Consider the following 57,671-nt stretch of genomic DNA (forward strand, 5'->3'; position numbering starts at 1 on the left):
CGGCGTGGTATCCGCCTGAGGCATATATTCTGACGGCACCGGTGAAGCTTCTGCCGGTGTGGCGTTCGCAGGTGCAGTGTCTTCCGGCATTATCGGCGTTGTGGGTAGCCACGACGGTGTCGCAGGCAAACGGGTGGCCGGATCGACGGCCGGAGCAGGGGCGTCTTCCGCATGCGTAAACGGCAGGCTGCCGAAGGTGAGCAGTAAGCCGGTGGCGATTTTTCTGAGCAGGGATGCGCCCGACACAGCAGATAAACGGCGCTTGATCATCAGTTTACGTGGTCGGTTCATGCTGCTTCGCTCTTGCTGGTGGTCTCTGCGGGGGTATTTTTGCCGCGGCGTTCTTTCCATGTGTTGTAGAACAACTCAAATACGCAGCGGATGATGCTGAGCAGCGAGCGGAACGGGTTGTCCGGCGGGTATTCTTCACCGATCCAGGCATCCGCGCGGCACAGAACCACGCGCACCAGTTCACGACGTTTCGACAACGGCAGGTTTTCAAATTGCAGACGAATGCGCTCTTTGTTGCCGCTGATCTGCGTCACCGGGAAACTCTCCGCGCCCGAGGAGAGCTGAATTTCCACCTCTTCGATTTCTTCTTCCAGATAGCGCACGTCCGGCGTTACCATCTGCACGCCGCCCATCGACATATCGATGGTGGTGGTGCGCAGGGAAATGCCGTTGGCGTAATGAATGATGGCCGGGATCGCCACATCAATACGGATGGTTTTACGCACCTGACGGGTTTCTTTCGCCACGGCAATCGCCGCCAGCAGGATCAGCACACTGAAGCTGCCCCACGCCACGTTCAGCGCGATCACGTTCGGGTCGATGGCAAAGTAGTTGTGGAATACCGCGCGCACTAAGCCGTAGCCGATACCGATAATCATCAGAATGGCGACGATCAGATGCGGTTTGACGATGTTGAAGTCAAAGAAACCCACGTCCAGCAGGCCGCCTTTATCGGTCACGTTAAACTTGCCGCGTTTTGGCGCGAGCAGGGTGACAAGCGTCGGTAGGATCAGGTGGAACGCCATCACGGTTTCGTAAATCTCACCCCAGAACGTATAGCGGAAGCGGCCATTCATGCGGGAGTTGATGTACAGCGACATCACCAGATGCGGCAGCGCATAAGCAAAAATCAGGCTGGCGGACGAGGAGATGATGTTCAGGTTGAACAGCAGGAAGGCCAGCGGTGCGGTCAGAAACACCACGCGTGGCAGGCCAAACTGGAAGTGCAGCATGGCGTTGAGATAGCACAGACGCTGCTGCCATTTTAGCCCACGGCCAAATAGCGGGTTATCAACGCGGAAAATCTGCGTCATGCCACGCGCCCAGCGAGTACGCTGGATGACGTGCAGACCGAGACGTTCCGTTGCCAGACCGGCGGCCAGCGGGATATCCAGAAACGCGGTGTTCCAGCCACGGCGCTGCATTTTCAGTGCGGAGTGGGCGTCTTCGGTCACGGTTTCCACCGCAAAGCCGCCGACTTCTTCCAGCGCCACGCGGCGGATCACCGCGCAGGAACCACAGAAGAATGTCGCGTTCCAGTTGTCATTACCTTGCTGAACCGGGCCGTAAAACAACGCACCTTCGTTCGGCATGGTACGGCCAGCAGACAGGTTGCGTTCGAACGGATCGGGTGAATAGAAGTAGTGCGGCGTCTGGATCAGCGCCAGACGCGGGTCTTTCAGGAAACTGCCAACGGTCGCCTGCAGGAATGCACGAGTGGCGACGTGATCGCAGTCGAAGACGCAAATCAACTCGCCTTTGGTGAGTTTCATCGCGTGGTTCAGGTTACCGGCTTTGGCGTGAGCATTATTATCTCGGGTGATATAACCTACGCCTGCGTCGGCGGAGAACACCGCAAATTCGTCGCGCTTGCCGTCATCCAGCACGTATATTTTGATTTTATCTTTAGGATAATCGATACACTGCGCCGCCAGAACGGTATCACGCACCACATCCAGACTTTCGTTATACGACGGAATATATACATCGACGGTCGGCCACAGCGTGGTGTCATCCGGTAACGGTTCGATGGTGCGTTTCAGTGGCCAGGTAGTTTGCAGATAACCGAGTAACAGAATAACCCAGACATACAGTTCGGCGAGAAATAATCCGATCCCTAAGATAGCTTCGATGGTGGAATTAAAATGCAGGGTTTCAGTTGCGCGCCAGTAAATATATCGGGTCGACATCATCACGGACATAATGACCATGACCACGCTGATGCGCCGGCTTTTGCTGATACCGAGTAAAAATAATAACCCGAGACTTATCAGACCAAAAATATACTGCTTCTGGCTGTCCATCGGTGTGATGATAATAACCGCCGCAACCGGCAGTAAAAGAAGGACGAGCAGGGAGAATATAAATTTATTCATCGCATTTAGGATCGCTGTCTGCTGGAGCTATTAATAATTATTTGGTTTTGGAGAAGTGTGTAATTCTCCATCACCGACTTTTATATCTAAAATGGCCGCGACCTTTTTGCTGATCAGTTCGATATCAAAAGCAGAAGCGGATACCGGACTAAAATCAATAATAGAGCGCTGTGAGGCGTTTGCCTCAGGTACACATTCATCTCTGTGAATGGTGCCCAGTAATCGTTCGTTCAGGCGCTGCTCAAAGAACTGCGCGACATCACGACTGAGTGTGCGGCGGTTATCACTTTGGTTTACAACGTAATACTCCCCTTTTTTATTATTAAGCGGGGAACCGATAAGCTTATTTTTTTCCATCAGTGGTAGCAGTGATAACGACGCAGTATCAGCCAGCATTACGACTATGTGTAAATCAGCCAAGGGTTGTATGGCTTTAAGCGCCGGGCCGGGGCCGGGAGGGAAATCGGCAATCACGACCAGACCAGGGTAATTCAGGACGGTATTTAATCCGCGCTGTAAAAAATGCGGATCGCTGGCTAACTGATGCTCAAACTCCAGCCGTTGTTCTTCACTCACTTCGCCATACGGTAGAACAAAGGTGTTGGAGCCGGCTTTGAGAATGAACTGGCTCCAGTCTGATTCGTTGCCCGAACCCGCGACAAAGCCACGAGTATCGGAAATCGGTACACCGAAATGAAGACGCAGGGCGTTTTGCACGTCAAAATCGATGACCAGAACTTTGCTGCCACTACGGGCAAGCGAGTAGGCCAGGTTGGAAGCAACAGTGGTTTTTCCTACTCCACCTTTCGGTGAACAAATGCAAACTAACGGCATGAGGCAATCATCTCTAACAAAGGTTGAAGCGGTGTGTCGCGATGTAAATAAGCGCCGGCAGGCTGCGGAGCCCGCTGTTTAAACATCTGTTTGAAGTTAAAACGCTGATCGGTATCGGCGGACGCCACAGCCACGGGCTCGAGGCGTGCAGGTGCCGGAGCTGAACGGGGCGCCTGCGCAGGCTGACTAACCGGTGCGGTATATACGGGTGCGGCTGGAGGCGCAAGTGGCTGACGCGGTGTCTCGGGCATGACTTTTCTCAGCGAATCGAGCAAGCCTGAACCGCTGTCTGGCACAACGGACTGGGCGTGCAATGACGGCGTTGAATGAACCGGTTGAGAATGTGGCGCTTGAACGGGCACCTGTGCCGGATGAGCAGACGCGGGCGGCAGTGTCTCACGCAGCGCATCAAGCAAACCAAAGCCCGCTGCCGGAGGAGAAACTTCCGAAGAAAGCGGCGCTGCGTGCTCATGCAGGGTAGACTTGTTGAGTGGCTGTGATTGCTGTGCGTGCAGCGCTTCCTGCGCCGAAGACGGCGAGAACTCATCAGGAGAAATGGACTGCGGCGTGGGCTGCGTGGAGCGCCCGTTGTCTAAAGGACCGCCGGGGGTCTGACTGGCAGAGACCTGTTGTATTAACGTCCATTGATTCATCGAGCCAGTAATAGATTCACCGGTCGATTTATCATTTAACTCTTTATAATCAAGCTCTTTAAGATTGGTCTTATCCATGAAACGCTTAATGTCGTCATATTTATTCATATATCCCGCCCGGTAAGATTATCTTTGCATGGGAAATATCTGGACGTCAAAACGGTCAAACGAAAACCGTTAACAAAGAATGTAAAGTGTTTGATTTACTACAAATTTTTTTCGGGATGAGATTAGTCTTAATATATCAGTTCTTTTACAGCATAGAGCACTTTTTACAAAAAATAGGAATAACCCCATAAAAATAAACCCCCTATAACTTGCTGTCGTAAAAGGATTTTTATTTTGTTTTGTCTAACTTTTTATATTATGACAGATGAAGACGTTGTTTTCGATGTGATGTACAGCATATTTCAGGCATAAGCGGCGCTGAGCCCAGAGGTTTCCTATTACTAGGAATAGTCTGGTACGGTCATCTGTCTGTTTTTTTGTCAGTGAAATGACCGAAATACTTTTGGTCATTTCACTGACAGGCAAAGGTGTTGTTTTTTATAGCCAAACGGTCTGGTTTCGCCTCGAAATAACGCGATATCAGGTATACTGCACACATACACTGTTCCTGTTGGGTTTAGCGGAGCAAAGCAGTTCGGCGGTTGTTGGAGAACTATATTGCGGGTCAGGCGTTCATTAACGATTAAGCAGATGGCAGCAGTGTCCAGCGTTGCGGTGATCACCATCTGTATTTTCATTGTCATCCAACTGTTTCACTTTGTGCAGCAGCGGAGGGATGATTATGCCCAGCAGCTTGAAAACATCGCTCATTCAGTCAGGCTGCCACTGTCACAGGCTGTTCTGGACGTCGATCTCAACGAAACACAAAACATTCTTAACACACTGCGTCCGGTCGGCATTCTTAGCCGCGCAGAGGTCGTATTACCCAGTCAAATTACCGCGTTGAGTACTCATTTTCCTGCCGGGCGACCGGTTCCCGAATGGGTCACTCGCGGATTTAATCTGCCGGTGACTATTTCGGTCCCACTCTATTCTGCCGCTGCCAGCCCGACGGCCCCCAAGCCGCTGGCCTACCTTAAGCTGCAGGCTGATTCTTACCGTATGTATCAATTTATCGTCAGTGCGCTCTCCACTATGCTCACCACCTATTTACTCCTGGCATTGATCTTGTCGATTTCCATTAGTTGGTGCATTAATCGCCTGGTGATAAAACCGCTGCGGGCCATTGCCTGCGAACTGGAAGCGCTGCCTGAAAATGAAATTTCCCATCATCAATTGAGCTTGCTTGCCCATCATGACGATGATGAATTAGGCATGCTGATCCGTAGCTATAACCGCAACCAGATGCACTGGCTCAAGGTAGCGAGCATTCAGGAAGAGAATCCTTCAGCCAACGCAATGAGTAGCGAAGCGCAGTTTATGGCGCACTTACAGTTGCGGATTAATGCTACCCCGGCAGAGAAAGGTTTCCATCTGTTGTTGATCGGTATCGAAAGCCTGCGTGATGGCGGCGGCATTGGCTGCCCGCTGGTCAGGTCGATAAAGGACGTTTTATCGCCAGATTGTCTGCTGGTGCGTCTGAGCCATAACGAATTCGCCTTGCTGGCCAGCGATATTGTGCGTTCGTTTATGGCCATGCGTCTGGCACGGCAAATCATGGCGCGCATCAATGCGCCGCAAGAGAGCGAAATCGTCCCGCTATCACTGCACTCGACCGGTAGCATAGGGATTGTGCATTATGATGGAGAAGTGGTGATGAGTGCCGAACAGTTGATGGCAAGTGCTCGTACTGCACGTATCTCAGCTTATCGGCAGGGTAAAAACCAAATTCTGTTCTTCGAGCCGGCGTTGACTGAAAAAATTCAGGAGCGGCTGTTGCAGGAGAATGAAATTCTGCACGCCATCGAGCAGAACGATTTTACGCTGTTTATTCAGCCGCAGGTCAATATGGCAACGGGAGCTGTGGTGGGCGCGGAGGCATTGCTGCGTCGTAAAATGGCCGACGGTAGCTACGGGTTGGAAAGTGATTTTATCGTACTTGCCGAAGAGATCGGCGTGATGGGGATGCTCGGCTATAAAGTGTTGGAATTAGGTTGTGGCATTCTGGCACGCTGGCAGCAGTACGGTATTACACTGCCCCTGTCGGTTAATCTTTCCGGCATTCAGATTCAGCAGCACAATTTTCTGCCAGAATTACGCAGCCTTCTGAGTCGCTACAAAATCAGCCCCGGCCAACTGGTCCTGGAGATCACCGAAACTTCCCGTATAGAAAATCTGGATCGCGCACTGTTATTGCTGCGTGAATTGCGTGCGGTTGGCGTTTCCATTGAGCTTGATGACTTTGGTTTGGGTTATTCCGGGCTGGATTATCTCAACCGCCTGCGCAGCCTCCCGATTGATGTGATTAAAATTGACCGCAGTTTTGTCAGCGTTCTGCCGGCCGATGACATCATGGTTAACATCGTTACCTCTATCGGCAAAGCGATGAATATTCGACTGATTGCCGAAGGGGTGGAGACGGATGAGCAGCGTCGCTGGTTGCTGGACAATGACATTCTATTCGGACAGGGCTATTTCTTCTCAGTCCCCTTGTCACAGGCTGAGTTCGAGCGCCAATTTCATGACCAAATAATCACGGGCTCTTGATGCTGTAGCCTTCAGCACCTGTTCGCCGACGTTCATTCCCCTATTCCACGCTTAGAACTAGCCAATGGGCCATATTTCGCCTTCTCACTTGCTATTTTATGTATCCGTTGCCGTATTACTTTTCAACTGAATCGTTTCAGTTCTAGTTTTAAAACAACGAAGATTGCAAAACGAAACAAGTTATTTCCATCTTGTTATGTCGGTGTTATTTTTCCGCCTATCGTTTTTGAGTATTACCCATTATAAAAACAGGGTTTTGTATCACTACAGGATGGCAATACATGAAAATAAGTATCTTTAAAAGCCTTTATTTCCAGGTGCTGACGGCGATCACCTTAGGCGTTTTGTTAGGACACTTCTACCCTGAGTTGGGTGCACAAATGAAGCCTTTTGGTGATGGCTTTGTGAAATTAATCAAGATGATCATCGCTCCGGTGATCTTCTGTACTGTGGTTACTGGCATCGCCGGTATGGAAAGCATGAAGGCCGTGGGTCGCACCGGCGCGATTGCTCTGCTTTATTTCGAGGTTGTCAGTACCATTGCGTTGATCATCGGTCTGGTTATCGTCAACGTAGTACAACCTGGGGTTGGGATGAATGTCGATCCCGCCGCATTGGATGCGAAGGCTGTGGCGATGTATGCCGAACAGGCCCAAAGCCAGGGCCTTATTCCTTTCCTGCTTGATATTATCCCGAGCAGCGTCATTGGCGCCTTTGCCAGCGGTAACATCTTGCAAGTATTGATGTTTGCGGTGCTGTTTGGTTTTGCACTGCATCGTATGGGTAATAGAGGCCAACTGGTCTTTAACTTCATCGAAAGCTTCTCCAGTGTCATTTTTGGCATCATCAATATGATCATGCGGTTGGCTCCGCTGGGTGCCTTCGGTGCTATGGCCTTTACCATCGGTAAATATGGCGTGGGGTCTCTGGTGCAGCTCGGTCAGCTGATTCTGTGTTTCTATCTGACTTGCGTGCTGTTTGTGGTGGTAGTCCTCGGGCTCATTGCGCGTTTCACGGGTTTTAGTATCTTCAAATTTATTGCTTATATTAAAGAAGAGCTATTGATCGTGCTGGGGACCTCCTCCTCTGAATCCGTACTGCCGCGTATGCTCGATAAAATGGAGCGTCTGGGCTGTAAGAAGTCAGTGGTTGGGCTGGTGATCCCTACCGGTTACTCGTTTAACCTCGACGGCACATCGATTTACCTGACCATGGCGGCGGTGTTTATTGCACAGGCGACCAACACCCATATGGATATCTGGCATCAGATAACCTTGTTGGTGGTACTGTTGCTATCATCGAAAGGTGCGGCTGGCGTGACCGGCAGCGGTTTCATTGTCCTGGCTGCGACACTGTCAGCTGTCGGTCACTTGCCTGTAGCCGGTCTGGCGCTGATTTTGGGTATCGACCGCTTTATGTCTGAAGCACGTGCACTGACTAATCTGGTCGGTAACGGTGTGGCAACGGTGGTGGTGGCAAAATGGTGTAATCAGTTGGATGAAGGCCAACTGAAAGCCACCTTGGCTGGTCAGAAGGGACTGACAGCAGCTGAGAAATCAGTCTGACGGATTGTCTCTTCCTGAAAAATGCTGCAAAACGAGTTAAAAGGCAGGTCGGAATTCCCGAATCCTGCCTTTTTCACGCCTAATTCCCCCTTAAATCTACCGATTACTTGATGTAACCATCAGATTATCTTCATAATGTGCTTCCCGGTGCACCGTCAGTCGTGATTCCCAACAAAATTTTCATGAGAACGGTGACATCGGTAAAAACGTGCGGTCTAACAGAGTGCTAAACTTTGCGTCTTCGTTTTTACACATTGATATTCTGTGGGTTAGTCGCAAGACGCCGGCAGGACAAGCAGATTGAAAATTGGATTGTCATTACGTAGGGGTTCACATGCAGGGCACCAAAATTCGGTTACTCGTGGGTGGATTGCTGCTGGCAACCGCCGCAGGCAATGCGCAGGCTGAAGCTTTACAACCTGATCCTGCCTGGCAACAGGGTAAATTAGACAATGGCTTTACTTGGCAAATGCTGGCTACGCCGCAACGTCCAAGTGATCGCATCGAATTACGTTTCATCGTACGCACCGGTTCTCTGGCAGAATCCATCCAGCAAACTGGCTTCGCGCACTTTCTTCCCCGTCTTGCCCTGACTCGTGCAGAAGGCTTCAACAGTTCTCAGTTGCAGTCCTTCTGGCAGCAAACTATTAACAGTGACCAACCATTACCTCCTGCCGTCACCTCGTATGATTTCACGATGTACAATATCAGTCTGCCTAACGGCCGTTCTGATTTGCTGAAACAAGCGCTGGCCTGGCTTGCCGCCACCAGTGGAAAAATGGCGATCAACCAGGATACGGTGGTCGATGCTGCGCGGATGCCGCAGGATCCAGTGGGTGCATTGCCAATGGATACCAAAGGCGCCTGGTGGCGTTATCGCCTGACCGGCTCAACATTGCTGGGTCATGATCCAAGTCAGCCGCCAGTACATCCGGTGGATGCTAAGGCGCTGAGCCAGTTTTATCATAAGTGGTATACGCCTGACGCCATGACATTGTACGTGGTGGGTAACGTCGACAGCCGCAGCATGGTGGAGCAGATCAACAAAACGTTCTCGACACTGAAAGGCAGACGGCAGACGCCGCAAACCCTGCCAGTTTTGCCGGGTTTACCGCCGACAGCCATGACGCTGATGGAGAGTTCGCTGAATCAGGACAAACTCTCGCTGTTGTGGGATATGCCCTGGCAGCCGATTCAGGATTCACAGGCGTTGAGCGCTTACTGGCGGAGCGATCTGGCACGTGAAGCGCTATTTGTACATTTACAGGAGGCGTTGAAAATCTCTCCTGAGGGCAAGGCACGGTCCGCAGAAGCACCGATGTTAAATCTGAGTTTTGACTGCCGCGTACAGTATCAACGTGCACAGTGCGCAATTCGTATGGACGCGCCGCAGGAGAAAATGCTCGATTCACTGAAAAATCTGTCACAGGAATTAGTCAAAGTGCGCGATAGCGGCCTGTCGCAGGCTCAGTTTGATACATTGATCGCCCAGAAGAAGGACCAGCTTGGCAAATTGTTCGCGACCTACGCACATACCGATACCGATGTGCTGATGAGCCAGCGACTGCGTTCACAGCACAATGGCGTAGTGGATATCGCCCCAGAGCAATACCAGAAGCTGCGTCAGGAGTTTCTTTCTACACTGACTTTACCGGCGTTGAATCAGGAATTGAAACAGCAGCTTTCGCGCGAGCCAGCGCTGTTATTATTTCAGCCGAAAGGTGAACCAGAAATGAATGTTAAAGCTCTGCAGGAAACCTATGACCATATCATGATGAAGGATGTGGCTGCAGCTAAAGTGGTCGCACCGGGTGCGGTGCCAGCACAATAAGGGGTTGAGGTGAAGGGGCGATGCCCCTTTTACCGCTTCAACTCTTTCAACTCTTTAAAATTCAAGGTCGTGGGCATCGGCCCACACCGACCAGGGGAGGCGTAAACGAACCTCCTTTGGGCAGTGTGGGCGGCGAGCCCACGGTCTTGACGTTGAATTTAAAAGCAGGCATGGGCGGCAGCCCAAGGTCTTGACGTTATTTACTAAGCTTTTTAAAAGCGAACATCAGCCGGAATGATGGCACCCCGATATTGAATCACCGTGCTGGCAGTGACATGCCCACGTTTGGCGGCCTCTTCTGCGCTGCCACCCATCAGACGGACCGCGAGATAACCGGCGCTGAAGGAGTCGCCCGCTGCGGTGGTATCAATGACTTTTTCTTTCGGCAGTTTCACCGCCGGAATATCATACTGTTTACCGTCAGAGGCGGACACAATACAGCTTGCGGCACCGCGCTTGATCACCACTTCGCTGACACCCAACGCATGCGTTCGCGCAATCACGTCTTCATAAGGCTCTTCGCCCCACAACATATCTTCGTCATCCAGCGTCAGGAAGGCGATGTCAGTACAAGACAGCATAGCGCTATACGCAGCCTGGGTTTTCTCTTTGCTGGTCCACAGGCGTGGGCGGTAATTGTTGTCGAAAATCACTTTGCCACCGTTTGCGCGGCAGGACTGCAACAGAACCATCAACTTTTCACGGCTTTCATCGTCGAGGATCGCAAGACTGATGCCACTGAGGTACAGATAATCAAACTCGGCCAGTTTCTTGCAGATATCTGCCGACTGTGGGCTTTCCAGCCAATAGCGCGCGGCGGCATCATTGCGCCAGTAATAGAAAGTGCGTTCGCCCGTTTCGTCCGTTTCAATCACATACAGGCCGGGAAGTTTGTCGCCGAGACGTTGAATCAGGTCTGTCTGTACCCCTTCCTGCTGCCAGGCTGTCAGCATTTCGTTGCTGAAACTGTCTGTGCCAAGGGCGGTGACATAATGCACGTTGAGCGCGTCTGATGGGGCCTGTCGAGCGATATAGACTGAGGTATTCAGGGTATCACCGCCAAATCCTCGATGCAGAGAGGAGCCATTCTGCGACAATTCAATCATGCACTCGCCGATAACGGCAATGTTTTTGCTGGTCATTGAAACGGGCCTATGTTCTTGAAAAATGAAAACGGAATAAGCGAAAGAGTGCGCTTAGTTTCTTCCCAAGCCGCAGGGCAGTCAATAGTATTAAAACGCAGTTTTATTTTTTTTCGAGATGTATCAAAAAAACGAAAAAAATCATTAAAAAAGCGAAAGCCGCTAAGCTTTCGCCATGTTTTGAGCCGGGGTACTGACTCTACTTTGCTTCATTGCGCAGGTCAGTGACGCTACGTCCACCCATACCCCAGTTATCAGTGTCCACTTCATCGATGATCACCGTGGTCGTCGCCGGGTTTTTGTTCAAAGTATCGACCAGCAACTGGGTCACCCCTTTGATCAACGCTTTTTTCTGTTCGGCAGTGGCACCGTCACGGGTAATTCTGATATTGACGAAAGGCATGGTTTTTCTCCAGATTGATCACAGTTTCAGTTCTTCACTGTAAAGCTTGACCGGCTGAACTTCCAGCACACCACCAACACATTTTGTGCCCTCTATTTTCCCTCTCTCCAGGGGTGATTAAAGTTTCTTCTCGCTTCGCCGATAGATATCACTACTAAAGAATTGCAGGGGCCGGGCTATCCGTATAGTCACGCAAACATTTGCCGCAGGTGACCCGATGACCTGACTCGGGATTAGGCGGCAGAAAGTATGACCGTAGAAAGCATGGCGACGGAAAAATATGATAAACAAGATGATGTTAGGGCTAATGATGCCTTCATTCAAAGTCATTGCACGCGTTCGGGCGCAATCCTACTGGCGGCAATGCCAGAGGGTGTACCGTTTTCAACCCATTTACCGTACCAACGGGAAATTACTGGGTATTGAGTTGCTGACCAAGGTTTTTCATCCCGCCGAGCCGCAGAAATTTGTTTGCCCTGAACATTACTTTGTCACCATTGCGATAGGCAAGCGTATACAGATTGTCCAGGAACAACTTGATCTGTTGCAGCAGTCGCAGAAGCTGTTTGTCGATCATAGCCTGCTGGCATCCATCAACGTAGATGGCCAGGTGCTGGAAGCCTTGCAGGTGGATGGCCCACTGAAGCAGCAGATCAATAACATGTCCTATGTGCGATTCGAGTTGGTCGAAAGTGCTGAACATGCTCTCAGTACTCCTCTATCGAAAATTGAACAGGCTGATCGGCTATGGCTGGACGATTTCGGTCAGGGTATCGCCAATTTCTCGTCATTCACCACCTGGCATTATGAATACATAAAAATTGCCCGCGATCTGTTTATTCTGCTGCGTCAAAGTGAGGAGGGTTGCCGACTGTTCTACACACTGGTGACTTTGATGAACCGCTACAGTAAAGGTGTGATCATCGAAGGCGTCGAAACGGAACAGGAGTGGTCGATGGTGTGCAACTCTGATGCGCTAGCGGCGCAGGGTTATTACTTATCACGCCCCCAAACCTTCGACTTACTTGACCAGATGCCGATTCATTTCAAGGGTTAAATATCCACAGTCTGCTTTTCTCTCTTTTGCTTGTTACGCAAGCTCCGGCAAACTCAACTATGGTTAGCGCTATAAATCAGTTAATTGTCTGGTAGGGATAGGCTAATGACGCGCACAGGTAAAGTGGTTAGTTGGGTGGTTGGCATCACGGTGAGTTTGCTGATTGCTGCCATTATTTTCATCGCGCTGTTCGACTGGAACCGCCTGAAACCGACTATTAATCAGAAAGTATCCACCGAATTAAACCGTCCCTTTGCCATACGTGGCAATCTGGGCGTTGATTGGTCACGCCAGAAAGATGAAGCGGGCTGGCGCGCATGGCTGCCGTGGCCGCACATTCATGCAGAAGACATCGTGTTAGGCAACCCGCAAGATGTACCGGGCGACAAAAAAGAGGCGCAGATGGTCACGTTGGCCCGCGTGGACGCAAGTATCTCGCCGCTGGCGTTATTGCATAAAGAGGTGCTGATATCGCGCATCTGGCTGAAACAACCCAATGCATCACTCATTCGTCTGGCTAATGGTAAGAACAACTGGACTTTCAATCTGGCAAACAGTGACACCAACGATCAGACGCAGTCAGCCTCGACCTGGTCATTTACCTTCGACGATATTGTGTTCGACCGTGGCCAAATTGACTATCAAGACGCGCTGCTGAAAGCTGATTTCCGCGCGGAGATTGACCCGCTGGGTAAACCTTTACCCTTTACCGAAGTGATCGGGGATAAAAGCGCTAAGCAAAGCGCGGATAAAAGTAAAACGCAGGACTACATTTTCGGTTGGAAAGTGGACGGAAAATACAACGGTGAACCGCTCTCTGGTAGCGGTAAAATAGGCGGCATGTTAGCGCTGAAAGACCCGAACTCCCCCTTCCCGTTGCAGGCTGACGTGCGTTCCGGTAAAACCCGCGTGGTGGTAGCTGGCACCTTGACCGACCCAATGCACCTCGGCGGTCTGGATTTACGCCTCAAATTCTCCGGACAGACGCTGTCTGATCTCTACGGCCTGACCGGTGTGCTGCTGCCGCAAACTCCGCCGTATTCCACCGACGGCCACTTGAGCGCTACCTTGCATGATAAAGACGGCGCAGTGTACCGCTATCAAAACTTCAACGGCCAGATTGGCGACAGCGACATTCATGGTTCATTGACCTATAGCGCCAGTAAACCACGGCCAAGCTTGGTCGGCGATATTGAGTCAAAACAGTTGCGTTTCTCCGATCTTGCGCCACTTATCGGTGCCGATTCCAACCAGGAAAAAGCCAAACGCGGCGAGAAAACACGCCAGCCATCCGATAAAATCTTGCCGGTTGAGAAATTTGACACCAAGAACTGGGGCGTGATGGATGCCGATGTGAAATTCAGTGCTAAACGGATTGAGCACGGAAAATCCCTGCCAATAAGCAATTTGAGCACCCACTTAAAACTCAATAACGGCGTGATCCTGATGGACCCGTTGCGCTTTGGCGTGGCAGGCGGCAACCTTAATTCGACCGTACGGCTTGAAGGGAATAAATCCCCAATGCAGGGCCGTGTTGATATGCACGCTCGTGGCCTGAAGCTGAAACAGTTGCTGCCAAGTGTCGAGTCGATGGAGCGCAGCCTGGGAGATTTAAACGGTGACGCCACGCTGTCTGGTACCGGTAATTCGGTTGCTGAACTGCTCGGCAGTAGCAGCGGTGACATGAAGTTGCTGATTAATGACGGCGTTATTAGCCGCGGGCTGATGGAAATTCTCGGCCTTAATGTCGGTAACTATGTGGTTGGCAAACTATTTGGCGATGACGAAGTGGCGATCAACTGTGCGGCGGCCAATGTTAATGTCAAAAACGGTTTGGTATCACCAAGACTGTTTGTGTTCGACACCGAGAACGCGGTGATCAATATCAGCGGTACGACCAATATGGCGACCGAACGGCTGGATTTAACCATTGATCCTGAGAGCAAAGGTGTGCGTATTCTGACATTGCGTTCGCCACTGTACGTGCGGGGTACTTATAAAAACCCGGACGCCGGAGTGAAGCCTGGGCCACTCATTGCCCGAGGTGCTGCCGCCATTGCGCTCGGTGCCGTTGTGGCACCCGCCGCTGCACTGTTGGCGCTGATTTCCCCCAGTGATAATGAAAAAAATCAGTGCGGCCCGATTTTGCAGAAGATGAAGCAGAAGTAGTTTCATGGCATCAGCCGTATTTTTAGCGCCTCTGCCTGAAAAGGGGAGGCGCTACTCTGAGTGTGTTACTTTGGTACCGGATCCAGTACCGCACAGTTGTGGTCCTGGATCTCTTCGGTGGAGGCGTTATTGAGCTTCAGCAGGTTGCGCTCACTGGCCAGCAGCAGGAAATGGCCTCCCGACAGGCTCACCATCGCCATACCGAAATGCCCCATTTTCTCCTGTGCCTGCGGAACACCTTCTGCCAACAGGCGGAAAGCCCCTTTCTGATTCAACTCTTCTGGGTCTACTTTTCGCGCCAGATAAGTGTGGCCTACCAGTTGATCCGGTAACGCCTGCCAGCGGTAACCCACTTGCCCTGCATCTTTCGCCAGCGTCTCTTTCACCGCCGGCAACAGGCAGGAAATGTGAATATGCAGTTGATTCTGCGAACGCCCATACTGTGAGTTAATCGCCAGCGATACGTTGCTGTCATCGATCGCTTTGCCGTATTTATCCGCCATATAGTGCCGCGCGTCCCAGGCCTGGCTAAAGTAATTGGGTGTGCTCTCTTCAAGCAACGCCGGGCTTTCCATACCGGTGATTTTCGCGGTGGGCATCAGCAAATACTGCAAAGGTCCGTTGATATCCTTGAGGACCACAAAACCTTGTTTTTCATCCACCTGAGCACAGGGCGCAGGCTGGCCGCTGGCGCGCTGATTGGGCACGCACTTCTGGCTGATAATATTCCATAAGGCATTGGGATTGGATTTATGCGGCAGTAGGAACCACAGGGCGGCGGCGATCACCCCCACCAATATGACCAGCGGTATAAGCAGTCGGCGTGAGAAGCGCATGGAATGTCCTTTGAGAAACGTGACGCAGCAGCCGCTGCGTCAGCGTGGCCAATTAAAGTGACTGATCGCGGGTCTCTTTGATTAATAGCAGTGCAATAAGCGTCAGCAATGCCATTGATGCCAGATAGACGCCGACATAAAACAGCCCGTAATGGGTTGCCAGCCAGGTAGCGATATAAGGCGCAACGGACGCACCGAGTATTGATGCCACATTATAGGAGAAAGACGCGCCGGTGTAGCGCACTTCCGTTGGGAACAGTTCCGGCAGTAGCGCGCCCATAGGACCAAAAGTCAGCCCCATCACGACAAAACCGCACAGCAGAAAGAGCATCACCAGCGCCTGAGAACCGGAACCCAGTAGGGTCGGGAACAGCAGGGCGAAGACAATCATCAACAGCGTAATGCAAATCATGGTCTTGCGACGGCCAAACGCATCCGCGAGCTGACCGGCAATCGGCACCATAACCCCAAATCCGACCACGCCAATCATCAGCATTAGCAGGAAATCATTACGAGTAATACCGAGGCCCAGCGGTTTTGGCATGGTGCCATAACCTAGCGAATAGACGGTCATGATGTAAAACAGCGTATAGGTGGCGACCATGATAAACGTGCCGAGGACGGTGGCTTTCAGATGCTTACTGAATAATGTACTGATCGGTACGCGCACCTGCTTACCCGCTTTGGCAATTTTGGCAAACACCGGTGTTTCATGCAGCGACACGCGCACATACAGGCCAACCAGTACCAGCACAGCCGAGAGGATAAAGGGTACCCGCCAGCCCCAGGCAATGAACTGTTCTTCGGTCAGTAGCCAGGACAGCAACAGGAACATACCGTTGGCGAAGAAGAAGCCGATCGGCGCACCCAACTGCGGGAAGGAACCATACAGCGCACGCTTTTTGGGTGGCGCATTCTCAGTAGCAAGCAAGGCTGCACCGCCCCATTCGCCGCCCAGACCTAAACCCTGACCAAAACGTGCCAGCGCGAGTAGCAGCGGTGCGAACACGCCAATGGTGGCGTAGGTGGGTAAGAAGCCGATCACTACGGTGGAAATCCCCATGGTCAGCAGCGAAGCCACCAGTGTCACTTTGCGGCCCACGCGGTCACCAAAGTGACCGAACAGCGCGGAGCCAATCGGACGCGCAATAAATGCGATGGCGAAGGTCGCCAGCGATTGCAGTGTGGCGGCGGCCGGATCACCTTGCGGGAAGAAAATGTGTGGGAAAACAATCACCGCAGCGGTGGCGTAAATATAAAAATCGAAGAATTCAATGGCCGTACCGATGAGCGATGCAACGATGACTTTGCCACGGGAGTTCTGACTCACCAAATTCGCGTCAGCTTCTAATTCTGGAGTGATGGTGGCTTGCATAAGTGTTTCTTATTTGTAATGGGTTAGAAGGAACTCATGTAAATAAATGTATAGCGAAAAGGCATCTTAAGCAGAGCTCGGGGGTATTACAACGCGATGAAATCGGGAAGTGAGGGCGCTTGCCGCCGGATCGGAGGATTGTTTTATCCTGGTGAGTTTTTGCCAATCATAACGTTGCCGAATAGCTTAAAAGCGGAGTAACTGACTGAGAAACCGCAAAAGAAAAGTATCGGTCTCAGTCAGTTACTCTGGTTTCCAGCACGACAGTGGTTCAGTCTTGGTGTTTATCACTATGTCATAGGGTGAATATCAGAACGAATGGCTGACATAGGGATTTCCTCTGGCGTAATAAGGATGTCCGGCCTGAATTCGCTGTCATTTTACGATGCGCTCTCTTCCTTGCCCGCCGCCTTGGGTTGATGGTCGGGCATCGGTGGATCGTCCTTGTATTGTGCTGTGGCGATCCATGCCGCCACAAACAGCGTCAGGCGGGCGAAGAAGTAGAAGAATGCCATCAGGCCGATGACCGAACCGAAGGCGGCACCGGAAGGCGAGGTAGCCAGCCGGGGCAAGGTCATGGTCATCACAAACTTAATCACCTCAAAGCCCATTGCCGCCAGCAACGTACCGCGTAGCAGCGCTTTTTTGCGTGGCTTGTGACGCGGCAGCATCCAGAAAATCCATAGAAACAATAGGTAGTTTGCGGCAATCGAGATCACCAGCGTGACTAACGTCAGCACAGGGCGCAGCCATTCAATATCGCCGAGTCCTAGCGCGTCCACGATGGTTTTTTGCGCTGAACCGGCAATCGAGGTCAGCGACAGCGTAATAATCAGTGCCAGCACCAGACCGATCAGCGAGATGAAATCACGGCCGTAGCGGCGGTAGATTTTTTCCTTGTCCTGCGGGGTTCGCTCCCATCGATCCCGAGACTGGGCGCGGATCGCTTCACGTAAATTGCCCATCCAGCTGAGACCGGAATAAAGCGCAATGAGCAAGCCGGACAAGCCCACGGTGGTTCGCTGCTGAATGGCGGTATTGACCGTACTTTTTAGCGTATTCGCCAAATTCGGATCGCTGATGCTGTTGACTATTTTGCCGACCAGTTCAGCCAGGAGATCTGGATTGGAAGCCAGCACAAAACCTGCTGCAGCAAATGAGACCATCAGTATGGGAATCAGCGATAGGAAGGAGAAGTAGGTGATGGCCGCACCGAATTGGCTACCGAGACGATCATTAAATCGTTCGGTGGTGCGTATCAGGTGTGCGACCCAGCCCCAGGCTTGTACTCGGGCCACCAGCTTTGAGGCGCGGGTGATATTTTTGTCCACTGTGGTATTTCCGGTTTTGATATTTATCAGCGATTTGGAATCTTCCTGTTGGGTCCGTTGGTTTTCTTTTGTGGTCGGCATTAATCCACTGAGTCCTTAATGAAAAATTTTCTATGCCGTCAGTATAGCGTGCCAGACACCGTGCACAGGCTCCGGGCGCGCTGATTGCTCACGCACTGTACACTGCCACTACCCGCTCAGGGTTCAGCCCGCGGTGTTCAGGCAATAAAATCATGGGCGATCTCCGTCATCCAGTCCATGAACACTTTGGCGCGGCGGGACAGATTAAGCCGGTGCGGGTAGACCAGTGATACCGGCATTGGTGGTGCGCAAAATTGCGGGAGAATCTTCACCAGCTTGCCGCACGCCAGCGCTTCGCGTACGCCGGGCAACGGCACCTGAATAATGCCCAACCCCGCCATGCAGGCTGAGGAGTAGGTTTGGGTGCTGTTGACGGTCACTGCACCACCGGTTTTCACCACTTTCAGCACACCCTCTGCCAGATATTCAAAACCTGTTGCCCGGCCCCCAAGGACTTGCTCGTAATGCACCATGGCATGTTGAGTCAGTTGGTCCGGATGATCAGGCGTGCCGTAACGTTCCAGATAACCTGGGCTGGCACAGTTAACGATGCTGAATTCTCCCAGCGGACGGGCGATAAGCCCTGAATCTTTCAGCGTGCCAACGTGTACCACGCAGTCAAAGCCTTCGCGCACCACGTCGACGGAGTGATCGGTACTGCTGAGTTCAATTTCAATCGCTGGATAACGGTTGAGAAACTCACTCAGCCGAGGCAAGACCAGATCACGAGCCATCGCAACCGACATATCTACGCGCAGACGCCCGCTCACGGTCGACGGGTGCGACTGAAACATCGATTCAAGTTCGTCCATATTCGCCAGCAGATCCTTGCAGCGCGTGTAAAACACTTGGCCATCCTGGGTCAGTTGCACGCGTCGGGTTGAACGGTGCAGCAGACGTGCCGACATCCGCGTCTCCAACTGCTGCACCAACCGCGACACGCTGCCTTTCGGCATGCCCAGGCTCTCGGCCGCACGGGTAAAATTACTCAGCTCAGCGACTCGCATGAACACCTGCATTGACTGAATTTTATCCACTTTTTACCTGATTGTTGTTTTATTTGAGACAGTGAAACTCATTATGCATGCTTTATCATTACCATGTCGTCTAATAGTCTGTATTTCGTACAGAGACAACTGACAACATTCACTGCGGAGTATGAAAATGAGCAATACAATAGCAATAGTGACCGGTGGTAGCCGTGGATTAGGCAAAAATGCGGTTGAAAAGCTTGCCGCGCGGGGTATTGACGTGATTCTGACCTACAACAGTCAGGCCGATACCGCGCAGGCGGTCGTCGAATCGATAAAAGCCAAAGGCGGCAAGGCCGTCGCGCTGCAACTCAATACGGCAGAAAGCGGCGGTTTTGATGCATTCATCAGTGAAGTGAAAAAGCAGCTGGCGCAAGTCTGGCAACGCGAGTCATTTGACTTTCTGGTCAATAATGCTGGCGTGGGCAACCATGCACTGTTTAGCGACACCACCGAAGCACAGTTTGATTTGATGATGAACATCCACCTGAAAGGCCCCTTCTTTTTGACCCAAAAACTGCTGCCATTGATCGCCGACGGCGGCCGTATTCTGAATATTTCCAGTGGGCTGACTCGCTTTGCCCTGCCGGGATCATCGGCGTACGCCATCATGAAAGGGGCGATAGAAGTACTGACCAAATATCAGGCTAGAGAGTTGGGGGCGCGGGGAATTGCCGTCAATGTGCTCGCACCGGGTGCCATTGAAACAGATTTCGGTGGCGGTATGGTGCGTGATAACGCGCAAGTGAATAAAATGGTGGCCGATAACACGGCGCTGGGGCGGGTTGGGCTGCCGGATGACATCGGCGATATGGTGGCATTAATGCTCAGTGATGAAGGGCGTTGGATGAATGCCCAGCGAGTGGAAGCGTCCGGCGGTATGTTTATCTAATGGCCCGCCTGGACTACCTGATCAGTCATCCTGAAAGCGTTTGGCTTTCTGATTCTGTTGCTTTTCCAGCTCGAAAATAGCCCGTTGCAGATCGCGTTCCTGCGCGGGCGATAAATAGGGAAACTTGAAGCTCAGCCTTTGCGAGGTGACGGTTTCACCTTTATTACTCACCGTTTTGCGATCCATGACGCTGATAAACTCCAGATCCAGCCTGAACGAGCCAAACTCCGCCAGTTCCACCACCGTATCTTTGATCACCGCGCCAGACTCAATGCAAAGTGGCATCACTTTATCCACATGCAGCCCCAGCCCGCCGAGCGAGATATCCTTCAGCTTAAACGTAAAGTCACTGGCGTCGGGGAATTTTCCGCTGCAAATATAAGTTGGCTGCAGAGGGATATTGACGCGGAAATACTCGCGGCGCTGAATAAACTTGAGCTCTGGCGGAATTTCGCAACTGAACGTTGGCAGATCTTGCCAGGTGATCTGATGAACTTGACCGGAGGTGAACTCTACTTTTGCCCCGGCAGGCTCTGCGACAAAGTTGAGCGTCTGTGCTTGTTTCGCCAACTGATTGTCGTAGTCTCCGCTGCCGAGATCAAACAGCAATTGGTTGGTATCGGGCAGGACGTCGAGGATTTTACTAATAAATTGTCCGCGCTCGTGTGCCACCATCACCAGCGTACCTTTCTTTTTCAGGTCTCGCAGAACGGCCAAGATCCCCAGCTTATTGCGTCGAATAAATTGCTCTTTAGATATTTCGCTCACCTGCCATACCTCATCAGTATTTTATTATCTTGGTTATACAGAGCTTAATTTGACTTAAAAGAAGGACATAACGGTTATCGGCAACCCGCCACGAAGCTTGATGTTTTTTTTACCAGAATGCGACTTTTCATCACAATAGCCTCCACTCAGATCACGAGAAAATTCTATTGATGAACATACTGATTTTTCGGGGGAATGATTAACGATGCCAATTCCCGCTTATATGTGGCTAAAAGATGATGGTGGTGCTGATATCAAAGGTTTTGTTGATGTAAAGGATCGGGAAGGGAGCAGGGTTTCATTGAATCATAATCTATCTTAAGGTATTCCCTTCTAAACAGCATTTTTATTGGTGAATTAACCTATGCAAAAACACTCGGCTTTACCCACGTCACCTCTTCGTCATCGCTATGACGGCCTGACGATTGCCCTGCACTGGGCAACGGCGCTGATTGTCATCTTTATGTTTGCCAGCGCGCAAATCTGGGAGCGGCTGGAACATAGCACGCCGTTGCGCGAAGGGTTGCAATCGGTGCATATCTCGCTGGGTATTTTACTGGCGGTGATAATTATCGGGCGTTTGCTGTGGCGGTTATTCACTGTCAGCACCGGTCGCAGCAAACAGCAACCTATTGCCATGCCGACGCTGCTGAAAGCCGCTTCACACCTGACGCATCTGGTGCTTTATTTACTGCTGATAGCCCAGATTGTGCTCGGCTTTTTATTCCGCTGGTCACAGGCTGAGCCTTTCTATTTCTTCGGTTTATTCCCGATCCCTGACATCTTTGATTTCGACAGCATCATGACCAGCACCTTTGGTATGTTACACAACTACGTGGCCTGGGCGCTGATCATCGTGGCAGGTGTTCATGCTCTGGCCGCGTTGTTCCATCATTACGTGTTACGCGACGGCGTTTTGCGCCGCATGTGGCCGGGTAAGCCCGGCACGCACTGAGCCGCTATCCGCTACGGTTTGAGAGTTATGTAATTATTTAAAGTAGTAAACTATATTTTAATGCACGTAACGACAATGTTAAAATATTTACGAAATCTCAGTAATATGAGTATTCGGTAACATTTTTGTGGTTGATTTGTCGTTATGTGCCGCTGTTTTCGTTACTCCGCATTATTGTCCTTTCATCTGCTGTGCAAATCATCGCTGACTTTCACAGCGCATCCTGTTGTTGATTTCGTTTGTCCGGGGAGATCTGGATAGCTTTCACCTGCAAAACTAAAACTAAACATTGAGAGAAACAGACGTCATGAGAAAAATACTCGCCATGATTCTCTGCCTTAACGTGGTTGCCTTCAGTCAGTCAGCGTTCGCAGAAGATGAAAAGCCCGTTGATGTGTTACTGATCGGCGGCGGCATTATGAGCGCGACGCTGGGGACATACCTCCAGGAATTAGAACCGGATTGGTCAATCGACATGGTTGAGCGCCTGGATGCGGTGGCACTGGAAAGCTCTAATGGCTGGAACAACGCTGGTACTGGCCACTCCGCACTGGCGGAAATGAACTACACGCCGGAAAAACCGGACGGCAGCATCGACATCTCTAAAGCGGTTGAGATCAACGAATCTTTCCAGATTTCCCGCCAGTTCTGGTCTTATCAGGTTGAAAACGGCGTGCTGCATAACCCGCACTCCTTCATCAACAGTACCCCACACATGAGTTTTGTGTGGGGCGATGACAACATCAACTTCCTGCGTAAACGCTACGCCGCACTGCAACAAAGCACGCTGTTCCGTGGCATGGAATATTCAGAAGACCCGGCGGAAATCAAACAGTGGATCCCGCTGGTAATGGAAGGCCGTGATCCGAAACAGAAAGTCGCGGCGACCCGTATTCCGATCGGCACTGACGTGAACTTCGGCGAAATCACCCGTCAGCTGGTGGCCTCTTTGCAGAAAAAACCCAACTTCTCTCTGAGCCTTGGCCATGAAGTGCGTGATCTCAAACGCAACCCAGATAACACCTGGAGTGTGACGGTTGCTGACCTGAAAAACGGCGATAAAGAAAGCGTCATCAAAGCAAAATTCGTGTTTATCGGTGCGGGTGGCGCGTCTCTCACCTTGCTGCAAAAGTCCGGTATTCCTGAAGGTGACAACTATGGCGGCTTCCCGGTGGGAGGTGAGTTCCTGGTGACTGAGAATCCAGACATCGTGAAACGTCATCTGGCGAAAGTGTACGGTAAAGCGTCCGTCGGCTCACCGCCGATGTCCGTCCCGCACCTTGATACCCGCATGCTCGATGGCAAACGTGTTCTACTGTTCGGGCCGTTTGCGACCTTCTCCAGCAAATTCCTGAAAAACGGTTCCCTGTGGGATTTGTTCGGCAGCGTTAACTTCTCCAACATTATGCCGATGACCCACGTAGGCATCGACAACTTCGATTTGGTGAAATATCTGGTCAGCCAGGTGATGCTGTCTGACGACGACCGTTTCGATGCGTTGCGTGAATACTTCCCGGATGCCAAAAAAGAAGACTGGCGTCTGTGGGAAGCGGGCCAGCGAGTACAGATCATCAAGAAAGATGAAAAAGAAGGCGGCGTTCTGCGTCTCGGTACGGAAGTGGTCAGCTCGAAAGACGGCAGCATCACCGCGCTGCTGGGTGCATCACCGGGCGCATCTACCGCTGCACCGATCATGCTGCACCTGATGGAAACCGTCTTCAAAGATAAAGTCGCCACGCCAGCATGGCAGGCCAAACTGAAGGAGATGATCCCTTCTTACGGCACCAAACTGAACGGCAATGTTGATGCCACCGAGAAAGAACTGGGCGACACCAGCCGCGTGCTGATGTTGGATAATCCAACGCCAAAACCGGCCGAACCGGCACCGGCGGCAGATAATTCTTCAGCCCCGAAACCAGGGCAGGAGCAGAAGCAGGTGGCTGACGTCGCCTTGTAAATGACCGACAACTGTCGCCCATCGCTGGGCGATGGAATGAAAGCGTCACCGACACCCTGTGAGCCACTCGCTGACAGGGTGTTTTCTTTCTGAAGGCTGCCACGACGTGTGCAGTTCATGCAAACCCAGTGAGCCGTTTTACCGGCTGATGAAGCAGGTGATACCGCACTGGGAAAAGATTAAATCTCATCTCGATGGCATGGCCAGGGTTCTGCTGAATGGCAGTCATTCTGCGAGAAGGATAAGCCCTTTTACTTCGAATGAATCACAATCACGCCCAGTTTTTCCAGCAAGTGACTCTGCTGCCAGTCGTCGATTTTCACGCCATCGAGATCCACTTTGCGCAGGTTGAGCTCGCCGAGGTCGGAATTGGTGAGGTCGCAGTGGGTGATGTTGACGTCGTTCCAGTCGAATTCGGTGAACTCGCCGCCAGAAAGGTCTGAGCCACTGAAATTGGTGCCACGCACGTTGGCGCCGGTCCAGCGGTTCTCCCACAGTTCGCACTTCTCCAGAATCACTTTGCTGAAGTTGGCGTAGCTGAAGTTGTTTTTGGTCATGAAGGCGCTGCAAAACCAGGAGCGTGTGGTGATCATATTCATAAAGTTGGCCCCGTTGAAGTCTGCGCCGGTGGCTTTGCATTCGCGGATCTCCAGACCCAGCGCCTGAATGTTCTTGAAGTCTGCCATGGTTAAATCGCAGTGTTTAAAACTGGCATCTTTGAGCTGCGCATTTTGAAACGAGCAGCCTTTTTGCATTTCGTCGTCATAGAAAATGCAGTTGACGAAGGTCGTCTCGGACAAGTCTATGCTGTCAAAACAGCAGCGCAGAAATTTACAGTCGTGGATCTCTTCGCCAGAGAACTGCTTCTGGTTAAAACGTTGCTCGCTGAACACCTGATTTTTTATCATTTCACTGCCCGTTATATCGGTTATCTGCCCACGTCAGCAGGCCAGCATAGTGGGTGATGACTTTACACATTCCGCCGCAATTTTTATGGGGAAATTTTGCCATTTCCCCCGTTGTTACTATGATCAGAGACTTAACGGTGCTCAGACACTTAACGGAATTTCTCTTTCTTTGGGCAAAGGAAACCATCAATGCGTCTTTCAAACCTCTTTCTGGCCATTTCCCTGGCATGCAGTCACTACGCCGTGGCAGCGACCACCGTTGCTGCGTCAACCTCTCCGCAGGAGCCGACCATGAACCGTCAGCAAAAAGCCGAAAATCCTTTCTTTAAGGCCAGCCCGCTGCCTTATCAGGCACCACAGTTTAATCTCTATCAGGAAAGCGACTATGCGCCGGCCATTGCTGAAGGCATTAAACAGAAACTGGCGGAAGTGAATAACATCGCCAACGATACCGCGCTGCCTACCTTTGAAAACACGTATGTGGCGTTGGAAAAATCCGGCGTTCTGCTGACCCGGGTGATGAGTGTGTTCGGCGCGATGACCGGTGCGAATACCTCCGACGGCCTGCAAAAAATTGATGAAGAGACCTCGCCGAAACTGGCGGCGATGAGTGACAGCATTTATCTGAACCGCTCGCTCTTTGCGCGACTCAAGACCGTTTATGACCAGCGGAATGCGTTGAAACTTGACCCTGAATCCCAGCGCCTGATTGAGGTGACATACAACGACTTCGAGCTGTCGGGTGCCAATCTTTCTGACGCCGACAAAGAAAAACTTAAGGCCCTTAACCAGCAGTCCGCCACTCTCAGTACCCAATTTACCAACAAACTGCTGGCGGCCACCAAAGCCGGTGGTCTGACAGTGAAAGAGCAAAAACAGCTGGCCGGACTGAGCGACTCAGAACGCGCTGCCGCGTTGCAGGCAGCCAAAGATCGCAAGCTGGATAACGCTTGGTTGCTGGTATTACAGAACACCACGCAACAGCCGTTGTTGCAGTCGCTGGAAGATCGCGACACGCGCAAAGCGCTGTATGACGCTTCGATTAACCGCGCCGAACACGGTGATGCTAACGACACCCGTCAACTGATTGCCAAGCTGGCGAAAGTGCGGGCGGAGCAAGCGAATATTCTCGGCTTCCCGTCGTATGCCGCATGGAAGATACAGGACCAGATGGCGAAAACGCCGCAGGCCGCATTGGACTTCATGCATAAAATCGTTCCGGCAGCGACGGCGCGGGCCCAGCGTGAGGCGCAAGACATTCAAGCGCTTATCAATAAACAAAACGGCGGTTTTACGCTGGCGGCGTGGGACTGGCAGCACTATGCCGAACAGGTGCGCAAAGCCAAATATGACCTCGACGACGCCCAGATCAAACCCTATTTCGAGCTGAATAATGTGCTAGAAAATGGCGTCTTCTACGCGGCTAACCTGTTGTATGGCATCACCTTCAAAGAACGCAAAGACCTGCCGGTCTATAACCCGGATGTGCGGGTATTTGAAGTGTTCGACCAAGATGGGAAATCGATGGCGCTGTTCTACGCTGACTACTTCCAGCGCGATAACAAAGGCGGCGGCGCGTGGATGAGCAACTATGTTGATCAATCCAAATTACTCGGCACCAAACCGGTGATTTACAACGTGGCCAACTTCCAGAAACCGGCGGCGGGGCAGCCAGCGCTGCTGTCGTGGGATGATGTGATCACGCTGTTCCACGAGTTTGGTCATACGTTGCACGGGTTATTTGCCGATCAGCAATATCCGAGCCTGTCCGGTACCGCGACACCGCGTGACTTTGTTGAGTTTCCGTCGCAGTTCAACGAACACTGGGCCAGCGATCCCAAAGTGTTTACCCATTTCGCCAGGCACTACCAGACCGGTGACGTGATGCCTCAGGCGTTACAGGACAAAATCGTCAAGGCCAGTAAATTTAACAAAGGCTATGATATGACCGAACTGCTGGCGGCGGCGTTGTTGGATATGCATTGGCATAGCCTGAGCGCCAGCGAACCGGAACAGGACGTAGATAAATTCGAAGCTGCGTCACTGAAGAAAGACCATATCGACCTCGCTTACGTCCCGCCGCGCTATCGTTCCAGCTACTTCCAGCATATTTGGGGTAACGGCTACGCGGCCAGTTATTACGCCTATTTGTGGACCGAAATGCTGGCTGACGATGCCTTTGCCGGTATCGAAGAGCAGGGCGGGTTAACCCGAGAAAACGGGCAAAAATTCCGCGACCAGATCCTGTCACGCGGCAATAGCGAAGATCTGGAGAAACTCTATGAAACCTGGCGCGGCAAGGCACCCTCTATTGAGCCGATGTTGAAGAACCGGGGACTCGAAGAGTAAATCCTCAACGCCCGGCATCATGCCGGGCATTTTTTTGGCCTGCGTTTTTCCTTGCGCCATCGTTAAAGAATTGACGCCCGAAAAACGGCGCTTCCACGTCTGAAAATATCCTATCCTTTTTCTCACTAACCCAGCCTGTGAGTTGAATCATGCTATTCGATTTGCCCGACGACGATGTTCTCTACGCTGCGCTGATTGCCCGCGATCCAGCCTATGACGGTTTTGCCTTTGTAGGGGTGAGAAGCACCGGCATTTTTTGCCGCCTGACCTGCCCTGCGCGTAAACCGAAACGCGAGAACGCCGTATTTTATTCATCGATGGTTAGCGCGATGGAAGCCGGTTACCGCCCTTGTAAGCGCTGTCGTCCTCTGATGCAGGGCGGCGAAAAAGACCCCTTAGTGCTCAAGTTACTGGCCGCACTGGAAGAGGACCCCAACAGAAAATGGAGCGAAGGCGATGTGCAGAAGATGCATGTTGATCCGTCTACGGTTCGCCGCGCCTTCAAGCGTCAGTTTGGGATCACGTTTCTCGACATGGCCCGATTGCGCCGAGTGGGGAAAGGCGTTGATGCATTGGCCAGCGGTGACCCGGTGATCGACGCGCAACTTGATGCCAGTTATGAATCTGGCAGTGGATTTCGGGCCGCCATCAGCCGGCAAATTGGTCTTAATCCCAGTCAGGCAAAAAAACACCAGTTTCTAAAAGCCGACTGGTTGGACACGCCGATCGGTTCGATGCTGGCGATTGCCAGCTGTGATGCTTTGTACTTACTGGAATTTGTTGACCGACCTGCATTGTCGAATGAAATCGAGCGGCTAAAACAGCAGACGTCTTCTGAGATTATTTTCGGTCGCACTGTGCCTATCGAGCAGCTTGAACGTGAACTCGCGGCGTATTTCGCCGGAACATCACGGGCTTTCAGTACGCCGCTGGCAGAATTTGGGTCCCTATTTACCCGAAAAGTCTGGGACGCATTGAGAGCCATTCCGCTGGGTGAATTGCGCAGTTACTCGGCGCTGGCAACGGATATCGGCCAGGCGTCGGCTTCCCGTGCGGTTGCCCGAGCCAACGGTGCCAACCAGATTTCTATTCTTATTCCTTGTCACCGCGTCATTGGCGCAGACGGTTCGCTCACTGGCTATGGTGGCGGATTGTGGCGTAAACGCTGGCTGATTGAACACGAAAGAAGAATGGCGCTGAGCCAGTAAAATAAGGAGCAAAGTATGAGTCAGCAAAGTAAGGCTTTGGGTTTCGCACTACAGCATCAAAAGCACAAGCCGGTAATGCTATACAACATTTGGGATGCAGGGAGTGCACAGGTCATTGAGCAGACAGGTGCAACGGCAATTGCGACCGGAAGCTGGTCTTGCGCGGCGGCGCAGGGATATCAAGACGGCGAAGAGATGCCATTTTCTGCGCTTTTGCATACAGTGCAGAGAATTGCTTCTTCAGTCAGCCTGCCGTTAACTGTGGATTTTGAAACGGGTTATGGCACGAACAAATGCGATCATCTTGCGGCATTACTACAGGCGGGTGCGGTAGGAATTAACGTCGAGGATCAGCTCATGGGGCTATCGTCGTTAAACGCCATTCCGGAACAGTGCCAGATGCTAACAATGCTACGCAAGGTGGCTGAATCTCAGGGCGTCGCCCTGTTTATCAATGCCAGAACAGACATTTTCTTGCAGGCCGCCGATACAAAAAAACATCCGGCGTTAATGGACGAAGCCAAAAAACGGTTGATGGCGTATCAGGACGCGGGAGCCAGCGGCTTTTTTGCTCCCGGTTTAAGTGACCCGCGACTTATCGCAGAACTTTGTGCGTTTTCGCCTTTGCCGGTCAATATTATGGTCAACGATGTCACGCCACCGGTCTCGCAGCTTACTGAACTGGGCGTCAGCCGCATAAGCGTCGGCCCGCGTCCTTATATTGAACTGATGGCACATCTCAAAAAACAGGCGCTCGCGGCGATTTAACGCGCGCTTTGCGCCGCCAGCCGGTGTCCCATCCAGAAGAAGAGTAGCCCGCCAATCGCGGAGGCGATCAGCGCGATAAACATCACCAGCGGGGCGGTGTAGCTGAGCAAAAAGCCGCACATCACCGGGTTGATCGCACCGCCGAGATTGCTTAGGTTTTGCATGCCGTAGTAGCTACCTTTCATGTTCTCCGGGGCGATAAAGTCGATAAACATATATTCCACTGGAATAACGATCAGCTCGCCGAAGCTGAAAATCGCCATCGCGATGACCCAGAACAGGACGGACTGTCCTGCCGTCATGAATCCGACCAGCCCGACGATGAAGAATACCGTGCCGAGAAACAGCCATTTCAACAGCGCGTCCTGTTTCATCCGGCTGCTTAAAACATACTGAAAGGCGATGACAATCATGGCGTTGGTGATCATCACTGCCCCGATGATTTTGTAAGCAAAGGCCGCGTTCGACACCAGGATCAGATATTGCGAAAGATAACCGGCGAACTGGCCGAATACAATGGATCCCAGTGTGCTACCCAGCGTGAAATAGATCAGGCGGCGGTCGTGGGACAGAATCCCCAGCGTCTGGCGCAGGTTGGGCTTTGGCAGCGGTTTCTGTTCCTGCTCGGTCTGCGGTGGCTGGTGAGGAATGTTGCGCAATCCCCAACTCAGAGAAATCACCGTGCCGAAGGCCAGTACGCCAGAAATCACAAACGGCAGCATCGGGCTGTACCCCGCCAGCCAGACGCCAAGTGACGAACCCACCGCCCAGCCGACGTTCACCAACGTGTAGTTCATCGAAAAGGCTTTCACCCGTTTCGCGACCGGCAACCAGCTCGCGATGCAGGCTTTGAGCGTAATACTCAACAGCGCATAGGACGCATTGAGCAGGGCCAGAACTAACAAAACCCCGGTGACGTTGGGGAGTATTGGCAGCAGTAAAAAACTCAGGCCAAATGAGCTGATCGATACGGTGATCAATGTACGGTGATTGAATTTATCCACCAGATAGCCGCCGTACAGGCTACTAAGAATGCCGATCGCCAGGCTCGCGCCGAGAATAATCCCGACGCTTTTTGGCAGCAGATGATAGTGCTCAGTCAGATAAATCGTGATAAACGGCAGCGTTACCCCACGGCCGATGGTGAGGACTAACGAACTGGTGAGCAACGCGAGGATCAGTGGCGGCATTCCCTTCATTCTCAAGGCTTTCCTTTAAAAATATTTCGGATAGCCACTGATAATAGTCCAGTCTGTGCAGTATTTTTCGATACAAAAAATGGGGAATAAAGTGAGTTGCGCGGCGATCCCCTCCGCCTGAAGGTGTTGAGTTATGGTTTCTGCGGTGGTGTGCTGTGGAAGCGCCATGAGCCTACTCTCGCAGGCTCACTCGTGAAGGAGAGGAATCAGACATAGCTTTGGGCGGGGCGGTTAAGGTTGCGTCCTGCTGGGGAGTGACTGATTACAATTTAACTGCTAGGATACTTATTCACTTACCTATTCATTTATCTATTCACTGAGTGATTTAACACTATGCCTATTCGTTCCGACAGGATACGCCTTTTGCTCAGTCAGGGGCCGATGTCAGCTAGTCAACTAATTGAAATTATGAGCATTAGTCAACCAACAATGTCACGTGCATTGAGAGTTCTTGGCGATGACATTGTTCGAATCGGAGCGGGTCCATCTATTCAATATGCCCTACGCGATGCCTATCGCGGATTCAGATCCGCGCCCATTTACCGCATCACCGAGGAAGGGCATGTTAAACATCTTGGCGAGCTCATTCCGGTTCGTCCGGACGGATTTGTTATGGTGCAGAGCGACAACGTGAGTCTCCATAGCGACGGGCTGCCGTGGTGGCTGTTTGATATGCGACCACAGGGGTATCTTGGGCGAGCCTACGCATCAACGTATGCCGCCGAGCTCGGCCTGGAAGCCAATCCAGAGCAATGGGCCGACGCGGATGTAGTTAGAGCCTTGCTCACACATGGCCATGATGCCATCGGCAACCTGCTGATAGGGGAGCAGGCACGGAACCATTTCTTGGCGATGCCGGTGCCCACTCCAGTTGAGCGTGCCACTGCGTACCCCACACTGGCGCTGGCGGTTGGCGCTGGCGAAGTACCAGGGTCATCTGCAGGAGGTGAGCAACCGAAGTTCTGCACCTATACAGATCGTGGCCATGTGTTAGTGAAATTCTCTGCTCCGGACGATAACCCGATCAGCGAACGCTGGCGTGACCTCCTGTTGGCCGAACACCTGGCGCTGAGGGTGCTTGGTGTGGAGACAGAGGTGTTTGATTTTGGTGGCCAGCGTTTCCTCGAGATCCCCCGATTCGACCGCGTTGGCCCACTGGGCCGTATCGGCGTCTTTTCACTGCGGGCACTTGATGCGGAGTTTGTCGGTAATGCCAGTGCCTCTTGGCCGGTTCTGGTCAATAAACTGGTTGCGGGGGGACATGTCCACCCTGAGGCCCTCATTGATACAGCTCGACTTTGGGCATTCGGAATGCTGATCGGCAATACCGACATGCACGCCGGCAACCTGTCGTTCATCAGTAACCAGGGTCGCCCCTATCACCTCGCGCCGCCCTATGACATTCTGCCTATGGGGTTCGCTCCCAGAGCGGGTGGCGCAATCTCAAACGAGCTTAGACCAGCGTCACTGCCGGAAGTGATCAACCCGGATACCTGGCGGCAAGCACTGGACTTGGCTGAGAAATTCCTTGCCATAACCAGCAGTTGCGACCGCTTCTCCGCTCATTTCACCCCATGCGTTGAGGCATTACACCGCCACCTTGATGAGGCCAGATCACGTATCGCCCGTCTGGGATAAAAAGCGGATTCAACTTTACTGACTCTCTAACTTTTCAGGCTAATATCATCCAAAGCGTGCGGGGATATAAACGTTGTCTCTTCAGGTTTTTTACCGACGATTAGACTGTCACTGCGATACCTGAAACACGGCCATCCCGATTCAGCGAAGCGCGTAGTTAAAAAAGCTCGGATTCTTAAGGCCCGAGCGACTGCGGGCCTTAAGGCGGGTTTGGGCGGAAGCCAGGAAAACGTGCTCATGAATCGCCATTCATTGATTAAACGGCTCTTCTCCCGCCAGGATGCTATCAATGACCTTCAACACCCCTTCTTCATTATTCGATACCGTCTTGTAGCGCGCGGCAGCGGTTGCAATCGGCATGGCGTTGGCCATCGAGAAACCAAAACCGGCTTGTTGCAGCATTTCGACATCATTGCCGCCATCGCCGAACGTCACCACTTCGCTGTCATCGATACCCCAGATTTCCTGCAATATACGTAAGCCATTGGCTTTATGACGGCCGGGGATGATCAGATCGGCTGAGCCATGGCCGCTGGAGACTGGCGTGATGATATGGCCGAGTGCGTTATCAAGCGCAGTCATAAAGTCGGCCAGATGTTCATCGGAAAGATTCAGGGCGAATTTGAAAATCGTGTCATTAATTTCATGATAAGTATCGATTTTCTGTAGTTTGTGGTAGAAGCGGTTCATTTTAAGATAAAAGGCTTCGGGCTGTGAAGATTGGATCCAGGCGCTATTTTTACCGCAAATCACGGTGTGTAAACCGGGTATGTTGTCGAGGAATTCGAGGATTTTCCCTACCGACTCCGGGCTGATTTCAGCAACAGAGATGTCCTGACCTTCGTTAACGATATAGGCGCCGTTTTCTGCCACAAAAGCGATTTCAGAGGCGATTTCCGGGAAGAAGGATTTTAGCTGAAAATATTGGTTACCGCTGGCGACAACGAATTTTATACCTTGTTGTTTTAATTTCTCATATTGCGCCAAGAATTTGATTTTATTGTATTTTTTATCATCATCGAGAAATGTGCCATCCATATCCACTGCGATTAATTTTACTGACATAAATTCCTCTTGTTGAGTACAGAATGTAACCCTCATCATAAAAGCTATCGCCTAAAGATCAAACTAAAAGGCCAATCCACGCGGGTGGGAATTTCAACTACGCTTATGGGTTCTTTAGTACCATCAACATGATCATCAACGCTGACAGGGCAGGACCGTCCTGACGACAAATAACTGAAGAGGTGTTCCATGCTGTTTCGCTATTTCGAGCGAATAATTGACATCTTCCGTGATGCACCAGGCACAGAGCCGCCTGATAAAGTCTTCCCTTTCTATTTCTATTACCTGCGTCAGGTTTGGCCGAGTTTTGCCGCGTTGTTGTTGGTCGGTCTGATTGCGTCGTTGATCGAAGTGTCGCTGTTCAGCTTTCTTAGCCAAATTATTGACCTGACTAAAGAGACGCCTACCGGAAGCTTTTTCTCTGCCCATGCTGGTGAACTGATCTGGATGGCCGTGGTGGCGATGGTGCTGCGGCCCGTGTTTTTCGGGCTGAATGATTTGTTGGTGCATCAGACCCTCACTCCCGGCATGACCAGTATGGTCCGCTGGCAAAACCATAAGTACGTACTGAAACAGAGCCTGAATTTTTTCCAGAGTGATTTTGCCGGGCGCATTGCCCAGCGCATCATGCAGACCGGTAGCTCGCTGCGTGATTCGGCAGTACAGACGGTGGACGCCATTTGGCATGTGGCCATTTATGCCGCCAGTGCGCTGTTCTTGTTTGCCGAAGCCGATTGGCGGCTGATGATCCCGCTGCTGATTTGGATCATTCTGTATGGTCTATGCCTGCGTTATTTCGTGCCGCGCGTAAAACAGCGGTCGGTAGAGTCTTCGGAGGCACGCTCAAAACTCATGGGTTACATTGTGGATGGCTACACCAATATTTCCACATTGAAACTGTTCGCGCACAGTGATTTGGAACAGCAGTACGCCCGGGAAGCCATCACTGAGCAAACGCATAAAACCCAGCTGGCGGGACGGCTGCTCACCGGTATGGCGTTCACCATTACGACGCTGAACGGCCTGCTGATTGTCAGCACGACCGGGCTGGCACTGTGGCTGTGGACACAATCTCTGATCACCGTTGGTGCTATCGCGCTGGCGACCGGTCTGGTGATCCGCATCGTCAACATGTCCGGCTGGATTATGTGGGTAGTGAATGGCATCTTCGAGAACATCGGCACCGTTCAGGACGGCCTGCACACTATTGCGCGGCCGCTGACTGTCACGGATAAACAGCAGGCGAAGCCGCTGAAGGTGGATCACGGGGCGATCCACTTCGATCACGTACAGTTTAATTACGGTAAAGAGCATGCCGGTAAAGGTGCGCCGGTGCTCCCCAATCTGGATCTGGCGATCCGTTCCGGCGAGAAGATCGGCCTGATCGGACCTTCCGGCGCAGGTAAATCGACGTTGGTGAATCTGCTACTGCGGCTGTACGACATCGATGGTGGACGTATTCTGATAGATGAGCAGAATATTGCTGACGTCACGCAGGAAAGTCTGCGCGCGCAAATCGGCATGATCACCCAGGACACCTCGCTGCTGCATCGTTCCATTCGCGACAATTTGTTATACGGCAGGCCGGGGGCGACGGAAGAAGAGTTGCTGCTGGCTATCCGTCAGGCGCGCGCCGATGAGTTCATTCCCCAACTGTATGATTCGCTGGGCAGAACCGGGCTGGATGCGCACGTCGGCGAGCGCGGTGTGAAGCTCTCTGGCGGCCAGCGGCAGCGCATTGCCATTGCCCGAGTGCTGCTTAAGAACGCACCGATTTTGATTCTCGACGAAGCAACGTCAGCACTGGACTCCGAAGTCGAAGCCGCGATTCAGGAGAGCTTTGAAGACCTGATGCAGGGCAAAACGGTGATTGCCATCGCCCACCGGTTGTCGACCATTGTCAAAATGGACCGGCTGATCGTGCTGGAGAAAGGCCAGATTGTGGAATCGGGGAGTCACAGCGAGTTGTTGCAACACAACGGCCTGTATGCCCGTTTATGGCAGCATCAGACCGGCGGTTTTGTGGGCGTGGACTGACACTATGGCGAATAAAACCCGTTAGGCCTGACGATAGGGCAGCGCCTGACGGGCTTCTTCTTGCCAGACCAGAACAGCGGCGCGTTCTTCTTGCAGGAAATTTTCCACCGCGGCCTGTAAACCGCTATGCCTTAGATGATGCCATGAATGGGTGATCACGGGTTCGAAGCCGCGCAGCAGCTTGTGTTCGCCCTGCGCTCCGGCGTCAAAACGTGATAGGCCGTGCTCAATGGCGTACTCCATTCCCTGATAGAAACAGGTTTCAAAGTGCAGACGGTCGAACTCGGCCAGACATCCCCAATAGCGGCCGTAAAAGGTATCTCCCTCCACCAGACTGAATGCCATGGCGACCGGCTGGGCATTCAACGTGGTCAGCACCAGCCGCAGATTTTGCGGGATACGTTCGGCCAGCAGGCTGAAAAAGTCACGCGTCAGATAAGGTGCACGCCCACGGACCAGATAGGTGTTGGCGTAACAGGTATAGACGAAATCCCACTGTGCTTCACTGACCTGTTCGCCGCTTAACCACTCAAACTCAAACCCCTGCGCGGCGACAGATCCCCGCTCTTTGCGTATCTGTTTACGTTTGCGTGATGCCAGCGTGTCGAGGAAATCCTGAAAGTCGCGATAGCCTTTATTGCGCCAGTGATACTGTAAGCCGGTGCGCTGCAGCCAGTCCGTTCTTCCCGCAAACAGCTGGCTGCTCGCGGTATCGGTAAAGTTGATATGTGCGCCGGAAAGGCGATGCTGTGCCAGATAATTGGGTAGGTGGTCCAACAGGCTGGCAGCCGCGGCGGGATCACCTAACAGGCGAGCGCCGGTCACTGGGCTGAAGGGGACGGCGCCCAGCCATTTTGGATAATAACGGATACCTGCTCGTTCGCTGGCTTCGGCCCAACCTTGGTCGAAAACATACTCGCCAGCGGAATGCATTTTGCGGTAGCCGGGGATCGCCGCCAACGTCTTGCCCTCTTCGGTCCATAACAGATGTTCAGCCTGCCAGCCTGAGTCCGGTCCCAGCGTGCCACTGTCTTCCAGTGCGCTAAGAAACGCGTGGCGCTGAAAAGGCTGTCCGGCAGGCACCATTGCGTCCCACTGTTGCGCGGAGAGATCGGCCAGACGGGTCAGGGTGATGATAGGCATGAGTTTTGGTTTCTCTGATAAAAAAGCGAAAAGGCCAGCAACGGGAGTCACTGGCCTTTTTAGTATCAGGTTTACCGGCAGTATGCACTCAAAAACCGTAACGAATCGCGTCTTTGCTCTTCTGCATTAAGCCGTCAATCTTGTCGGAATAGAGCTCCAGCCCTTGGCCGTCGCCCGCATGTGAGCATTCACGACGTTTGGCGTTATAGGCTTTCATCAACTGTGCCTGTGCGAAGCCGGGTTTGCCATAACAAGCCATGCTCTGTTCCCAGCAGGCGATAGCGGTATCCAGATCCTGCTGTTCCTGATACTGAGTGCCCAGCGCGTTGAGCTGTTTCGCGCATTCTGCGGGCGGTAGGTTTTGCGCCACAATGGCGTCGATCTCTGCATTCATATCACTCTCCGTTGAACTCAGTGGAAGAAGTTAAGGAAATGACCGAATACCAGTCCGACGCTGATGACATCGGAGTCGCTGAAGGTCACGTTGGAGAAGCCGAATTTACCCAATAGCGGCAGCAATAAGGCAGGCAGTAAGGTGATAAACAGCCCGTGGAAGATACCGCCGATGATGGCCCCACGGCGTCCGCCGACTGCGTTACCAAAGATCCCGGCGGTGCCACCCGCGAAGAAGTTGGTCAACATCCCTGGCAAAATCATCGCCAGCCCGATGGTCGGGAACAGAAACATACCGATAATCGAACCGATGGTCGTGGAGATAAAACCGATGATCACTGCGTTCGGCGCATAGGGGAACAGCACCGGGCAGTCGAGTGCTGGAATGGCGTTTGGCACAATGCGCAGGGCAATACCGCGAAACGCCGGAACGATTTCAGCCAGTAACAGGCGCACACCCGCTAACAGCACATATACCCCAACCACGAACTGAACGGATTGCAGGAACGAGTAAACCAGATAGTTAACGCTGTTGGCATAAGGCGCGACCACTTCCGGGCCTGCGGCGATGGCGGGGATCAGATAAACCGGGATCATCACCACCATCATCGACAGGTAAGTGTCTTGCAGGAAAGAGAAGGCCTGCGGCAGCTCAAAGTCTTCGGTACTTTTACTGACATCACCGGTTATTTTTGCCACACCGGCCTGCACGATATAACCGATGGTGCAGAAATGGCCAAGCGCAAAGTCATCTGAACCGGTGATTTTACGCACAATCGGCTGCGCCAGTACCGGCATGGCCACCGCCATCACCCCGGCAATAATACCGCCGGTCAGAATCAGTTCTGTACCGCGTAAACCGCCCATATAGCCGATCACCGAACAGACGGTTGCCATCCATAAAGAGGCCTGGCCGGTCAGGAAAATATATTTATAACGCGTGAAGCGGGCAATGAGAATATTAACGATAAACGCTAATACCATAATTAATGCCGTTTCTCGCCCGAGGGTTTGTTGAGCAATACCGGCAATCGACCCGACATCGGTGACGATGCCGCGCATATGGAAACCTTTCTGGAATATTTCACCCAGAAAAGTCAGCGCATTGACAATAATACTGGCGCCGGAGAGCAGGACTAAAAAGCCCAGCAGTGTTTTCATCGTGCCCGTAATAACCTGGCCCGGACTTTTTTTCAGCGCTATCAGACCAATCATAGCGATCAGTGATATTAATATTGATGCCTGGCCTAATACATCATTAACAATAAAGTGAAGGAAAGACATAAGCGTCCCCTGTAGTAGAGATGTAGAGTTGTTCTATTGGAATAGGCTATTTTTATTATTAAACCGCCAGATGACCCATTTCCTGAAGGACGGGCATAAGTTTGGTTTTTATTTCATTTTTATCGACTAACCTTTTCAGGTAAATAATGTTGGCTTTTATCGTATAATGCTGGAATTGCGATCTGAAATTTTCCCCCGTGAAGATAATATCTGCACGTGTTGAGGTGGCGCTGGATATATCACAGTGTGACAAGTCAGCTTCGATACCTAAATCTTTTAAGGCCGCTTCTATGCTCATTTCACAGGCAAAGCTGCTGCCCAGACCTGCACCGCATACTGCCAGGATAGATAACTTTTTCATGATGTTCCCTTACGCATTTTGTAGGTGATGATAAAAAGGTCATGTTCATATCTTTTCACTTCACGTCTAAAACTGTCGGATGACTTCTAGCACTTCCTGTTTGTTTTTACTCGATTTTAATTTCTTCGCGGCATCCTCATCGCAAAATAAATGAGAAAGGCTGGCGATCATTTCAATATGTGAATGGCTGTCTATGGCGGCCAGCGCGAAAATAACATACACGGGATCATTATCTTCGCTGCCGAATTCGACGCCTTCAGACACAATCACCAGAGACAGTGCTGTTTTGATCACGCCTTCTTCTGGCCGGGCGTGAGGCATCGCAATGCCTTCACCCAAAACATAATAGGGACCAATTTCCCGGTGCATATCATATATAGCTTGAAGATAGCGGCTTTCTGCTGCACCTGAATCAATTAACGGTTGCACAGCGAATGCCACAGCCTGTTGCCAATTCTCAGTATGATTAATTATGCTAATGTTACTTTCATTAATCCAGTCAGTTAACATATTACCTCTTAACAATAATTGGCGGATTTATTCAGTATCATATTTAAAAATAATAAAAACTGTGATCTATCTATTCCTATTTATCATTGGAATGAAATAATAATGAAAAATATGGCCTAAAATTAATGACATAGAAACTCTGTGGTTACTGAATTAGTGTCAGTAAACCGTTTGAACAGTAACATAATATATCCTTAATATTACGATTATGCTTATTGCTCTTTTAATATATTGTCTATCCATTGCTGGATAATATGAACCTCTACCGGTTGGTCCTGATCGGCATAATAGACAGGTCCGAATTCCATTGGCTGGGCCTTTGCTGCCAGAATTTTTAATTCGGGAATATATTCCGCGCCTAAATGTCCGGGAAGGCGTTGATCCAACCGTGCAGCGTAACGCGTTGCTGCCAGCTCTGCGGATATTTGACACCAGATTTCTACCACCTGAGTCACGCCTGCTTGGGTCAGATAATCCCTGAGAACCTCTTTCGGCTGAAAACCGAACCAGGCATCGACAATAAAGGTACTGCCTTGCGGTGCATCCGCCATGATAGACCAGATAACCTGATAGCTCGCCTGTCCCAGCACGCGGTTAAATGCGCGGTCCACGCCTTCAAGACGCTGAAGGAACGGGTTTTTTATGCCATCGAGCGACAGTTGTAACCAGCCGGTCCGAGTAGAGAGCTCAACGGCGAGGCGACTTTTACCGGAAGCGGGGATCCCGTTGACCAAAATAACCCGCTTACCCGGCTGGCCCGCAGGTTCGACGTTAAAAGCTGCTCTGTTTTCAGACATGTTCCACCTGTTCGAGGTTGTTACGTGCGGGTGCCTGGAAATACTGTTGAATCACCGCCTGAAGCTCATTCAGACGTGGAACGGCCAGCGCCTCCAGCCTGGATTTCGTCGCACTGCGGTCCAGTGAAATACAGTCTTTCCACAGTGAACGTCCGGCGATAACCCCTGATGCGCCTTCGCTCATGGCATCTGCCACTTGTTTGAGGAACGTCGCGTGATCAACACCCGCTGAAAGCACTGCCCACGGCACGTCGCCAGCCAGCGCCGTGATGTCTGCACAGGCCTGTTTTGAGCCAGGATAAGGCAGTTTTAGCACCTTCGCGCCACATTCCAGACAAATTCTCGTGCCACCATAAATCAGTGACGGAATTTTTTCTTTATATTCTTCCTCGGTTTCGTTGTCGAGTTTGTAGGTCAGGAACTCCACCACCAGCAACAGGTCCTCGCGGGCAAAATCTTCCACACATTGACGGAGGATATTTATGTTATGGCGGTTGGCTTCCGGCAGGTCAGCGCGCAGGTAGACCATGATTTTGCCGCCGGTTGCGCCCAGTTCACGCACGCGGCGTGCATCCACATTGGCGACCAGCCGCGACAGACGGTAGCCTTCTGGGGAATTGTCCCAACCCGACGCATCGAGGCCAATCAGCAGAGCGGTATCGCGGGCAATGATGCCGTCGTCCACCAACTGTGGCACGGCGCAGACCGGGTCGACCAGCACACAGGAAGCTTTGCTGGCCAGATACTGCGTGATGTCGGCTTTGATCTGACCAAGTGCGTGTTCGGAAATGGCGGCTTGCTGTTGCGGGTCATTAGATAGCAGGCTGCGCATGGCACCGCGCTGATCGCAGGCGATCACCAGCATCGCGCCGTTTTTACCACAAATCTGCTGATAACTGCGAAGCTCTGACGTTGACATTTTTGACATGGAACTCTCCTTAGCGTGAAATTTATTACAGATGAAAAAATCTCGATTACACTGGGTGTTCTGTCGTTACCCTCCTGATGAAAAGGAGGCTAAAACCGTGAAAAGCGCCGGTTTACAAGGGATTCAGCCCTGTGAGAGACATTGCGTTTGCCGAGCTGTTGCGCAATAATTCCTCAATCGACGATTTGAGTGTAATTCATTACTGAAAGGAATTTCAAGCTGAAAGAGCCAATTTTGCAAGATATTGCAGCAACCCGTGCCATGATGCACATGGTGGCCAAGCTGCATTACGAGTCTGACATGTCGCAAGTGGAGATCGCCCGCAAGCTGGATGTCTCGACGGCAACCATCTCCCGGTTGTTGAATAAAGCCCGCGCGGCGGGCATTGTGCGCATTGAAGTCATCGGTTTATCGTCACCGGAAAACATGACCGCCGACCTCATTGCGCGTCTCGGGCTGAAGACGGCCTATGTGATTGATGCGCCGCCCAACAATGTGCTGGGTTCCCTCGCCGCGCCGTTGGCATCGATACTTTCGCAGGCAGATTTAGGTGCGGGCTCAGTGCTCGGTATTGGCTGGGGCAGGGCGATTCGGGAAGTCACACTAACCGGAATGCCACGGTTGCCGGGCATTCTGACTGTGGCACTGAACGGCGGTATGCAGCAGGCAGCACCGCACTTTCAGATCACTGAATTCGTACGCCGAGCGGCTGAACAGATGGAAGGCACGCCCTATTTTCTGCATGCGCCCTATATTTCTTCGACAGAACTTCGGGATGCGTTTCTCAGCGACGCCAGCGTACAGGGAATTATTTCCCTGTGGGACAAGCTGGACGTGGCTATCGTCGGTATTGGTCTGACACATGCGCCGAAACCGAGTGAATCCAGTACCGCGACAGCCGGTGAGCAGGCGCTAAGCCACGCTGCGGGAGATGTTCTGCGCCATTACGTCACTGAGTCGGGAGAGATCCTGCATTGGGAAGGCGAAGAGCGGATGATTGCGGCCTCGGTCGATCAGCTGCGCTGCACGCCGCTGACCATTGGCGTGGCAGCGACGCCCGAAAAGGCCGCAGGGATCATTGGTGCAGTGCGATCGGGGATGATCAACGCGTTGGTGACCGACGTTAATACCGCGCAAGCCATTCTGGACCGGTTGCCGGTGAATTAAGCCGCTGCATAATCATCCCGCTGCTCACTGTTAGGGCGGGATGATCATCTGTTTTCACTCTGTTTCTCCATTGTCTTCCAGGCGGTTCGGGGGCGATGTCTCGATGAAGCGTCACATAGGCTTCATAAAAAGTTCATTCAATCTCGCTACGTTATGCGCATGAAGCATTGCAGAGATGCACTGATAGGCGCAGTGACCCTCATTACGTCACTGCCATTGCGGCTACTTTCCTGATTTTCCAGCGTCAGTTTGTTCAATCCTTCATGTGTGCTGGCATTCGCTAGCAGGAGTAACCCGATGACGTTTCTACCTGAAAATTCCGCGCTGTCACTGTCACAACAACAGGCGCTGGGTAAGGTCAGTACGCTCTATCAGCCGCCTGAAATCCGCTCACCGTCACCGGCGTGCACCACGCTGCGCTTTGGTTTGATTGCCGATCCGCAATATGCCGACGCGCCGCCAGATCTGGAAAACAACCGTTATTATCGGCACAGCCTGAGAAAGCTTTCTGCTGCCATCGCTGAGCTGAATGCGTTGCCGCTGGAATTTGTGGTCACTCTGGGGGATCTGGTTGATCGCGACTGGTCAAGTTACGAGCAGTTACTGCCGCTGTATGATGAATTGCACCATCCGCATGCTGCATTGATTGGCAATCATGATGCACAGGTGATTTCCGATCATCTCGGGTCGCAATCTCCGGCTCTCGGGTTGCCCAAAAGTTATTATCAATTCACAGTGCCGGGTTACCGCTTTATGGTTCTGGATGGCAATGATGTGAGCTTGTATTGCAACCATGCCAACGGCGACGATCGCCAGTTAGCAGAGTTCATGCTGGAAGATTTGATTGAATGCCAGCAATCGCAGGCACAGTCCTGGAACGGCGCAATCGGGGCGCAGCAGTTGGTCTGGATTGAGCAAAATTTACAACAGGCCAAACGGCTGGGCGAAACGGTGATTGTCTTCGGCCATTATCCGCTCACCCCTATCAACAGCCATAACTTGTGGAACTGTGAAACGCTTTTGGAACTGCTTTGTGAGTATCAGGTGCGGGCTTATTTTGCCGGCCATGACCACCGTGGTGGCTATGCCCGCATCGGCAGCACTGACTTTATCACGCTGAAAGGCATGCTCGATGGTGCCGACAGTCTGCCCTTTGCCACGGTTGAGTTGCAAAAGGGGGAGATAACGATTCATGGGTATGGGACTGAAATCAGCCGGGTACTGCCTGTCATTGGCACTGATTGAAAAAGAGGGGCTCACCACCGGCACTCATCGACTAGGATTAACACTGGTTAATGATCTGTTTTGAGTTCGGGAGAGAGTATGACAATCGAATATGCCATTTTTGGCGGTGGGTGCTTCTGGTGTACTGAAGCGGTGTTCAAAGATGTGATTGGCGTGGAGACAGTAGAAAGCGTCTACACCGGTGGGCGCAGGCCAAACCCAACTTACGAGCAGGTATGCGCCGGTGTGACCGGTCACGCAGAAGCGATCCGCGTCGGGTTCGACCCGGCGAAACTGAGTTACGGCGATCTGCTGGATATCCACTTTGTCACCCATGATCCGACCCAGCTTAATCGTCAGGGTAATGACGTCGGTACACAATATCGTTCGGTGATTTTCCCGGCCAACGCCGGGCAACATGCTGAAGCCGAAGCCGCTATCCTGCGTGCGCAGGCGGATCAAAACCAGCCGATAGTGACCACCATCGAGCCGCTGGGCGAGGTGTACGTGGCAGAAGATTATCACCAGAACTACTGGGACGGTGCCGGTCAGCGTAATGGTTACTGCATGGCAGTCATTCCGCCAAAGCTCCAAAAGCTGCGCAAAAGTTATGCCGATCGGATGAAGTCCCTGAGTGCTGGTGGCTAACCGCAGGCACGGATATATCTGGCGAAAGTGGGAAGGTTTATCACTCGCGGTAAATGCCCTGCTCAGCGTCAAACTCCGCATTGCATGACCTCAGTTCGGTGGCGGCGCGGTGGCCTTTCGCCTGCGTGTCGGCACCGGCAACACTCACCTTTATCATCTTCTTTTGTGAAGTCAGGTACGGCTATTATTTGTTGAAAAAAGCCACAAGGTGCCTTTGCTGATTGATGACCAAATTGACGAGGGGATTCACGACATTCGCCGTAAAAGGTATGGTCTGCGGGAGATCTGTGATGCGGTGGTAACAATATTCGTGATTAGCGACATGGCTATTTAATACTTATTTATCTAAAAATCTTTTCTGTATATAGGCAGATAAATATTTGCTTAATTTTTTAACACCGATAAAACCAATAATCCCCCCAATGCCAACTGTCGTGCTTTTGGGTACGCCGAAATAAACCATGATGGATGCGGCTGTTAATGTCAGCGCACCACAAAGTAAACTTTCAAAAATAATGTCTGCCCGCCGGTGCCCTGAATATAATGTTCTGAGAGAAGCGATTAACATGGACATTAAAACCCCACTAATCGCGGTATCGCCACGCCACAATGATTTTAATAAATCGGTAAATGATGCGTAATCAAAGTTCAAAGTATAACCTTAATAGAATAATACAAGCATGATTGAGGTAAACGTATGCCCGTCAATGAATCAGATTTCCTCCCGCAAAGAGGATATGCGGGAGGATTGGCATGAAAAATTTAATTCAGAATGATATTTTTCATCGGTGGAATATAGCCATAGTCAAAGACGCGTTGTACGTAAGAGCGATCACCCGTCAATACTATTTTCACGGTAGGCGCTTCGGTTCCACCGATTCTATAACCCCCATCGCTGGTAGGAACGTTATCAATGAATGAGGTGACCAGACCATTGGGCATGACACAGTGTGAGTAAGTCTGGAAAGGTTGTGATGGCGGATTACCCAGAACCAAGCCGGAACCGTTCATTGGTGAGTAGGGACCGGTAAGATTATCACCGAAGAAACCATACACGCCGTCAGGGCCAGTAAGTCCATCCGCATAAGTGTATTTATGGCTGATGGTGAACAGATAGTATTTCCCATCCTGGAAAACGAAGTGAGGGCGCTCAGTCTGGTCATTCACCCCGACAGCAGTCACCAGCGGCGGTAAAATATCCCATTCATCACCTGAGAGGTCTTTAGCCACGGCCATGCCAATACAGCCTATCTTGGTGTTAGCATTGCCAATGTCTTGATGGCCAGGGGGAACGACCCCCATCTCTTTCTTAGTGATAACATGGGAGCCCGCATCACCCGCGACATTGCCCTCAAATAGCATATAGAGTTTGCCATCAATCGGGTCGATGAACGGACTAGGATCTCTAAAGTTCCAGTAAGGGTTTTGACTTTCGGTTTGATAAATAACGCCATCAGCGGAAAATAGGGATTTAACTTCATTAAAATCGCTTAACGTAACACCGTCATCTGAAGTTTGAATTTTACCTTTTACTTTCGCAATGGTTGCACCTGGTGTCACACAGGTGTAATAGAGGTCAATGTCACCGTCATCGTTGAGTAAAATAGGTGTGCCTGCCCATTCACGGGTGGTCGGAGATACGCCTTCCGCCATAACGCGTCCACCAAAAATCCAATCTTTACCCGTGCGGGAGTACCAGAAACAAATTTTTGCGCGACCATGGCGATCAGTCCAGTCACTTGTAATATCATAATTACCTTCTGCATCCAGGTACTCTGAGTTATTAGTATTACGTTGAGCGGTTAATGTGAAAATAACTGACCATCCATCGACAGAGACAATTGTCCCATCGAATGTTCTTAGTGGCATGGTGTCCCAAATAAATACATCTTCGCTCATGACGGGAAAGTCAGCGCTGACAAGAGGTTGAGTGGTGGTTGGGTCATTCTCATTGACCTTTAAAGCATCAGCACGTGTCCAGATAGTTGGCGTGTAATTTAAGTTAGTCATAAGTATCCTTTGATTACGAGTTAATAGTGGGTGACTTATTAAGTCGAGTTAATACTTGCATGATTAATTTTGAAGTTCATCCGCTTATTGTTGTGTGGTGATTCTGACATTATTTTTATGCTTTTTATAAAAGCGAATCCACGCTTTATTATTTGATTTATATAAACTTAATCTCTATATTAACTTATTGTTAAGTTATATGATCAGGAAACAATTTATAATATTTTTTAAGAATCAGACTATTTAACTCTGTTATTTTTAACAAGAATGCCTGGGTTTATTTATGTAGCAGGCTTCATTATTTGGCGATTTAAAAAAATAACCGATTCGCCAAATAAAATGAAACCGCGTTTCACAGGGAAGGCGTGTCAGATGCTCTCAGGCAAGGCAATATCAAAATTTCACCCCTATTTGAGCTTTTATCAGCCACATTCCCCAATACACTTTTAGTTCGGGAAGCGTGACATACATCTGACGAAAATCGCACTCCGGCAGTGGATAATGACTTTTTTTAAAGGTTTTATTAAAGAAGCCTCGAAAGTAATACATTAATGCCTGTTTAATTTGTTGTGTCACTGGTTATACATCTTTAAATTATATTAATTTTAAGGGAAATAATGGATGGTGACCGCACAACTTGATGAACGGGATGATGCTATGTCAAGGGGCTTTAAAAAGAGGGAGTACCCTTTTAATCTACTTTTAGATACTTCTCTGCATGAGTCAAATACACGAGATAATATTGATGAATTAGGTGACAAACCCCCTTTTTTTCATACGCTTATTTTACTTTTAATGTTAGGGGTTACCTATGATGCGTTGCCCGCTTTGTAATCATTCAGCACATATACGAACCAGCAGATACCTTTCTCAACAAACAAAAGAATCGTATTATCAATGCCAAAACATTGATTGTTCATGCACCTTTAAAACAATTGAAACAGTATCTAAAATTCTTTGCAGGCCAATGGAGGAAAAATCAGAGGTGGATAAGCGCATACGCATCAATTAAGATTAATCCTATGTGAAGTTAACACTAACGCAAACCTGCTAATTTAGTTCAGCTGGAATGTTTCATCATGGTCATTTTTATCTCAAGGTAAACGCTGGAATGGGAGGGCATTCTAATTTCATCGATGGGGTACGTATGTATTTACCGTGACACATCAAAAGACACTTATTCTTTTTTAAGTCTACATATGTTTATTTGATCTTGATTTTTTTTGGTTATGTTTATAAAAAACTGCCAAATCTTTTTAGTCGATAATAGATGGAGGGTTTTAATTTACTTATGTGATATATGAAATCCCCTCTTCGCTATAAATAGCAAAAACAGGCTGTAGATCGCTCTGACGGTCTTCAGTCTGCCAGATCGTTTTTCATATTTTGAAACAGGTACTGTGCCTCAGACATTCTCACCGCATGGTCGCCACATCGTTACACGCGATGAGTTCCTGGGAGCTGATGAGGATCTTAGATAAGGTCACCCAGCGCGTCGCCTTCCGTCACTATTATGCTAAATTAGCCGCCAAACTCCGCGCATCTCCCGAGGCACTATGATCACTCCGCTAAACCATACAACCCGTGAAATGAAGATCAACAATGTGGTGCTGGCTATCCATGCATTGAAATCACTGGGTTCTGCGACGAAAGCTGAGCTGGCGAGCGAGACAGGACTGAGCATTGCGACCTGCGGAGCTGTGCTGAATGAGCTGAGCCAGAGCGGCGAAGTGCTGGTGTTGGAACGGGATGTTTCGCGCGGTGGGCGGCCTGCGCAGCGGTATGCCTATAATCCGGATTATTTCTCGGTGCTGAGTTTGTATGCACAGGGCAGTGATGCCGCGGCGCAAATTATCTGGACGGTGAGTTCGGCGACTGGCGGGAGTCTGGCGCAAGGAGAGGTACGGTTTATGCCGCTGAATCTGGACACGTTTTATCAGCTGATTGCCCGCGTGCTTGCGGAATATCCAAATATCAGAGCGCTGGGGGTTGGGCTGCCCGGTGTGGTGGTGAAAGGTCGCGTCGCGACCTGCGATATCAGCGCCTTTAGCGGTGTGCCGGTGGAAAAAATATTGCGGGAGCGTTTCGGTATTTATGTGCAGGTAGATAACGACATGAACTATACCGCTTACGGATTTTATCGCAGCAGCTGTGCGGGCATCACCGCGCCGGTCGCCTATATATTCAAGCCGGAAGTGCCTTGCCTTGGTTGTGGGATGGTGATTAACGGACAGGTACTGCATGGTGCCAGCCAGTTTGCCGGTGAAGTGTCCAATCTGCCATTCGTCGATATGCATAAGCTCCCGGTGGCCGATGAAATGGCGAAAGTGATTGTCTCGCTGGCCGCTATTATTAACCCGGTGACCATCGCACTTTCCGGCCCGAAAATCAGTGAAGCCTTGATCCCAGCACTGATCGAACGCTGCCATCAGCATATCCCCGCGCAACATATGCCAGCGCTGACCTACCGGGCATCGATGCGTCAGGATTATCTACAAGGCATCACCGAACTCACCTTAAATCACTACAATCGACACGTCGCTTTTGGCATCTAATCTTTATTCTGCCGTCGCTTTTCATTACTGAATCTACAGCAGCTGACTGCTGCGGACATTGACTTTTTTTCTTTTTCGTCAATATACTCAGCACTTATTAAATGTCTTTTAATAACTAATCTGCCTGTCGAGGAGTCCCTATTGTCACTGTCATCTGAAATAGAAAATACGACGGCGCACGTTGCGAGCCCAGTCAAACGCGTTGCCACACGGGCGATCTTTTTTGTCACCGGTATGGCGATGGGCTTGTGGGCGGCGCTGGTGCCTTATGCGCAGTTACGTACGCATTCAGAAGCCGGAGACCTTGGCCTGTTATTGCTGTGTCTTGGGGCGGGTTCGTTACTGTCGATGCTCGGCTCAGGACGGCTCATCGGCCGGTTTGGTTGTCGTGCGGTGATCATCGCCTCGGTGGTGTTGTATTGTCTGATGTTGCCGCTTTTGGCCACGTTCAGTGACATCTGGCTGTTGGCGCTGACGCTGTTTATCTTCGGGATGGGCATTGGTCTGGCGGATGTGGCGGTGAACGTACAGGGGACGTTGGTTGAACAGGCGAGTGATAAACCGCTGATGTCCGGTTTTCACTGTCTTTGGAGCGTCGGTTGTATCGCAGGAGCTGGTGGCGGTGCGTTGCTGCTGAGTGCCGGCATCACACCGCAGGGCAGCACGTGGTTCACCATCGCGCTGGTGGCGATCATCACGGTTTATTCATACCGTGGATTGCTGCCATTTGGCGCGCATGAAGAAGAAGAGCCGGTTGAGGGGAAAACCAAAGCCCGGCCAAACTTCCGGTTGATGCTCATGTCGGTCATGGCGATGATCTGTTTTATGGCCGAAGGCGCGGTGCTCGATTGGGGCGGCGTTTTCCTGACGCGCGAACGTGGACTGGCGTTGGAACATGCGGGCTGGGGTTTTGCGGTGTTTGCCATTGCGATGTCACTGATGCGCATGACCGGTGATGCGATCGTTAGTACGCTGGGCCGCAAGCGGGTGTTAGTTGTCGGTGGCATGCTCGGTATTGCTGGTTATTTGATGGTGGTGTTGTTACCTGGCTGGATCTTCCCGTTGTGCGGCTTTGCGCTGGTCGGTATCGGCGCGGCGAATATCGTGCCGGTGCTGATCACGCTGGCTGGACAGGAAAAAGTGATGCCGGTGAATATGTCCGTTGCCCTGGTAGCGACGCTTGGCTATCTCGGTGTGCTCGGCGGTCCGGCGTTGATCGGCTTTATTGCCCATCTTTCTAACCTGTACGTCGGGTTCTCCGCCGTCGCTGCCGCGTTTCTGGTTATTCTGTTCGGCGCATATCAATTAAAGTATCAATGATTTTTGAATGGCCTATTTTTGCTCCCTCGCTGGGATGCTGATGGCCGTTAGTTTCTTCCGATTAGCGCCTCAAAAGTTATTTTTATGTGACACACGAAACCATGAGCGTTTTAGATTCATAAAAGACCGCAGAAAATTCTGCAGTCTTTTATTCTGCGTCAAACGGGCATCAGACGGTACCGGTACCGCCGTCTGAGCACCAAACCTGACCGGAAGAGTAACTGGTTTCAGATGAGGCGAAAGTCACATACAGAGAAGCAATCTCAGCAGGCTGGCCGGGACGCCCCAACGGTGCTTGTTCGCCAAATTTCTCGACTTTTTCCTGCGGCTGGCCTCCTGACGTCTGTAATACAGTCCAGTATGGGCCAGGCGCTACCGCATTGACACGAATGCCGTCTGCCGCAAGCTGCTTAGCGAGACTTTTGGTAAAGGCTACGATGGATGCTTTTGTCTGAGCATAATCAAGCAGATTATCACTTGGCTGGAAAGCCTGAACCGAGCTGGTGTTGATGATGGAACTGCCGCGGGGTAGATATTCCAACGCAGCTTTGGTTATCCAGAACATCGCGTACACATTGGTTTTGAACGTGGCGTCAAAGGCTTCAGTGGTGAGGTTTTTAATCGAGTCACAGAATTGCTGACGACCGGCATTATTGACCAGCAGATCTAACCCACCGAGCTGTTCTGCAGCATCATGAACCAGTTTTTGACAGAACTTTTCGTTCCGAATATCTCCCGGCAGGGCGATGATTTTTCGCCCTTCACTACGCAGGAGATCGACAACTTCTTTTGCATCCGGCTCTTCTTCTGGCAAGTAGTTAATAACAACCGCTGCACCTTCCCTTGCAAACGCAATCGCTACTGCACGGCCAATTCCTGAGTCGCCACCGGTAATGAGTGCCTTGCGCCCTTCCAGTCGGGAACTGCCTTTATAGGAGGTTTCACCATGATCAGGGACAGGTTTCATTTTTCCAGCTAACCCCGGGAACGGTTGCCTCTGCTTTTCAAAAGGCGGGTAAGGGAAGGATTCCACATGTGGCTGATTGAGGGATGCGGGAATTAAAGTCTTACTATTCATCTTTATTCCTTATATGAAGCTGAATCAACCATAAAGGTAGAACAAAATATCCTGACTATGAAAATTCACGGATTTTTCTGAATAAGACATTTATGACTGCCATTTATCATCTTATTACTTCCCTCAAGCTGATGATGGTTCCAATTTCATTTAAAATATACGAATCGCTTATCATCACCAGAGGCTTTTCATATGTTAGAAAAAATGGAAAACTATCGGGTTAGAAAATATAAATAAACTCACGATATATCCATGCGTTTCATGAACTATACAGCGTAAACTATTCATATGGTTAAAATATAAGTTACGCTTTATAACGTCACTTTTTGTCATATATGGATGACTATTAGATAAGATGACATTAGACGCGAAGGAATTATGACGTTACGCCATAAAAACAGCAATAATCGATAAATTTGTAATATCTCAAATATAGTATATACTACATAAATTAGTATAACTACTATGATGTTGTAGCCTAGTGTCATCTTATTACGCTAAGATGAAATTTTTATTGCAGTGTAAGCGAAAAGATATTCCTCTAATAATAAGTCCTCTTACCCTCATCTTTCGCTGCATGATTATATTTTCAGTTGCCTGATTTACTGATAAGGCATCAAACACTTTTCATGCGGTCACAATCCAGCCACCTCACTTGGTGCGCCCTCCATGGGCTGCGATGGCAGATCGCGTGACATGAAAGAGGCAGGAGAATCATTTTGACTAGCAATACCCGCGTAAGTACCAAAGCAGAACCGCCGCTCCCCGCGGTGGATGATGGGCTTTACGCCTTCTTTTTTGATGTCGATGGCACGTTGGCAGAGATACGCTCAGAACCTGATGCCGTCACTATCCCTGCGGCTGTCCGTGACAACTTGCAGGCACTGTCAACCGCCTGTAACGGGGCGTTAGCATTGGTTTCTGGCCGCCCGATCCAACAACTTGATAAACTGACTGAACCCCTAAAACTACCGATGGCGGGCGTTCATGGCGCAGAGCTGCGTGATGGGGACGGCAACCTCCAATGTGTCACGCTGCCAGCAGAAGTCGCCGTACCCTTGCAACAGATGCTAGACAAAGGAATGGCCTCCATGCCTGGCACATTGTTGGAAGGAAAGGGTATGGCTTTTGCGTTGCACTACCGGCAGGCGATGTCATTTCAGCAGCAGGTATTGGAATTAGCACAAGCCGCTGTGGCTCAGTTTCCGCAGCTCACATTACAGCCAGGTAAGTGCGTGGTTGAAATAAAACCGCAGGGCAAAGACAAAGGCGCAGCGATTAACACGTTTATGCAAACTCCTCCTTTTGCCGGTCGCATTCCTGTTTTTATTGGCGATGATTTAACGGATGAACAAGGATTTCTGGCTGTGAACGCCATGAACGGTATTTCTGTGAAAGTTGGAGAAGGTTCCGGCCATGCTCAGTACCACCTCAAACAGGTCGCAGATGTGCATCATTGGCTTGAACAGTTGTTATTACAAACTCGTGTTGAGAAAGGGATAAACTTATGAGCCGCTTGGTGGTTGTATCAAACCGTATTGCTATTCCGAACAACGCCAAGCAGAGCGCTGGTGGACTAGCCGTAGGCATTATGGATGCGCTGAAAAATACCTCGGGACTCTGGTTTGGCTGGAATGGTGAGATCAGTGAAATATCCGATGAAGACGAAGATGACGACTTAGATATGGTGGAAAAAGATGGCATTACATATGCCTCAGTTCCTCTTAATCAAAACGATTATGACCTGTATTACTGCCAATTTTCCAACGCCGTCCTGTGGCCAGCATTTCATTACCGTATCGATCTGGTCGATTTTCAGCGTGAAGCCTGGGAAGGGTATTGTCGGGTCAATGAACTGCTGGCCAAAAGGCTACAGTCGCTTATTAAGCCAGACGATATTTTGTGGATCCATGACTATCATTTACTCCCTTTTGCTGCCGCATTACGAAAATTAGGCGTAAATAACCGTATCGGGCTCTTCCTGCATATTCCCTTCCCGACGCCCGAAATTTTTAGCGCCGTACCGACACATGAACAACTGTTAGAAATGCTCTGTGAATATGATTCGCTTGGCTTCCAGACGGAGAGCGATCGGACTGCCTTTCTCGATAATCTTGCTCAAATTACTCCGCTCGAGCAAAAGGGCGATCGACTCCATCATGCTTTCGGTCAGCGCTTTATGACAGGTGTCTACCCGATAAGCATCGCGCCTGACAGTATTAAAGAGATGGCAGAAGGACCCTTGTCGCCAAAAATGGTGGTGATGAAGGAAGAGCTGGGCGATGCGAAAAATATTATTTCCTGCGAACGGCTGGATTACACCAAAGGGCTACCGGAGCGTTTTCTCGCCTTTGAAGCACTGTTGGAGAATTATCCACAGCATCGGGGCGGTAAGGTGCGTTATTCGCAAATTGCTCCAACCTCACGTGGCGACGTGCAAGCTTATCAAGATCTGCGCCACCAGTTGGAAATGGAAGTGGGACGGATTAACGGTAAATACGGCAGCATGAATAGAACGCCGCTGTTTTACCTCAATCAGAATTTCGAACGCCGTTTACTGATGAAAATATTCCGGCTGACGGATGTCGGATTGGTTACGCCGCTGCGAGATGGTATGAATCTGGTGGCGAAAGAGTATGTGGCAGCACAGGATCCGGAAGATCCGGGCGTGCTCGTGCTATCACGTTTTGCGGGGGCGGCCAATGAGCTGACCTCTGCGCTGATCGTTAACCCTTATGATCGTGATGAAGTGGCGGCGGCGCTGAACCAGGCACTGAATATGCCACTTGCCGAGCGACTGTCGCGCTATAACGATATGATGGACGTGCTGCACAAGAATGATATCGCTCATTGGGGGGAGCATTATTTAAAAGACCTTGAGGCGATGACACCACGCAGCAGTAAGCAAAAGACTATCGTTGACGAGTCCAATTCCTGACGCGCCTTATTGAGGCTGCATTGCGCATGATCTCCTCTTCCTCTGGCCCCGCTCGTCGGGGCTATTCACAAATCGTTGCAAATGAAACCGGTTCCGTTTCAGCGTTACCCTTTTGTCTAAATATTTCTCTTTCCCATTTTAAAACAAATAATTAGCTGCTCTCAATTTTCTGTGAGTAGAATAAAGCGTGATCAATAGCACAGTTTTTGAATGTACTGACTAAGTGGATGTCTACACTTAGTACAGAGACGCGCGGGAAAGATCTCGTCTATTTATTATGCAATGCAGAGGTTTGTACATTATGCACAACTCTAAATTACAGCTTAAAGAACTTGCGGAGTTGCCTACCAGCGCCGATAGCCACTATGAAGATGAACCCTCAGAACTGATACTGGATAAAATGCTCGACGCTGAGCCGCAGCCAGAGATGATCGAAGGGATGCCGCCTTCCGACGCATTAACACCTGCTGATCGCTATATGGAACTGTTTGAGCACGTTCAGTCTTCGCGAATTTTCGCAGACAGCAAAACATTCCCTGACTGTTCACCCAAGATGGACCCACTGGATATTTTGCTTCTCTATCGTCGGACACGAAAAAAGGACGATTTTGACCTGCATGCGTTTGTTGAGAAATATTTCTGGCTGCCGGAGTCCCGTGGTGGGGAATATGTTTCCAATCCTGGGGATACGCTCAAAGAACATATCGACAATCTTTGGCCGGTGCTAACGCGTGAGCCTGAGAGCCATATTCCCTGGTCATCATTACTCCCCTTGCCCCAAGCCTATATCGTGCCTGGTGGCCGTTTCGGGGAAACGTATTACTGGGATTCTTACTTCACCATGTTGGGGTTAGCTGAAAGTGGCCGCAACGATCTGCTACGCACAATGGCGGATAATTTTGCGTGGATGATCGAAACCTACGGGCATATCCCCAATGGTAACCGCACCTATTATCTCAGCCGCTCGCAACCGCCGGTATTTGCCTTGATGGTGGAGCTGTTTGAAGAGGATGGCATACGCGGTGCCCGGCGTTACCTTGAGCATTTGCTGAAAGAATATGAATTTTGGATGGATGGCGCGGAATCGCTGGCACCGAATCAAGCCTACCGTCATGTGGTAAAAATGCCAGATGGTGTGCTGCTTAACCGCTATTGGGACGACAGGGACACGCCACGCGATGAGTCCTGGCGCGAAGATGTGGAGACCGCAAAACTCTCCAGCCGCCCGGTCAATGAAGTTTATCGCGATCTGCGAGCTGGGGCAGCCTCGGGATGGGATTATTCATCGCGCTGGTTACGTGATGCGGATCGTCTTGCCAGTATCCGCACCACCCAGTTTATCCCGATAGATCTCAACGCTTTTCTCTACAAACTGGAGAGCGCCATCGCCAATATTTCTGTGCTGAAAGGTGATAGAGAAACGGAGGCGCTCTTCCGTCAGAAGGCCGACGATCGCCGCACAGCCGTTAACCAGTATATGTGGGATGAAGAAGAAGGGTGCTTCCGCGACTATGACTGGCATCGCCAGCAGATGGCGCTGTTCTCTGCTGCCAGCGTTGTTCCGTTGTATGTCGGGCTTGCCACCCACGCCCAAGCTGACAAGCTGGCTGACGCCGTGCGCTCACGCTTGCTCACTCAAGGTGGCATTCTGGCAACAGAATATGAAACCGACGAGCAATGGGATAAGCCCAACGGCTGGGCGCCGCTGCAATGGATGGCAATTCAAGGCTTTAAACTGTATGGCAATGACGCACTTGGCGATGAGATTGCGCGGAGTTGGCTAAGAACGGTGAATGACTTTTACCAACAGCATCATAAGCTGATTGAGAAATACCATATTAGCGGGGATGTGCCACGTGCAGGTGGTGGCGGGGAATATCCATTGCAAGATGGTTTCGGCTGGACTAATGGCGTGGCCCGTAGGTTGATTGGTCTTTATGGCGAGAAGTACGAATAAGCGGGAACAATAATCCGTCGTCGTAAAACCAGAAAGTCACTGCGTAACACTTAAGAGCTAACAGTTCAGCGCTGTTGGCTCTTTTTATTGCATAAAAGCGCGAACGCAATCGATTAATTCAATAAAGGAACATATGATACAAACACCTCAAACCGGAGATCTAACAACATCTTAAATGATAGTTATTAGAAACAAATTTGGATCAAAGTCACATTTCCTAATATTCATTCTTTATATCTCGAAACGAAATGGTATTTTATACCTAAATAACGGATTGTTACTGTATATACAGGCAAAACCAGAGATTGTGCATTTAGTGTTTGCAATGCTAAATGCACAATCTCTGGTTTTTTTGTTTTCTATTTTCAGGGATGGAATCAATGAACATGATCAAAAATTCAAATAATAACGTGATAATGGTTATTGATAGTAATAACAACAATCAATAACACACTTGAACGCCATAAAAATAAAAGCTTCAACAGGTATGAAGAGATCATCAGTACCCATGATGCCTGCCTGAAATAACGATTATTACCCGTAGAGGCTGATGGGGATTTAAATGTGGGCCTCATTTTTATAAATACGGGTGTTAGGGATGACATTATTTTCCCCAGATTCAGGATCGACGGAGAGTTGGCGGTCTCTTATCACCTGGCGGAATAAAGAGTTAATGGACAGGGTAGAGCTTACTCTACTTATTACAATGCAAGGGACATGAAAATGAATAAAAAAATGGCGCACTTTTCGTTATCTTTGATAGCACTCTTACCCGGCCTTACCTTTGCCGATACCTCCCGGTTACAGGATTATGTTCCTGTGGAAGATCGTCTGGCGAAACTCGAAGCCGATAATGATAAACACAAGGATTTTAATTTCGCTGGGTATTTTCGCGGCGGTTGGGAAGCCGCTTCCAGCGGGACGACCAACGCCACCGTCACCGTCGGCAAAGGGATCAGCGCGTCAGGCATGAGCTATGAGCGGCCCAACTGGGCACAAGGCGCGCTGGGTCGCTACGGTAACGAATTCTACGGTTGGTACGATCTAATCTTCTCGCAGCGTTTTTACAATAAAGACGGCGTGTCGATGAAAGCGGTGGTGCTGCTTGACGGCTCTATTGATATGAACAGCAGCAACAATAACTTCGCTAAATCCGACGGTAACGATATCTCCTTCGGCAAAATGTACCTTGAAACCAAAGGGTTGGTGCCTAACCATCCGGAAACTATTTTCTGGGTAGGCCGCAACCAATTGCCGGCGAAAGAGATCCTGATGTTTGACTGGAAATATGCTTACACCGCAGAAGGCGGCGGCGCAGGGATCCAGAATCTGAAAATAGGCCCTGGTGCGTTAGATTTGGCGGTCGGACGCAATGACTATAAAGTCTACAAAACCAATCTGTCAGGTAGCACCAATGTGTCCAGTAATACACTACAGATGCGTTATAACAACATCAAACTGGCACCAGACCTGACACTGGGCTTCCACGGTGATTACACCATGGCAAACCCATCGCAGTCTCAAAAAGATCGCGCCGCCGCAGGAGAGTTTTTCGATCTGAAAGATTCTTTCCTGGCGGGGACTGCGCTGAAAAAGACTGAAGCAGATAATAGCTTTAATGAGCTGGTCTTTCAGGTGGCTAATAATGGTATGGCTACCAACATGACCCGCATTCATGGTGCCAATCCCTATCTCGGCCACAGCGATAACTATTTTGGAGAACAGAGCGGTGGCACTCTCTACCGAGCAATTACGCAAGGTGAAAATTTTATTGGCGATCACTTCGGGGTTGTTCACGCCATTGCATTCGGAAAAGCCAGTGACATTGTTGACCCGGAAACCTTTGCACCACATTCTGATATAACTTATTTCCGTTCAGCGATCCGTCCGGCCTATATCTGGAAGAATTTTAATCAGACGGGTGTGGAGTTGGGGTATTTTAAGCAGAATAGTAAACAATATGGTCAAACACTGACTGAGTCTGGTTATAAAACTACTTTTTTCCATTCAATTCGTTTTGAAAAAAGTAGCTTTGGTTTGCTACCTGAAATCAGATTCTACGCGACCTATCTGAAAGCGATCGATAATCAACTCGATAATGTAGTATTTGCTGACAACAAGGATGATCAATGGAAATTCGGTATTTCAGCGAATGTGGTGTTTTTCTAACACCATGAAATTATTCAGGACGAAAGCAAGGAGAAGTATATGAAACGAAGTTTATTATCTGCAATGATCGGTATTTCCTGTCTGGCGTCGACTGC

49 protein-coding genes and 1 pseudogene (2 of these 50 only partly in view) are annotated in these 57,671 nt (G+C 50.7%); 26 read left to right on the forward strand and 24 right to left on the reverse strand.

Annotated features, from left to right (window positions below; translation table 11 throughout):
* The 4 genes in view from bcsB to bcsO are tightly spaced (at most 30 nt apart) and all read right to left on the reverse strand, a layout consistent with a single transcriptional unit that may run on beyond the window.
* Positions 1-291, reverse strand: partial view of a cellulose biosynthesis cyclic di-GMP-binding regulatory protein BcsB gene (gene bcsB / locus IEV89_RS13725; protein ID WP_188474091.1) — the 5' portion only. Its footprint begins 2,235 nt before the window's first position; 291 of the gene's 2,526 nt are visible here — the first part of the coding sequence; the start codon lies at positions 289-291; its stop codon lies beyond the left edge, outside the window.
* Positions 288-2,387 (reverse strand): UDP-forming cellulose synthase catalytic subunit, encoded by a 2,100-nt coding sequence (gene bcsA, locus IEV89_RS13730; RefSeq protein WP_188474092.1) that lies wholly within the window; start codon positions 2,385-2,387, stop codon positions 288-290. Before bcsA ends, bcsB begins: the two co-directional genes overlap by 4 nt.
* A gap of 30 nt (positions 2,388-2,417) precedes the next feature.
* Complete coding sequence (gene bcsQ, locus IEV89_RS13735; protein WP_188474093.1) at positions 2,418-3,221, reverse strand: cellulose biosynthesis protein BcsQ; 804 nt, start codon at positions 3,219-3,221, stop codon at positions 2,418-2,420.
* The gene (gene bcsO, locus IEV89_RS13740) at positions 3,212-3,982 is read right to left on the reverse strand and encodes a cellulose biosynthesis protein BcsO (protein ID WP_188474094.1); all 771 of its coding nucleotides are present in this window, start codon (positions 3,980-3,982) and stop codon (positions 3,212-3,214) included. Before bcsO ends, bcsQ begins: the two co-directional genes overlap by 10 nt.
* Before the next feature lie 558 nt (positions 3,983-4,540).
* Between bcsO and hmsP the strand changes: the two genes are divergently transcribed.
* The 3 genes from hmsP to IEV89_RS13755 all read left to right on the forward strand — a co-directional run bounded on the left by hmsP (position 4,541) and on the right by IEV89_RS13755 (position 9,925).
* Entirely contained in the window at positions 4,541-6,529 is a 1,989-nt protein-coding gene (gene hmsP, locus IEV89_RS13745; protein WP_188474095.1) for a biofilm formation regulator HmsP, read from the forward strand.
* Positions 6,530-6,810: 281 nt separating this feature from the next.
* On the forward strand, positions 6,811-8,094 hold the full coding sequence (locus IEV89_RS13750; RefSeq protein ID WP_188474096.1) for a dicarboxylate/amino acid:cation symporter: 1,284 nt from the start codon (positions 6,811-6,813) through the stop codon (positions 8,092-8,094).
* Positions 8,095-8,428: 334 nt separating this feature from the next.
* Entirely contained in the window at positions 8,429-9,925 is a 1,497-nt protein-coding gene (locus IEV89_RS13755) for a M16 family metallopeptidase (RefSeq protein WP_188474097.1), read from the forward strand.
* A 212-nt stretch (positions 9,926-10,137) separates the two neighbouring features.
* Here IEV89_RS13755 and kdgK read toward each other — a convergent pair whose 3' ends face one another.
* Positions 10,138-11,067 (reverse strand): 2-dehydro-3-deoxygluconokinase, encoded by a 930-nt coding sequence (gene kdgK / locus IEV89_RS13760; protein WP_188474098.1) that lies wholly within the window; start codon positions 11,065-11,067, stop codon positions 10,138-10,140.
* Positions 11,068-11,266: 199 nt separating this feature from the next.
* Positions 11,267-11,470 carry a 2-hydroxymuconate tautomerase family protein gene (locus IEV89_RS13765; protein ID WP_188474099.1) on the reverse strand — a complete coding sequence of 68 codons (204 nt, stop codon included), beginning with the start codon at positions 11,468-11,470 and terminating at the stop codon, positions 11,267-11,269.
* 280 nt (positions 11,471-11,750) lie between these two features.
* Between IEV89_RS13765 and pdeH the strand changes: the two genes are divergently transcribed.
* Together pdeH and IEV89_RS13775 are read left to right on the forward strand one after the other, a co-directional pair.
* Positions 11,751-12,527, forward strand: coding sequence for a cyclic-guanylate-specific phosphodiesterase (gene pdeH / locus IEV89_RS13770; protein ID WP_188474100.1), 777 nt, complete (start codon positions 11,751-11,753; stop codon positions 12,525-12,527).
* 105 nt (positions 12,528-12,632) lie between these two features.
* On the forward strand, positions 12,633-14,696 hold the full coding sequence (locus IEV89_RS13775) for an AsmA family protein (RefSeq protein WP_188474101.1): 2,064 nt from the start codon (positions 12,633-12,635) through the stop codon (positions 14,694-14,696).
* A gap of 65 nt (positions 14,697-14,761) precedes the next feature.
* Here the strand turns inward: IEV89_RS13775 and IEV89_RS13780 are convergent, their stop codons facing one another.
* The 4 genes from IEV89_RS13780 to IEV89_RS13795 all read right to left on the reverse strand — a co-directional run bounded on the left by IEV89_RS13780 (position 14,762) and on the right by IEV89_RS13795 (position 19,356).
* Complete coding sequence (locus tag IEV89_RS13780; RefSeq protein WP_188474102.1) at positions 14,762-15,532, reverse strand: CDP-diacylglycerol diphosphatase; 771 nt, start codon at positions 15,530-15,532, stop codon at positions 14,762-14,764.
* Positions 15,533-15,584: 52 nt separating this feature from the next.
* Positions 15,585-16,907 (reverse strand): MFS transporter, encoded by a 1,323-nt coding sequence (locus tag IEV89_RS13785; RefSeq protein ID WP_188474103.1) that lies wholly within the window; start codon positions 16,905-16,907, stop codon positions 15,585-15,587.
* 380 nt (positions 16,908-17,287) lie between these two features.
* A complete protein-coding gene (yhjD, locus tag IEV89_RS13790) occupies positions 17,288-18,319 on the reverse strand; it encodes an inner membrane protein YhjD (RefSeq protein ID WP_188474104.1) in 1,032 nt (343 codons plus the stop codon).
* Positions 18,320-18,456: 137 nt separating this feature from the next.
* Complete coding sequence (locus IEV89_RS13795) at positions 18,457-19,356, reverse strand: LysR family transcriptional regulator (protein WP_188474105.1); 900 nt, start codon at positions 19,354-19,356, stop codon at positions 18,457-18,459.
* Between the two features lie 127 nt (positions 19,357-19,483).
* On the opposite strand from IEV89_RS13795, the gene IEV89_RS13800 reads away from it, so the two are divergent.
* Positions 19,484-20,242, forward strand: coding sequence for an SDR family NAD(P)-dependent oxidoreductase (locus IEV89_RS13800; protein ID WP_188474106.1), 759 nt, complete (start codon positions 19,484-19,486; stop codon positions 20,240-20,242).
* Positions 20,243-20,263: 21 nt separating this feature from the next.
* Here IEV89_RS13800 and IEV89_RS13805 read toward each other — a convergent pair whose 3' ends face one another.
* Positions 20,264-21,010: a flagellar brake protein gene (locus tag IEV89_RS13805; protein ID WP_188474107.1), complete on the reverse strand. Its 747-nt coding sequence runs from the start codon at positions 21,008-21,010 to the stop codon at positions 20,264-20,266.
* Positions 21,011-21,215: 205 nt separating this feature from the next.
* Between IEV89_RS13805 and IEV89_RS13810 the strand changes: the two are divergent.
* From IEV89_RS13810 to mqo, 3 genes and pseudogenes are all read left to right on the forward strand, one after another.
* Positions 21,216-21,326 (forward strand): annotated as a pseudogene (locus IEV89_RS13810) (type VI secretion system tube protein Hcp); the annotation flags it as partial.
* A 48-nt stretch (positions 21,327-21,374) separates the two neighbouring features.
* Positions 21,375-21,965: a cytochrome b gene (locus tag IEV89_RS13815; RefSeq protein WP_188474108.1), complete on the forward strand. Its 591-nt coding sequence runs from the start codon at positions 21,375-21,377 to the stop codon at positions 21,963-21,965.
* A 307-nt stretch (positions 21,966-22,272) separates the two neighbouring features.
* Positions 22,273-23,922: a malate dehydrogenase (quinone) gene (gene mqo, locus IEV89_RS13820; protein ID WP_188474109.1), complete on the forward strand. Its 1,650-nt coding sequence runs from the start codon at positions 22,273-22,275 to the stop codon at positions 23,920-23,922.
* A 251-nt stretch (positions 23,923-24,173) separates the two neighbouring features.
* On the opposite strand, the gene IEV89_RS13825 is transcribed toward mqo, so the two are convergent.
* Positions 24,174-24,830, reverse strand: coding sequence for a Qnr family pentapeptide repeat protein (locus IEV89_RS13825; protein ID WP_188474110.1), 657 nt, complete (start codon positions 24,828-24,830; stop codon positions 24,174-24,176).
* Between the two features lie 189 nt (positions 24,831-25,019).
* Between IEV89_RS13825 and dcp the strand changes: the two genes are divergently transcribed.
* The 3 genes from dcp to IEV89_RS13840 all read left to right on the forward strand — a co-directional run bounded on the left by dcp (position 25,020) and on the right by IEV89_RS13840 (position 29,155).
* Positions 25,020-27,179, forward strand: coding sequence for a peptidyl-dipeptidase Dcp (gene dcp / locus IEV89_RS13830; protein WP_188474111.1), 2,160 nt, complete (start codon positions 25,020-25,022; stop codon positions 27,177-27,179).
* 149 nt (positions 27,180-27,328) lie between these two features.
* Positions 27,329-28,387, forward strand: coding sequence for a bifunctional transcriptional activator/DNA repair enzyme AdaA (locus tag IEV89_RS13835; protein ID WP_188474112.1), 1,059 nt, complete (start codon positions 27,329-27,331; stop codon positions 28,385-28,387).
* Positions 28,388-28,402: 15 nt separating this feature from the next.
* The gene (locus tag IEV89_RS13840) at positions 28,403-29,155 is read left to right on the forward strand and encodes an isocitrate lyase/PEP mutase family protein (RefSeq protein ID WP_188474113.1); all 753 of its coding nucleotides are present in this window, start codon (positions 28,403-28,405) and stop codon (positions 29,153-29,155) included.
* Here the strand turns inward: IEV89_RS13840 and IEV89_RS13845 are convergent.
* Positions 29,152-30,354 carry an MFS transporter gene (locus IEV89_RS13845; protein ID WP_188474114.1) on the reverse strand — a complete coding sequence of 401 codons (1,203 nt, stop codon included), beginning with the start codon at positions 30,352-30,354 and terminating at the stop codon, positions 29,152-29,154. The two genes, IEV89_RS13840 and IEV89_RS13845, sit on opposite strands and share 4 nt — an antisense overlap.
* Positions 30,355-30,735: 381 nt before the next feature.
* Here IEV89_RS13845 and yjjJ point away from each other — a divergent pair, with 381 nt between their 5' ends.
* Complete coding sequence (gene yjjJ, locus IEV89_RS13850; protein WP_229746482.1) at positions 30,736-31,992, forward strand: type II toxin-antitoxin system HipA family toxin YjjJ; 1,257 nt, start codon at positions 30,736-30,738, stop codon at positions 31,990-31,992.
* A 249-nt stretch (positions 31,993-32,241) separates the two neighbouring features.
* Here the strand turns inward: yjjJ and IEV89_RS13855 are convergent, their stop codons facing one another.
* Positions 32,242-33,057: a Cof-type HAD-IIB family hydrolase gene (locus IEV89_RS13855; protein WP_188474116.1), complete on the reverse strand. Its 816-nt coding sequence runs from the start codon at positions 33,055-33,057 to the stop codon at positions 32,242-32,244.
* 189 nt (positions 33,058-33,246) lie between these two features.
* On the opposite strand from IEV89_RS13855, the gene IEV89_RS13860 reads away from it, so the two are divergent.
* Positions 33,247-35,094: an ABC transporter ATP-binding protein gene (locus IEV89_RS13860; protein WP_188474117.1), complete on the forward strand. Its 1,848-nt coding sequence runs from the start codon at positions 33,247-33,249 to the stop codon at positions 35,092-35,094.
* A gap of 21 nt (positions 35,095-35,115) precedes the next feature.
* On the opposite strand, the gene IEV89_RS13865 is transcribed toward IEV89_RS13860, so the two are convergent.
* The 7 genes from IEV89_RS13865 to IEV89_RS13895 all read right to left on the reverse strand — a co-directional run bounded on the left by IEV89_RS13865 (position 35,116) and on the right by IEV89_RS13895 (position 40,510).
* Positions 35,116-36,237 (reverse strand): GNAT family N-acetyltransferase, encoded by a 1,122-nt coding sequence (locus IEV89_RS13865; protein WP_188474118.1) that lies wholly within the window; start codon positions 36,235-36,237, stop codon positions 35,116-35,118.
* Between the two features lie 88 nt (positions 36,238-36,325).
* On the reverse strand, positions 36,326-36,631 hold the full coding sequence (locus IEV89_RS13870) for a hypothetical protein (RefSeq protein WP_188474119.1): 306 nt from the start codon (positions 36,629-36,631) through the stop codon (positions 36,326-36,328).
* A 17-nt stretch (positions 36,632-36,648) separates the two neighbouring features.
* Complete coding sequence (locus IEV89_RS13875) at positions 36,649-37,914, reverse strand: PTS sugar transporter subunit IIC (RefSeq protein WP_188474120.1); 1,266 nt, start codon at positions 37,912-37,914, stop codon at positions 36,649-36,651.
* A gap of 58 nt (positions 37,915-37,972) precedes the next feature.
* A complete protein-coding gene (locus IEV89_RS13880) occupies positions 37,973-38,275 on the reverse strand; it encodes a PTS sugar transporter subunit IIB (RefSeq protein WP_188474121.1) in 303 nt (100 codons plus the stop codon).
* Between the two features lie 66 nt (positions 38,276-38,341).
* On the reverse strand, positions 38,342-38,785 hold the full coding sequence (locus IEV89_RS13885) for a PTS sugar transporter subunit IIA (protein WP_188474122.1): 444 nt from the start codon (positions 38,783-38,785) through the stop codon (positions 38,342-38,344).
* Positions 38,786-38,997: 212 nt separating this feature from the next.
* A complete protein-coding gene (locus IEV89_RS13890; RefSeq protein WP_188474123.1) occupies positions 38,998-39,582 on the reverse strand; it encodes a P-loop nucleotide/nucleoside kinase family protein in 585 nt (194 codons plus the stop codon).
* Entirely contained in the window at positions 39,575-40,510 is a 936-nt protein-coding gene (locus IEV89_RS13895; RefSeq protein ID WP_188474124.1) for a tagatose-bisphosphate aldolase, read from the reverse strand. Before IEV89_RS13895 ends, IEV89_RS13890 begins: the two co-directional genes overlap by 8 nt.
* 234 nt (positions 40,511-40,744) lie before the next feature.
* On the opposite strand from IEV89_RS13895, the gene IEV89_RS13900 reads away from it, so the two are divergent.
* The 3 genes from IEV89_RS13900 to msrA all read left to right on the forward strand — a co-directional run bounded on the left by IEV89_RS13900 (position 40,745) and on the right by msrA (position 43,549).
* Positions 40,745-41,677 carry a sugar-binding transcriptional regulator gene (locus tag IEV89_RS13900; protein WP_229746483.1) on the forward strand — a complete coding sequence of 311 codons (933 nt, stop codon included), beginning with the start codon at positions 40,745-40,747 and terminating at the stop codon, positions 41,675-41,677.
* A 297-nt stretch (positions 41,678-41,974) separates the two neighbouring features.
* Positions 41,975-42,922: a metallophosphoesterase gene (locus tag IEV89_RS13905; protein ID WP_188474125.1), complete on the forward strand. Its 948-nt coding sequence runs from the start codon at positions 41,975-41,977 to the stop codon at positions 42,920-42,922.
* Between the two features lie 78 nt (positions 42,923-43,000).
* Positions 43,001-43,549, forward strand: a complete 549-nt coding sequence (gene msrA, locus IEV89_RS13910) for a peptide-methionine (S)-S-oxide reductase MsrA (protein ID WP_188474126.1) — start codon at positions 43,001-43,003, stop codon at positions 43,547-43,549.
* Positions 43,550-43,886: 337 nt separating this feature from the next.
* On the opposite strand, the gene IEV89_RS13915 is transcribed toward msrA, so the two are convergent.
* Both IEV89_RS13915 and IEV89_RS13920 read right to left on the reverse strand, forming a co-directional pair.
* Positions 43,887-44,201: a phage holin, lambda family gene (locus IEV89_RS13915; RefSeq protein WP_188474127.1), complete on the reverse strand. Its 315-nt coding sequence runs from the start codon at positions 44,199-44,201 to the stop codon at positions 43,887-43,889.
* Between the two features lie 110 nt (positions 44,202-44,311).
* A complete protein-coding gene (locus tag IEV89_RS13920) occupies positions 44,312-45,559 on the reverse strand; it encodes a glycoside hydrolase family 68 protein (protein ID WP_188474128.1) in 1,248 nt (415 codons plus the stop codon).
* 621 nt (positions 45,560-46,180) lie between these two features.
* Here IEV89_RS13920 and IEV89_RS13925 point away from each other — a divergent pair.
* From IEV89_RS13925 to IEV89_RS13940, 4 genes are all read left to right on the forward strand, one after another.
* Positions 46,181-46,393: a hypothetical protein gene (locus tag IEV89_RS13925; RefSeq protein WP_188474129.1), complete on the forward strand. Its 213-nt coding sequence runs from the start codon at positions 46,181-46,183 to the stop codon at positions 46,391-46,393.
* The gene (locus IEV89_RS13930; RefSeq protein ID WP_188474130.1) at positions 46,371-46,571 is read left to right on the forward strand and encodes an ogr/Delta-like zinc finger family protein; all 201 of its coding nucleotides are present in this window, start codon (positions 46,371-46,373) and stop codon (positions 46,569-46,571) included. Before IEV89_RS13925 ends, IEV89_RS13930 begins: the two co-directional genes overlap by 23 nt.
* A gap of 544 nt (positions 46,572-47,115) precedes the next feature.
* Complete coding sequence (locus IEV89_RS13935) at positions 47,116-48,114, forward strand: ROK family transcriptional regulator (protein ID WP_188474131.1); 999 nt, start codon at positions 47,116-47,118, stop codon at positions 48,112-48,114.
* A gap of 141 nt (positions 48,115-48,255) precedes the next feature.
* Positions 48,256-49,434, forward strand: coding sequence for an MFS transporter (locus IEV89_RS13940; protein ID WP_188474132.1), 1,179 nt, complete (start codon positions 48,256-48,258; stop codon positions 49,432-49,434).
* Positions 49,435-49,603: 169 nt separating this feature from the next.
* Here IEV89_RS13940 and IEV89_RS13945 read toward each other — a convergent pair whose 3' ends face one another.
* Positions 49,604-50,512: an SDR family oxidoreductase gene (locus IEV89_RS13945; RefSeq protein ID WP_188474133.1), complete on the reverse strand. Its 909-nt coding sequence runs from the start codon at positions 50,510-50,512 to the stop codon at positions 49,604-49,606.
* Positions 50,513-51,228: 716 nt separating this feature from the next.
* On the opposite strand from IEV89_RS13945, the gene otsB reads away from it, so the two are divergent.
* The 5 genes from otsB to IEV89_RS13970 all read left to right on the forward strand — a co-directional run.
* Positions 51,229-52,023 (forward strand): trehalose-phosphatase, encoded by a 795-nt coding sequence (otsB, locus tag IEV89_RS13950; RefSeq protein ID WP_373283392.1) that lies wholly within the window; start codon positions 51,229-51,231, stop codon positions 52,021-52,023.
* Positions 52,020-53,450, forward strand: coding sequence for an alpha,alpha-trehalose-phosphate synthase (gene otsA, locus IEV89_RS13955; RefSeq protein ID WP_188474135.1), 1,431 nt, complete (start codon positions 52,020-52,022; stop codon positions 53,448-53,450). The genes otsB and otsA overlap by 4 nt, the downstream gene beginning before the upstream one ends.
* Before the next feature lie 301 nt (positions 53,451-53,751).
* Positions 53,752-55,407: an alpha,alpha-trehalase gene (locus IEV89_RS13960; RefSeq protein WP_188474136.1), complete on the forward strand. Its 1,656-nt coding sequence runs from the start codon at positions 53,752-53,754 to the stop codon at positions 55,405-55,407.
* Between the two features lie 723 nt (positions 55,408-56,130).
* A complete protein-coding gene (locus tag IEV89_RS13965; RefSeq protein ID WP_188474137.1) occupies positions 56,131-57,576 on the forward strand; it encodes a carbohydrate porin in 1,446 nt (481 codons plus the stop codon).
* 39 nt (positions 57,577-57,615) lie between these two features.
* Positions 57,616-57,671 carry the beginning of a sulfatase family protein gene (locus IEV89_RS13970; protein ID WP_188474138.1) on the forward strand. The gene runs 1,624 nt beyond the window's last position, so only the first 56 of its 1,680 coding nucleotides appear in the window; it begins with the start codon at positions 57,616-57,618; its stop codon lies beyond the right edge, outside the window.

Source organism: Hafnia psychrotolerans, assembly GCF_014639435.1.
Taxonomy (GTDB): domain Bacteria; phylum Pseudomonadota; class Gammaproteobacteria; order Enterobacterales; family Enterobacteriaceae; genus Ewingella; species Ewingella psychrotolerans.

Bases quoted from the DNA above. Each gene is read 5' to 3' on its own strand.
- IEV89_RS13880 (WP_188474121.1), bottom strand. From the start codon at position 38,275: ATGAAAAAGTTATCTATCCTGGCAGTATGCGGTGCAGGTCTGGGCAGC.
- bcsA (WP_188474092.1), bottom strand. From the start codon at position 2,387: ATGAATAAATTTATATTCTCCCTGCTCGTCCTTCTTTTACTGCCGGTT.
- IEV89_RS13890 (WP_188474123.1), bottom strand. From the start codon at position 39,582: ATGTCTGAAAACAGAGCAGCTTTTAACGTCGAACCTGCGGGCCAGCCG.
- dcp (WP_188474111.1), top strand. From the start codon at position 25,020: ATGCGTCTTTCAAACCTCTTTCTGGCCATTTCCCTGGCATGCAGTCAC.
- kdgK (WP_188474098.1), bottom strand. From the start codon at position 11,067: ATGACCAGCAAAAACATTGCCGTTATCGGCGAGTGCATGATTGAATTG.
- IEV89_RS13775 (WP_188474101.1), top strand. From the start codon at position 12,633: ATGACGCGCACAGGTAAAGTGGTTAGTTGGGTGGTTGGCATCACGGTG.
- IEV89_RS13945 (WP_188474133.1), bottom strand. From the start codon at position 50,512: ATGAATAGTAAGACTTTAATTCCCGCATCCCTCAATCAGCCACATGTG.
- otsA (WP_188474135.1), top strand. From the start codon at position 52,020: ATGAGCCGCTTGGTGGTTGTATCAAACCGTATTGCTATTCCGAACAAC.
- yjjJ (WP_229746482.1), top strand. From the start codon at position 30,736: ATGTCAGCTAGTCAACTAATTGAAATTATGAGCATTAGTCAACCAACA.
- IEV89_RS13765 (WP_188474099.1), bottom strand. From the start codon at position 11,470: ATGCCTTTCGTCAATATCAGAATTACCCGTGACGGTGCCACTGCCGAA.
- pdeH (WP_188474100.1), top strand. From the start codon at position 11,751: ATGATAAACAAGATGATGTTAGGGCTAATGATGCCTTCATTCAAAGTC.
- IEV89_RS13870 (WP_188474119.1), bottom strand. From the start codon at position 36,631: ATGAATGCAGAGATCGACGCCATTGTGGCGCAAAACCTACCGCCCGCA.
- IEV89_RS13865 (WP_188474118.1), bottom strand. From the start codon at position 36,237: ATGCCTATCATCACCCTGACCCGTCTGGCCGATCTCTCCGCGCAACAG.
- IEV89_RS13925 (WP_188474129.1), top strand. From the start codon at position 46,181: ATGGTGACCGCACAACTTGATGAACGGGATGATGCTATGTCAAGGGGC.
- IEV89_RS13785 (WP_188474103.1), bottom strand. From the start codon at position 16,907: ATGCAAGCCACCATCACTCCAGAATTAGAAGCTGACGCGAATTTGGTG.
- msrA (WP_188474126.1), top strand. From the start codon at position 43,001: ATGACAATCGAATATGCCATTTTTGGCGGTGGGTGCTTCTGGTGTACT.
- IEV89_RS13855 (WP_188474116.1), bottom strand. From the start codon at position 33,057: ATGTCAGTAAAATTAATCGCAGTGGATATGGATGGCACATTTCTCGAT.
- IEV89_RS13755 (WP_188474097.1), top strand. From the start codon at position 8,429: ATGCAGGGCACCAAAATTCGGTTACTCGTGGGTGGATTGCTGCTGGCA.
- IEV89_RS13860 (WP_188474117.1), top strand. From the start codon at position 33,247: ATGCTGTTTCGCTATTTCGAGCGAATAATTGACATCTTCCGTGATGCA.
- IEV89_RS13920 (WP_188474128.1), bottom strand. From the start codon at position 45,559: ATGACTAACTTAAATTACACGCCAACTATCTGGACACGTGCTGATGCT.
- bcsO (WP_188474094.1), bottom strand. From the start codon at position 3,982: ATGAATAAATATGACGACATTAAGCGTTTCATGGATAAGACCAATCTT.
- IEV89_RS13875 (WP_188474120.1), bottom strand. From the start codon at position 37,914: ATGTCTTTCCTTCACTTTATTGTTAATGATGTATTAGGCCAGGCATCA.
- IEV89_RS13930 (WP_188474130.1), top strand. From the start codon at position 46,371: ATGATGCGTTGCCCGCTTTGTAATCATTCAGCACATATACGAACCAGC.
- IEV89_RS13960 (WP_188474136.1), top strand. From the start codon at position 53,752: ATGCACAACTCTAAATTACAGCTTAAAGAACTTGCGGAGTTGCCTACC.
- IEV89_RS13885 (WP_188474122.1), bottom strand. From the start codon at position 38,785: ATGTTAACTGACTGGATTAATGAAAGTAACATTAGCATAATTAATCAT.
- IEV89_RS13845 (WP_188474114.1), bottom strand. From the start codon at position 30,354: ATGAAGGGAATGCCGCCACTGATCCTCGCGTTGCTCACCAGTTCGTTA.
- IEV89_RS13815 (WP_188474108.1), top strand. From the start codon at position 21,375: ATGCAAAAACACTCGGCTTTACCCACGTCACCTCTTCGTCATCGCTAT.
- IEV89_RS13840 (WP_188474113.1), top strand. From the start codon at position 28,403: ATGAGTCAGCAAAGTAAGGCTTTGGGTTTCGCACTACAGCATCAAAAG.
- IEV89_RS13800 (WP_188474106.1), top strand. From the start codon at position 19,484: ATGAGCAATACAATAGCAATAGTGACCGGTGGTAGCCGTGGATTAGGC.
- IEV89_RS13905 (WP_188474125.1), top strand. From the start codon at position 41,975: ATGACGTTTCTACCTGAAAATTCCGCGCTGTCACTGTCACAACAACAG.
- IEV89_RS13750 (WP_188474096.1), top strand. From the start codon at position 6,811: ATGAAAATAAGTATCTTTAAAAGCCTTTATTTCCAGGTGCTGACGGCG.
- IEV89_RS13780 (WP_188474102.1), bottom strand. From the start codon at position 15,532: ATGCGCTTCTCACGCCGACTGCTTATACCGCTGGTCATATTGGTGGGG.
- bcsQ (WP_188474093.1), bottom strand. From the start codon at position 3,221: ATGCCGTTAGTTTGCATTTGTTCACCGAAAGGTGGAGTAGGAAAAACC.
- yhjD (WP_188474104.1), bottom strand. From the start codon at position 18,319: ATGCCGACCACAAAAGAAAACCAACGGACCCAACAGGAAGATTCCAAA.
- IEV89_RS13965 (WP_188474137.1), top strand. From the start codon at position 56,131: ATGAATAAAAAAATGGCGCACTTTTCGTTATCTTTGATAGCACTCTTA.
- mqo (WP_188474109.1), top strand. From the start codon at position 22,273: ATGAGAAAAATACTCGCCATGATTCTCTGCCTTAACGTGGTTGCCTTC.
- IEV89_RS13835 (WP_188474112.1), top strand. From the start codon at position 27,329: ATGCTATTCGATTTGCCCGACGACGATGTTCTCTACGCTGCGCTGATT.
- IEV89_RS13825 (WP_188474110.1), bottom strand. From the start codon at position 24,830: ATGATAAAAAATCAGGTGTTCAGCGAGCAACGTTTTAACCAGAAGCAG.
- IEV89_RS13895 (WP_188474124.1), bottom strand. From the start codon at position 40,510: ATGTCAAAAATGTCAACGTCAGAGCTTCGCAGTTATCAGCAGATTTGT.
- IEV89_RS13935 (WP_188474131.1), top strand. From the start codon at position 47,116: ATGATCACTCCGCTAAACCATACAACCCGTGAAATGAAGATCAACAAT.